The 57,266-nt window shown below is 43.8% G+C and carries 60 protein-coding genes (1 of these 60 running past the window's edge); 31 read left to right on the forward strand and 29 right to left on the reverse strand.

All coding sequences use genetic code 11. From position 1 onward, the window contains the following. Positions 1–168 precede the first annotated feature (168 nt). The 11 genes from trmH to KIV40_RS02015 form a co-directional block, all read right to left on the reverse strand. Complete coding sequence (gene trmH / locus KIV40_RS01965; protein WP_285347841.1) at positions 169–852, reverse strand: tRNA (guanosine(18)-2'-O)-methyltransferase TrmH; 684 nt, start codon at positions 850–852, stop codon at positions 169–171. A 53-nt stretch (positions 853–905) separates the two neighbouring features. Then, complete coding sequence (gene spoT, locus KIV40_RS01970; RefSeq protein WP_005434453.1) at positions 906–3,026, reverse strand: bifunctional GTP diphosphokinase/guanosine-3',5'-bis pyrophosphate 3'-pyrophosphohydrolase; 2,121 nt, start codon at positions 3,024–3,026, stop codon at positions 906–908. Between the two features lie 39 nt (positions 3,027–3,065). Further along, positions 3,066–3,338: a DNA-directed RNA polymerase subunit omega gene (gene rpoZ / locus KIV40_RS01975; protein WP_005379346.1), complete on the reverse strand. Its 273-nt coding sequence runs from the start codon at positions 3,336–3,338 to the stop codon at positions 3,066–3,068. Positions 3,339–3,501: 163 nt separating this feature from the next. Further along, on the reverse strand, positions 3,502–4,125 hold the full coding sequence (gmk, locus tag KIV40_RS01980; RefSeq protein ID WP_005430186.1) for a guanylate kinase: 624 nt from the start codon (positions 4,123–4,125) through the stop codon (positions 3,502–3,504). Between the two features lie 364 nt (positions 4,126–4,489). After that, a complete protein-coding gene (locus KIV40_RS01985; RefSeq protein ID WP_103413690.1) occupies positions 4,490–5,704 on the reverse strand; it encodes a lipopolysaccharide assembly protein LapB in 1,215 nt (404 codons plus the stop codon). Between the two features lie 11 nt (positions 5,705–5,715). Further along, a complete protein-coding gene (locus tag KIV40_RS01990; RefSeq protein ID WP_005529132.1) occupies positions 5,716–6,348 on the reverse strand; it encodes an energy transducer TonB in 633 nt (210 codons plus the stop codon). Positions 6,349–6,352: 4 nt separating this feature from the next. Beyond that, positions 6,353–6,760 (reverse strand): biopolymer transporter ExbD, encoded by a 408-nt coding sequence (locus tag KIV40_RS01995; protein WP_005430119.1) that lies wholly within the window; start codon positions 6,758–6,760, stop codon positions 6,353–6,355. A 25-nt stretch (positions 6,761–6,785) separates the two neighbouring features. Then, the gene (locus tag KIV40_RS02000) at positions 6,786–7,313 is read right to left on the reverse strand and encodes a MotA/TolQ/ExbB proton channel family protein (RefSeq protein ID WP_005430146.1); all 528 of its coding nucleotides are present in this window, start codon (positions 7,311–7,313) and stop codon (positions 6,786–6,788) included. Positions 7,314–7,322: 9 nt separating this feature from the next. After that, on the reverse strand, positions 7,323–8,684 hold the full coding sequence (locus KIV40_RS02005) for a MotA/TolQ/ExbB proton channel family protein (protein ID WP_285347842.1): 1,362 nt from the start codon (positions 8,682–8,684) through the stop codon (positions 7,323–7,325). 3 nt (positions 8,685–8,687) lie between these two features. Continuing rightward, a complete protein-coding gene (locus KIV40_RS02010) occupies positions 8,688–9,452 on the reverse strand; it encodes a DUF3450 domain-containing protein (protein WP_045368222.1) in 765 nt (254 codons plus the stop codon). Between the two features lie 73 nt (positions 9,453–9,525). After that, positions 9,526–12,126 carry a TonB-dependent receptor gene (locus tag KIV40_RS02015; protein WP_285347843.1) on the reverse strand — a complete coding sequence of 867 codons (2,601 nt, stop codon included), beginning with the start codon at positions 12,124–12,126 and terminating at the stop codon, positions 9,526–9,528. A gap of 821 nt (positions 12,127–12,947) precedes the next feature. Here KIV40_RS02015 and KIV40_RS02020 point away from each other — a divergent pair. The 8 genes from KIV40_RS02020 to KIV40_RS02055 all read left to right on the forward strand — a co-directional run bounded on the left by KIV40_RS02020 (position 12,948) and on the right by KIV40_RS02055 (position 20,909). Continuing rightward, positions 12,948–13,973: an ABC transporter permease subunit gene (locus KIV40_RS02020; protein ID WP_005430070.1), complete on the forward strand. Its 1,026-nt coding sequence runs from the start codon at positions 12,948–12,950 to the stop codon at positions 13,971–13,973. A 1-nt stretch (position 13,974) separates the two neighbouring features. Further along, positions 13,975–15,018, forward strand: a complete 1,044-nt coding sequence (locus tag KIV40_RS02025) for an ABC transporter permease (RefSeq protein ID WP_005430115.1) — start codon at positions 13,975–13,977, stop codon at positions 15,016–15,018. 38 nt (positions 15,019–15,056) lie between these two features. Beyond that, a complete protein-coding gene (locus tag KIV40_RS02030; protein ID WP_285347844.1) occupies positions 15,057–16,886 on the forward strand; it encodes an extracellular solute-binding protein in 1,830 nt (609 codons plus the stop codon). A 9-nt stretch (positions 16,887–16,895) separates the two neighbouring features. Beyond that, a complete protein-coding gene (locus KIV40_RS02035) occupies positions 16,896–17,753 on the forward strand; it encodes an ABC transporter ATP-binding protein (protein WP_005430191.1) in 858 nt (285 codons plus the stop codon). Between the two features lie 36 nt (positions 17,754–17,789). Further along, positions 17,790–18,629: an ABC transporter ATP-binding protein gene (locus KIV40_RS02040; protein WP_005529144.1), complete on the forward strand. Its 840-nt coding sequence runs from the start codon at positions 17,790–17,792 to the stop codon at positions 18,627–18,629. Between the two features lie 163 nt (positions 18,630–18,792). Next, a complete protein-coding gene (locus KIV40_RS02045; protein ID WP_012126806.1) occupies positions 18,793–19,218 on the forward strand; it encodes a phosphate-starvation-inducible protein PsiE in 426 nt (141 codons plus the stop codon). Between the two features lie 167 nt (positions 19,219–19,385). Further along, positions 19,386–19,757: a hypothetical protein gene (locus KIV40_RS02050; protein WP_285347845.1), complete on the forward strand. Its 372-nt coding sequence runs from the start codon at positions 19,386–19,388 to the stop codon at positions 19,755–19,757. A gap of 198 nt (positions 19,758–19,955) precedes the next feature. Then, a complete protein-coding gene (locus KIV40_RS02055; protein WP_012126808.1) occupies positions 19,956–20,909 on the forward strand; it encodes a DMT family transporter in 954 nt (317 codons plus the stop codon). Positions 20,910–20,975: 66 nt separating this feature from the next. Here KIV40_RS02055 and KIV40_RS02060 read toward each other — a convergent pair whose 3' ends face one another. Next, positions 20,976–21,842 (reverse strand): YicC/YloC family endoribonuclease, encoded by an 867-nt coding sequence (locus KIV40_RS02060; RefSeq protein ID WP_005535311.1) that lies wholly within the window; start codon positions 21,840–21,842, stop codon positions 20,976–20,978. A 174-nt stretch (positions 21,843–22,016) separates the two neighbouring features. On the opposite strand from KIV40_RS02060, the gene rph reads away from it, so the two are divergent. Together rph and pyrE are read left to right on the forward strand one after the other, a co-directional pair. Further along, positions 22,017–22,733, forward strand: coding sequence for a ribonuclease PH (gene rph / locus KIV40_RS02065; RefSeq protein ID WP_005430192.1), 717 nt, complete (start codon positions 22,017–22,019; stop codon positions 22,731–22,733). 224 nt (positions 22,734–22,957) lie between these two features. Next, complete coding sequence (pyrE, locus tag KIV40_RS02070) at positions 22,958–23,599, forward strand: orotate phosphoribosyltransferase (RefSeq protein WP_041853424.1); 642 nt, start codon at positions 22,958–22,960, stop codon at positions 23,597–23,599. Positions 23,600–23,669: 70 nt separating this feature from the next. Here pyrE and KIV40_RS02075 read toward each other — a convergent pair whose 3' ends face one another. From KIV40_RS02075 to coaBC, 3 genes are all read right to left on the reverse strand, one after another. After that, entirely contained in the window at positions 23,670–24,620 is a 951-nt protein-coding gene (locus KIV40_RS02075; protein WP_010650196.1) for a Kdo(2)-lipid IV(A) acyltransferase, read from the reverse strand. Between the two features lie 5 nt (positions 24,621–24,625). Further along, entirely contained in the window at positions 24,626–25,216 is a 591-nt protein-coding gene (gene slmA / locus KIV40_RS02080) for a nucleoid occlusion factor SlmA (RefSeq protein ID WP_012126810.1), read from the reverse strand. Between the two features lie 160 nt (positions 25,217–25,376). Beyond that, positions 25,377–26,576 (reverse strand): bifunctional phosphopantothenoylcysteine decarboxylase/phosphopantothenate--cysteine ligase CoaBC, encoded by a 1,200-nt coding sequence (gene coaBC, locus KIV40_RS02085; RefSeq protein WP_285347848.1) that lies wholly within the window; start codon positions 26,574–26,576, stop codon positions 25,377–25,379. A 338-nt stretch (positions 26,577–26,914) separates the two neighbouring features. Between coaBC and radC the strand changes: the two genes are divergently transcribed. From radC to mutM, 5 genes are all read left to right on the forward strand, one after another. Next, entirely contained in the window at positions 26,915–27,589 is a 675-nt protein-coding gene (radC, locus tag KIV40_RS02090) for a DNA repair protein RadC (protein WP_285347850.1), read from the forward strand. 303 nt (positions 27,590–27,892) lie between these two features. After that, positions 27,893–28,129, forward strand: a complete 237-nt coding sequence (gene rpmB / locus KIV40_RS02095) for a 50S ribosomal protein L28 (protein WP_005384783.1) — start codon at positions 27,893–27,895, stop codon at positions 28,127–28,129. Positions 28,130–28,142: 13 nt separating this feature from the next. Next, a complete protein-coding gene (gene rpmG, locus KIV40_RS02100; RefSeq protein WP_004410866.1) occupies positions 28,143–28,313 on the forward strand; it encodes a 50S ribosomal protein L33 in 171 nt (56 codons plus the stop codon). A 177-nt stretch (positions 28,314–28,490) separates the two neighbouring features. After that, positions 28,491–28,967, forward strand: a complete 477-nt coding sequence (locus tag KIV40_RS02105; protein WP_285347851.1) for a hypothetical protein — start codon at positions 28,491–28,493, stop codon at positions 28,965–28,967. A gap of 103 nt (positions 28,968–29,070) precedes the next feature. Then, entirely contained in the window at positions 29,071–29,880 is an 810-nt protein-coding gene (mutM, locus tag KIV40_RS02110; protein WP_285347852.1) for a bifunctional DNA-formamidopyrimidine glycosylase/DNA-(apurinic or apyrimidinic site) lyase, read from the forward strand. A gap of 21 nt (positions 29,881–29,901) precedes the next feature. Here the strand turns inward: mutM and KIV40_RS02115 are convergent, their stop codons facing one another. The 5 genes from KIV40_RS02115 to KIV40_RS02135 are packed head-to-tail and all read right to left on the reverse strand — an operon-like array spanning position 29,902 to position 34,210. Then, on the reverse strand, positions 29,902–30,828 hold the full coding sequence (locus KIV40_RS02115; RefSeq protein WP_285347853.1) for a glycosyl transferase family 90: 927 nt from the start codon (positions 30,826–30,828) through the stop codon (positions 29,902–29,904). Then, positions 30,825–31,304, reverse strand: coding sequence for a pantetheine-phosphate adenylyltransferase (gene coaD, locus KIV40_RS02120; RefSeq protein WP_012126816.1), 480 nt, complete (start codon positions 31,302–31,304; stop codon positions 30,825–30,827). The genes KIV40_RS02115 and coaD overlap by 4 nt, the downstream gene beginning before the upstream one ends. Beyond that, positions 31,301–32,332 carry a glycosyltransferase family 4 protein gene (locus tag KIV40_RS02125; RefSeq protein WP_285347855.1) on the reverse strand — a complete coding sequence of 344 codons (1,032 nt, stop codon included), beginning with the start codon at positions 32,330–32,332 and terminating at the stop codon, positions 31,301–31,303. Before KIV40_RS02125 ends, coaD begins: the two co-directional genes overlap by 4 nt. Position 32,333: 1 nt before the next feature. Continuing rightward, positions 32,334–33,116 carry a glycosyltransferase family 2 protein gene (locus tag KIV40_RS02130; RefSeq protein ID WP_285347856.1) on the reverse strand — a complete coding sequence of 261 codons (783 nt, stop codon included), beginning with the start codon at positions 33,114–33,116 and terminating at the stop codon, positions 32,334–32,336. A 38-nt stretch (positions 33,117–33,154) separates the two neighbouring features. Further along, positions 33,155–34,210 (reverse strand): glycosyltransferase family 9 protein, encoded by a 1,056-nt coding sequence (locus KIV40_RS02135; RefSeq protein ID WP_285347857.1) that lies wholly within the window; start codon positions 34,208–34,210, stop codon positions 33,155–33,157. A 103-nt stretch (positions 34,211–34,313) separates the two neighbouring features. On the opposite strand from KIV40_RS02135, the gene KIV40_RS02140 reads away from it, so the two are divergent. The 15 genes from KIV40_RS02140 to KIV40_RS02210 all read left to right on the forward strand — a co-directional run bounded on the left by KIV40_RS02140 (position 34,314) and on the right by KIV40_RS02210 (position 46,732). Next, positions 34,314–34,718 carry a diacylglycerol kinase gene (locus tag KIV40_RS02140; RefSeq protein WP_012126820.1) on the forward strand — a complete coding sequence of 135 codons (405 nt, stop codon included), beginning with the start codon at positions 34,314–34,316 and terminating at the stop codon, positions 34,716–34,718. 27 nt (positions 34,719–34,745) lie between these two features. After that, positions 34,746–35,462 carry a 3-deoxy-D-manno-octulosonic acid kinase gene (locus KIV40_RS02145; RefSeq protein ID WP_012126821.1) on the forward strand — a complete coding sequence of 239 codons (717 nt, stop codon included), beginning with the start codon at positions 34,746–34,748 and terminating at the stop codon, positions 35,460–35,462. 3 nt (positions 35,463–35,465) lie between these two features. Then, entirely contained in the window at positions 35,466–36,191 is a 726-nt protein-coding gene (locus tag KIV40_RS02150; RefSeq protein WP_012126822.1) for a glycosyltransferase family 25 protein, read from the forward strand. Position 36,192: 1 nt separating this feature from the next. Continuing rightward, positions 36,193–36,672, forward strand: coding sequence for a serine acetyltransferase (locus KIV40_RS02155; RefSeq protein ID WP_012126823.1), 480 nt, complete (start codon positions 36,193–36,195; stop codon positions 36,670–36,672). A gap of 2 nt (positions 36,673–36,674) precedes the next feature. Beyond that, positions 36,675–37,865: a UDP-N-acetylglucosamine 4,6-dehydratase gene (locus KIV40_RS02160; RefSeq protein ID WP_012126824.1), complete on the forward strand. Its 1,191-nt coding sequence runs from the start codon at positions 36,675–36,677 to the stop codon at positions 37,863–37,865. Between the two features lie 12 nt (positions 37,866–37,877). Continuing rightward, entirely contained in the window at positions 37,878–39,029 is a 1,152-nt protein-coding gene (locus tag KIV40_RS02165) for a LegC family aminotransferase (RefSeq protein ID WP_012126825.1), read from the forward strand. After that, positions 39,029–40,021: a GNAT family N-acetyltransferase gene (locus KIV40_RS02170; RefSeq protein ID WP_285347886.1), complete on the forward strand. Its 993-nt coding sequence runs from the start codon at positions 39,029–39,031 to the stop codon at positions 40,019–40,021. Before KIV40_RS02165 ends, KIV40_RS02170 begins: the two co-directional genes overlap by 1 nt. Before the next feature lie 8 nt (positions 40,022–40,029). Beyond that, complete coding sequence (neuB, locus tag KIV40_RS02175) at positions 40,030–41,031, forward strand: N-acetylneuraminate synthase (RefSeq protein ID WP_012126827.1); 1,002 nt, start codon at positions 40,030–40,032, stop codon at positions 41,029–41,031. Then, positions 41,031–42,194: a UDP-N-acetylglucosamine 2-epimerase gene (gene neuC / locus KIV40_RS02180; protein WP_012126828.1), complete on the forward strand. Its 1,164-nt coding sequence runs from the start codon at positions 41,031–41,033 to the stop codon at positions 42,192–42,194. The genes neuB and neuC overlap by 1 nt, the downstream gene beginning before the upstream one ends. Then, on the forward strand, positions 42,178–43,188 hold the full coding sequence (locus tag KIV40_RS02185; RefSeq protein ID WP_012126829.1) for a hypothetical protein: 1,011 nt from the start codon (positions 42,178–42,180) through the stop codon (positions 43,186–43,188). Before neuC ends, KIV40_RS02185 begins: the two co-directional genes overlap by 17 nt. After that, positions 43,185–43,688: a GNAT family N-acetyltransferase gene (locus KIV40_RS02190; protein ID WP_012126830.1), complete on the forward strand. Its 504-nt coding sequence runs from the start codon at positions 43,185–43,187 to the stop codon at positions 43,686–43,688. The genes KIV40_RS02185 and KIV40_RS02190 overlap by 4 nt, the downstream gene beginning before the upstream one ends. Continuing rightward, entirely contained in the window at positions 43,685–43,891 is a 207-nt protein-coding gene (locus tag KIV40_RS02195) for an acyl carrier protein (protein WP_012126831.1), read from the forward strand. Before KIV40_RS02190 ends, KIV40_RS02195 begins: the two co-directional genes overlap by 4 nt. Before the next feature lie 71 nt (positions 43,892–43,962). After that, positions 43,963–44,979: a 3-oxoacyl-ACP synthase III family protein gene (locus KIV40_RS02200; protein ID WP_012126832.1), complete on the forward strand. Its 1,017-nt coding sequence runs from the start codon at positions 43,963–43,965 to the stop codon at positions 44,977–44,979. 2 nt (positions 44,980–44,981) lie between these two features. Further along, the gene (locus tag KIV40_RS02205) at positions 44,982–46,040 is read left to right on the forward strand and encodes a nucleotidyltransferase family protein (RefSeq protein WP_012126833.1); all 1,059 of its coding nucleotides are present in this window, start codon (positions 44,982–44,984) and stop codon (positions 46,038–46,040) included. Continuing rightward, a complete protein-coding gene (locus KIV40_RS02210) occupies positions 46,040–46,732 on the forward strand; it encodes a cytidylyltransferase domain-containing protein (RefSeq protein WP_012126834.1) in 693 nt (230 codons plus the stop codon). The genes KIV40_RS02205 and KIV40_RS02210 overlap by 1 nt, the downstream gene beginning before the upstream one ends. Here KIV40_RS02210 and KIV40_RS02215 read toward each other — a convergent pair whose 3' ends face one another. From KIV40_RS02215 to KIV40_RS02255, 9 genes are all read right to left on the reverse strand, one after another. Further along, the gene (locus KIV40_RS02215) at positions 46,733–47,728 is read right to left on the reverse strand and encodes a hypothetical protein (RefSeq protein ID WP_012126835.1); all 996 of its coding nucleotides are present in this window, start codon (positions 47,726–47,728) and stop codon (positions 46,733–46,735) included. A 3-nt stretch (positions 47,729–47,731) separates the two neighbouring features. After that, positions 47,732–48,997, reverse strand: coding sequence for a lipid IV(A) 3-deoxy-D-manno-octulosonic acid transferase (gene waaA, locus KIV40_RS02220; RefSeq protein WP_285347860.1), 1,266 nt, complete (start codon positions 48,995–48,997; stop codon positions 47,732–47,734). Further along, entirely contained in the window at positions 48,991–50,049 is a 1,059-nt protein-coding gene (waaF, locus tag KIV40_RS02225) for a lipopolysaccharide heptosyltransferase II (protein ID WP_012126837.1), read from the reverse strand. Before waaF ends, waaA begins: the two co-directional genes overlap by 7 nt. Beyond that, positions 50,046–51,035: a lauroyl-Kdo(2)-lipid IV(A) myristoyltransferase gene (gene lpxM / locus KIV40_RS02230; RefSeq protein ID WP_285347862.1), complete on the reverse strand. Its 990-nt coding sequence runs from the start codon at positions 51,033–51,035 to the stop codon at positions 50,046–50,048. The genes waaF and lpxM overlap by 4 nt, the downstream gene beginning before the upstream one ends. A gap of 118 nt (positions 51,036–51,153) precedes the next feature. Beyond that, positions 51,154–52,095: an ADP-glyceromanno-heptose 6-epimerase gene (rfaD, locus tag KIV40_RS02235; RefSeq protein WP_285347864.1), complete on the reverse strand. Its 942-nt coding sequence runs from the start codon at positions 52,093–52,095 to the stop codon at positions 51,154–51,156. 152 nt (positions 52,096–52,247) lie between these two features. Further along, on the reverse strand, positions 52,248–54,446 hold the full coding sequence (locus KIV40_RS02240; RefSeq protein WP_285347865.1) for a YjbH domain-containing protein: 2,199 nt from the start codon (positions 54,444–54,446) through the stop codon (positions 52,248–52,250). A gap of 2 nt (positions 54,447–54,448) precedes the next feature. Further along, positions 54,449–55,210 carry a capsule biosynthesis GfcC family protein gene (locus KIV40_RS02245; RefSeq protein ID WP_285347866.1) on the reverse strand — a complete coding sequence of 254 codons (762 nt, stop codon included), beginning with the start codon at positions 55,208–55,210 and terminating at the stop codon, positions 54,449–54,451. Beyond that, positions 55,207–55,881, reverse strand: coding sequence for a YjbF family lipoprotein (locus KIV40_RS02250; protein WP_012126842.1), 675 nt, complete (start codon positions 55,879–55,881; stop codon positions 55,207–55,209). Before KIV40_RS02250 ends, KIV40_RS02245 begins: the two co-directional genes overlap by 4 nt. A 69-nt stretch (positions 55,882–55,950) precedes the next feature. After that, entirely contained in the window at positions 55,951–56,178 is a 228-nt protein-coding gene (locus KIV40_RS02255; protein WP_285347867.1) for a hypothetical protein, read from the reverse strand. A gap of 676 nt (positions 56,179–56,854) precedes the next feature. On the opposite strand from KIV40_RS02255, the gene KIV40_RS02260 reads away from it, so the two are divergent. Then, positions 56,855–57,266, forward strand: partial view of a porin family protein gene (locus KIV40_RS02260; RefSeq protein ID WP_285347887.1) — the 5' portion only. The gene runs 104 nt beyond the window's last position; 412 of the gene's 516 nt are visible here — the first part of the coding sequence; it begins with the start codon at positions 56,855–56,857; its stop codon lies beyond the right edge, outside the window.

A 57,266-nucleotide genomic window follows, 5' to 3' on the forward strand; every position in this document is an offset into this window, starting at 1 on the left:
GACTGAAAGAAGCTTAAGTATAGAAATAGTTGACAGAACTTGTCCCCAGAAAGGCAAAATAGAGTCGAATCCCGAATCCCGAATCCCGAATCCCGAATCCCGAATCCCGAATCCCGAATCCCGAATCCCGAATCCCGAATCCCGAATCCCGAATCCCGAATCCCGAATTTATTTCTTCTGCATCTCTTTCCACCATGATTCGTCAGCCACAATTTGGCCTTCGTCATCAAGTTGTGGATATTCTAGCCCTTTGCGTTTCGCTACCTTTGCTAAGACCGGGTGTCCTCGTTCAAACAGAATGCGGTTGATGGTCTCTTTTGGCAGAGCACTTTCTTCACGTTCGTACATCCCAGCGGCTTCACGCTGACGCTGCGCTTCATAAAGAATCACAGCACTGGCGACTGAGACATTCAAAGACTGCACCATACCGATCATTGGGATAATGATGTCTTGGTCCGCGAGTTTCTTCGCTTGCTCTGAAGCACCAATTTTTTCGCTACCAAGAATGATCGCCGTTGGCTTGGTGTAGTCTATTTCTCGAAAGTCGACCGCGGTGTCCGAAAGGTTGGTGACCAGAACTTGCATGCCTTGCACTTTGAGCTCGGTAATCGCAGTTTCAATCGAATCGTGAGTATCCACTTCAACCCAGTTACGAGCACCTGCTGAGGTGTGAGTCAGTGTGCGCATTTTGTCGGGCCAAATCGCATGAACTTTGTGTAAGCCTGTTGCGTCTGCTGTGCGGATCACGGCAGAAACGTTGTTCGGCTTATGGACTTCTTCAAGACATAGAGTGAGGTCGGTTTGGCGTGCTTTTAGCACCTGATGAATGCGGTTGTAACGTTCTAAATTCATAATAAATAGGGATATAAAAAAATCGCCACCCAGAGTGTGGGTGGCGATAGAGTTTAGTTCTTTCTTCGTCTGACTCGAGTCGCCTGTGGCATGGTCTTAATCTTACGCATGATGCCAGCAAGGTGAACACGATCTTTGGTGGTTAGCAGAACGGTAACGGTGTACAAGCGACCGTCGCGTTCTTCAGTTGAAAGACCGTGAATGTTCGAACCGGTTTTCGAAATCACATTGGTCAATTCCGCTAACGCACCTTGGTTGTTGAGCATATCGACTTTCAGTTCAGCAATGAACTCTTTGTCGTACTCTTCAGACCAAGCGACTGCCATGTATTTGTCTGGTTCTTTCTGGTATCCGCGAACGTTTGGACACGTTTCACGGTGTACCACAAGACCACGACCTGGTGATACGTGAGCAATGATGTGGTCATCCGGTATAGGGTGACAACAATTAGCGAAAGTCAGTAGCAGACCTTCTGCACCACGGATTGGCAGCTTCTTGTTAGATTCGTTTGGAATCGAGCTTGTGGTGGTTAATTCATCAGTGTCACCCAATAAGCGACGTGCGATGACGATACTCATCAATTCACCCAATCCAATGGCTGCTAGCAGATCATCGACGCTTTCTAGGCGCAGATCTGTCAGCACTTCTTGGATGTTTTCTGGGTAGATTGAATCAATCGAATGACGACCTAAAGCGTGATTCAGTAGACGACGACCTAAGGTAATCGACTCTTCACGACGCATGGTCTTCAATACTTGACGAATCTTAGTACGAGCGCGAGAAGTCACGACATAGTTTAACCAAGCCGCGTTTGGACGCGCACCTGGTGCACTGATGATTTCTACTGTCTGACCGTTCTTCAGTGCCTTACTTAGTGGGTAGGGGTTACGGTCAACGCGAGCACCAACACAAGAGTTACCGACATCAGTATGTACGGCATAAGCAAAGTCGACAGCCGTTGCGCCTAATGGCAATTCAACGATACGACCTTTTGGTGTGAAGACGTAAATCTCATCTGGGAAAAGATCCGATTTTACGTTTTCAATGAATTCGAATGAGTTACCAGCGCTTTGTTGTAGCTCAAGCAGGCTTTGCATCCAACGCTGAGCTTTCACTTGCGCTGTTGTGCCAGACTTGTCGCCCTTGTCTTTGTATGACCAGTGTGCAGCGACACCTTTGTCCGCCATTTGATCCATATCTTCGGTACGGATCTGAACTTCAACTGGTACGCCATGAGGGCCAACCATAGAAGTATGCAGCGATTGGTAGCCGTTCGCTTTCGGTACCGCAATGTAATCTTTCATGCGACCAGGACGGGGCTTATACAAGCTGTGCACTTGGCCTAGAACGCGATAACAAGTATCGGCAGTATCAACAACCACTCGGAAAGCGTAGATATCCATGATGGTGTGGAAACGCTGTTCTTTGGTTTTCATCTTGTTGTAGATGGAGAACAGGTTTTTTTCACGACCTAACACGCGCGCATTCAAGCCAACATCTTCGAGTCGACCTTCAATTTCGCTGTGAATACGTTGGATCATCTCTTTACGATTACCACGCGCCGCTCTTACCACTTCTTTTAGAACGCGGTAGCGGTTCGGGTAAAGCGCTTCGAAGCCAAGCTCCTCAAGCTCCGTTTTGATATTGTGAATACCAAGACGGTGAGCCAGTGGCGCATAGATTTCCAGGGTTTCGCGAGCAATACGGCGTTTTTTGTCGGGGCGCAGGGCACCTAACGTGCGCATGTTGTGCGTACGGTCAGCCAGTTTGATCAGGATAACGCGGATGTCTTGCACCATCGCCAGAACCATCTTACGGAAGTTCTCGGCTTGAGCCTCTTTCCTATCGCGGAATTTGAGTTTGTCCAGTTTAGATACACCATCAACCAGCTCAGCGACGGTATTGCCGAATTTCTCTTCGAGATCTTCTTTTGTAACGTCACAGTCTTCGATGACGTCATGCAGCAAAGCAGCTTGGAGGGTTTCGATATCGAGGCGCATTTCGGCCAAGATTCGAGCCACAGCGACTGGGTGGATGATGTATGGTTCACCGCTTGAGCGGGTTTGCCCTTCATGGGCATCTCTTGCTACCACATAAGATTGACGCAGAGCCTCAATTTGAGGCTCTGTTAGGTATTCTTGGGCAACGTCTTTGAGGCTATCGAATAGATACAAATTATAGGCCCGGGAGGTTGTTGAATTCTAAAGTCAGAATTAACGGTTGTGAGCGATGCTGCTTACTGCCGCTAGCTCTGCCGCTTCTTGCTCTTGCTGTTCTTGACGTTCACGAGCGTCTAGAACTTCTTTAGTAATTAAACCTTCTTCGATTTCGCGTAGAGCGATAACCGTTGGCTTATCGTTCTCTTCTGGCACTAGTGCATCTTTACCGCCAGTTTGCATTTGACGAGCGCGGCGAGCCGCAATCAGTACTAGGTCGAAACGGTTGCCAACTTTTTCAACAGCGTCTTGAACAGTTACGCGTGCCATGAGGACTCCAAATAGTTAACTAAATTTTGAATGACGAGAAAGTATACAGTCTCAGCGTAATATTTACTAGCGATAAGACGTGCAACAACAATGACTTTCTATATAAGCAATATAAGCTTCCTTACCGTAATAAAGAAGCGAAAATTTGTGTTTCAGTGCAGAATTACTCTGCTAGAAGCGCGTCAAGCATACCTTTATATTTAGCAGCTTGCTTTTCTTCCTTCAATCTTTCCGCACGTAGGATGGCTTTAAAGTCCATTAATGCAGTATCGAAATCGTCGTTTACTATCACATAATCGTACTCGTTGTAGTGTGAGATTTCAGATTTTGCTTCTGCCATGCGTTTTGCGATCACTTCTTCGCTGTCTTGACCACGAGTGTTTAGACGGCGTTCTAACTCACCATTTGATGGCGGCAAGATAAAGATGCTTTTCGCTTCTGACATTTGCTCACGGATTTGACGTGCGCCTTGCCAGTCGATATCTAGGAAAACGTCGATGCCTTTGTTTAGCGTTTCTTCAATCCATACGCGTGATGTACCGTAGTAGTTACCAAACACTTCTGCGTATTCTAGAAAGTCGCCTTGTGCAATCAGAGCTTCAAACTCTTCTTTTGCAACGAAATGGTAGTGGATACCGTTTTCTTCGCCAGGGCGCATGCCACGAGTAGTATGAGACACAGACACTTTCATTGCATATGTTGGGTTACGCTCCAACATTGCTGAGATCAAGCTAGATTTACCTGCGCCGCTAGGTGCAGATACGATATAGAGAGTACCTTTGCCCATTGTACTGTTCCACTTTTGGTTGGATTGAGTGAATGCCGAAAGAAGTCTCGACCTTGTTGTCATGCCAATGACGTTTATTCACGAGATTGGTATAACGATAGCACTGGCGTTGATGATTTCCTCATCAAACTGCTTGAGATTGGTGATAAACCCGCCAGAAAAATGGAGGCGAAGAGTATCATGATCTCCCTGAGGTTGCTAGCCGATCTTTTGGATCTTTGAGGTGTGGTATGAATTCGCCTTCTTTATACAGACATGAAAAAAGGGGAAGCTTTCACTTCCCCAGGCGTGCGACTGACTCACACTTAATTTTCGGAGCAACCACAACCACTTTGGTTACTACTTTGCAGATGTTGGTTTCCTGTTAGCCTTGGGACTCTAGGAAGTTGATCCAAGGGCTCGCGACAGGCTTCATGTCAGGCGATTGCGCTGCACTCTTCATTGCTTTTAGTGCATTACTTGGCTGATTTAATTCGAAGTACGCCATACCTCGAATGTAGTTCAGTTCACCTTTATCATCACGCTTGGCGTCTGGCGCAGCATTCTTGGCAAACTTGGTTGCTGCAGAGTACTGCTTATCTAAGATCATCAAACGAGCAATCTTGATCTGCGTTTTTGCTTTTGGCGCTAACTTATAAGCCGCAACATAGGTTTCAATCGACTTATCGAGCTCCTGTGCTTGCTGCCAGAAAGAAGCCAGCTTCTCCAAGTTTTTAGCATTACGCGTGATCTTACCTTCATCCATCGACACTTGCATTGTCTTGGCTGCACGGAAAGGTACACCTTGATAAGCTTGGAAGTTCACTAAACGTAAGTACTCTTTTTCTTCCTCTAGAAGGCCTAATTTATGAGCCATCTCCAAAGTAGAAAGTGCATTTCGTTCTTGATTTAACTCCATATAAATACCAGACAATTGAGTCCAGTAGCGCTTATTTTTTGGATACTTGGTGGTTAAAATTTTCAGTACGCCAGCAACACTTTTGAATTGCTTAAGTTCATAGTGCGCGGACATCAGCAATTGATACCAAGACTCACTTGGGTTCTTACTCATTGCGATTGCTTTTTTGGTCGGCGGAATCGCATTTTTGTAATCAGATAACTGAACATAAGCACTCGCTAATGTTATGTATGCGTGTGCTTGTGGCTTTTCTTCCGTCGTTTCAGCAATCTTGAACCATTCCTTCATCGTAACAACAGACTTTTTAAACTGGCCTTCTGCTAGATAAAGCTGAGCTAAGCTATAACGTACTTGTTGTGCTACTGGTACCGGTAGAGCGTCTAAACTCAAAGCTTGAGCAAAGTACTTCGCGGCCTTGGGGTAGTCGTCCTTTAATGAATATAGGAACCCCATTTGTTGTAGCAAAACGGCTTTGTCATATTGCTTCTTGCCAGAGCTTTCCAGCGCTGAGTTAATCTTTGAAATCGCTTTAGAGTAATTTTCTTCGGCGATAAGTTCTTGAACTTTATTTACCGTTCGAAACGTTCTGTCAGACAACTCTGGTGTTTTTGCTAGGGCAGGTGCGCTGTACGCACCTGCAATAACCAATAGAGAAGCTAACAATTTTGTATATGTTTTCATGTTGCAACTCCTTAGTTTGTAGAGAACTCAATTTCTTGCGATAAGCGTGAAGTAACCGGCTTTCCATCAACCATTTTTGGTTTAAAGGTCCACTTTGATACGGTTTTTCTTGCTGCTTTACCCAAGCCTAACTTACGTGGAGTTTCTTTTAAGACTTTGACATCTTGAACACTGCCACGCTCGTTAACAGTAAACTCTACTAAAACGATACCTTTCTCAATCCCTGCTCGTGCCGCTTTACGTGGCATTTGAGGCTGGAATGTTGCAAGAGGAACAGGGCCTCCGCTTCCAGCCAGTTGAGCACCACCACCTTGCGAGTAGTGACCGAGTACGGAACCACCTGTAACATTGACTGGTAAGTCAAGTTTTGGCATGTCCATCGGGATTTGATCCATCACCGGCTTGACCGTCGCTGTCACCTTCATTTCAGGTGGTGGCGGTGGGCGTTTCGGTGGTGGTGGTTTCGGGAGTTCGCGCTTTTTCTCCTGTATTTTTTCGTCCGGTTTAATGCGAATGAATTCAACCATACGGAGATCATCATTCGACACTAGCTCGTGGCGCTCTTTGTTTACTAGCTTGTCCATCCCCCAGAACAATCCGAGGGAGACAATGAGCGCCAGTGCAATTGAGGCCAGATACCGCATAGGCTTAATCCTTATTGGTTGCGGCAATGGAGATGCTTTCTACACCTGCCATCTTAATCTGGTCCATAACCTTCACGACTACACCAGCGTTAGCTTCAGTATCCGCTTGGATAACAACCGCACCGTCTGGGCTTTCTGCACGTAGACGTTCGATGTTGGCACGTACGGCATCTACTTCAATGCGACGTTTATCAACCCAAACATCACCCGCAGCGCCGATGGCAACCATGATGTTACCTTTCTTCACGGTTTGCGCTGAGCTTGCCGTAGGGCGATTTACTTCTAGACCGGCTTCTTTAACGAACGATGTTGTTACGATAAAGAAGATCAACATGATGAAGACGATGTCGAGCATCGGTGTCATATCGATAGCAGCTTCATCACTGCTGTCATTGCTATAGCGTCTCTTCATGACCTATACCTCTAATTCCGTTTACTCAGGCAATATGCTTTAGCTTGTCTTCAAGCTTCTGCGTGGTGACTTTGGCTAAATGATCAAGACGAGTACTAAAGAACAGTCCTGATAGAGATGCCACCATTCCCGCTAATGTTGGGATTGTTGCCTTTGAGATCCCCGAGGCCATTGCTCGAGGGCTTCCTGTACCTGTAACCGCTAAGATATCGAATACTTGAATCATGCCGACAACGGTGCCGAGCAAGCCAAGTAGGGGACAAAGTGCAATCAATACTTTAACGATTGGTAGTCCCTTTTTATTCTCAATATCCTGACGAGAAACGATTTCTTGTCGGATCATCTTAGCGTTCCAGCTTTTATGTTCTGAGCGCTCTTCCCAAAAGCTAACGGCTTTTTTCATTGCTTTTGGAGCGACGGCAGCGAAGTAAAACCAACGTTCTAGCAATACTGCCCACAACATGAAGCTGAGGATAAAGATGACGACAAGCACGTCGCCACCCATTCCCAAGAAGCGCCTAATTGATTCAAGTTCTCCAACTAACCACCACATAACGCCTCCTTAGCTTTCGGCTTTATGCAGTTTTTCCTGATAGCGAGCGATGAAGCCTGCACTCTGTTCTTCAAGAGTTTGAACCAAACGACGACCTTTACTGTGTACTATTGTGTACAGGAACAGTAGAGGAATTGCGACAACCAGACCAAGCATCGTAGTAACAAGTGCTTCTGAGATACCGCCAGCCATTAGCTTCGGATCACCTGTACCAAATAGTGTGATGGCTTGGAACGTACCGATCATACCCATAACTGTACCTAGTAGACCTAGAAGTGGTGCTACAGAAGCGAACAGTTTGATTGAGCTGATAAAGCGTTCAATGCTCGGTGCGTTACGTAGGATGATTTCGTCCAGTTTCGCTTCAAGATCTTCAAGGTTGTCACCTTTGTGTTCTTGGTAAGCTTGGATAACTTCACCTAGAGGGTTGCCAGGGATAACAGTGTCGGATTTCGCTTGTTTGCGCATTTTGCCACCGATAACCAATAGGCGTAGGTAACAAACGAGAGCGATAAGTGCACCGATAGCACCCATGCCTAGGATTACGTAGCCAACAATACCACCTTGGTCAATACGTTCCTGAACAGTAGGGCTTTGCACAAGTAGAGACAGAATCACACCACGAGATGGGTCGATAAACAGTGGTTCGTATGTGCCGTCTGCTGCTTCAAAACCACCAACTAGGCCAGTAATGTTTTTGCTTGGTTGACGTGATAGCTCTTCGAACTTACCAGTTTGAGGTACGTAAGTTACGTATTTGCCATCTGCGATTGCGTTAAACTCACCCACTAGGGTTACGTCACGTACCGCTTCTTTACCTTCACCGTATACAACGGTTGCTTCAGCTGTTGTGGTATCACCTGATGCAACTACCTGTTGTAGGATGGTGTGCCAAAACGCCTCAAGTTCTTGCGTTGATGGCAGTTCTTTACTTTCTGCTAGTTTAGACAGCAGAGCGTCACGCTCAGGGAAAAGAACGGCATTTTGCGAAGCGGCAAATAGACCTTTAAACTCACCAGCATACTGGCGAACCACACCAAACATCTCACCTAAAGTACCTGAACGAACGCGCAGTGTTTCAGTCAGTTCAGTTAGCTGCTTGTCGTTTTCATCAAACGTGGCTTTTAGCTCATCACCAAGTGCTTGTTGCGCTGCAAGTTCTGCACGAGCTTTTTCAAGAAGTGCTGCTTGTTGGTCACGGTTGCTTTTGAACTCAGCTTCACGAGCTTTGTTCTCTTTTGATTCAACGATACTTTCTGATTTTACGTTTTTCAGTAGCTCAGATAGGTTCTGTGGCGCTTCAGCTTGAGCACCAGAAATCATGAATAAGCTCGCTAGCAAACCAGCGGCTAGAGTTTTGAATCCTTTCATTTCTTATTCCTCCCCAGCAAATACAGGCAGTTTGATCAGCGCTGGTGGCGCTTGTTTCTTAGCGATACGAAGGCCTTGCTGTACAGCGATACGGTAGTTTTCAGGTAGTGACTCCCATTGACGGGTTTGTTGATTCCACATACCTGTTTCACCGCCATCCGGAGATTGGAATAGAAGCGCAGTACGACCAATACGTAGGAAGTCGTAAGTCACGGTCTCGCCGTTGCGCTCTAGGCTAGCTTTGTAAGATTCAATTGAGCGAGAGAAGCCTTCTTCGATTTGATACGCTTCCATCACTTTACGGAATTTTTCTGAAGTCGTTACGTCTGCACGGTCCATTAGGTCACGCAGTTCATTGACACGCTTGGTACGCTCTTCTTTTTGGAAAGGAAGGTCGAGTACGACGAATTCATCAAGTGCATCAATCATTTTCAGCGTCAAAGGTACAACCTCAGTCGCCGTTTGGTCGATTTGAGCAATCTGACTGTTCAATGAATCCAGCTCTCCCTGCTGAGATTGAACCATGCGATTGATTTGTTCGTTGTAGACTTTCATGCTGTCGATTTGGCGAAGCAAGCCTTTGTATTCAGCTAGCATGCTTTCCGCACTTTCAGCATATCCGTCGATTTTTTGTTGTGAAGCCTGAGAAGACTTCGTTGTCTTTGCTTGGTTAGCGACAACAGTACCGGAGTCTGCAGCAATAGCTGCTCCACTTACCGATAAAATTGCGGCAGTAACTGCACTTACGCCAAATTCCTTTAACGTCATAGTAGCATCCTTGTCAGTGTATAAAAGTCAGTCGAATGGGGCGCAGGAAAAGCTCCTGCGCCAAAGTTTTTAATTAAAAGTTTTGAGAGTAGTTTAAGAAGAAAACTCGGCCTTGAATACTGTATAGGTCAGAGTTGTATGTCACACCATCAGACTCAAATGCTGGATCTTCATCTGTAAGGTTACGTACACCTGCGGTCAGTTTCGCATCCCATGGTGCCATGTAGTTGTATGCTACGTTGAAAGTAGTGTAGCTAGGGATCTTGCCTGTTTTGTTGTAGTTCTTATCTACATCCTGTGCTTGAGAAGCAATGTAATCTGCAGATAGGTAAACGTCGTGATCACTTAAGACATTGAAGCCAACACCCGTTTGGAAACGGTACTCAGGAAGACCGTTACGGCCGACTTTGTTGTTTGTTGGGCCATCAACATACTCAGGGCTGCTGTAATCTAGTACGTAAGTACCAGCAAAGTCATAACGTACAGTTGCAACATCAAAGTCGTATAGGTAGTTTACTTTCAAGTCGATACCCGATGTTTCAAGGTCACCGATGTTTGATAGTGGAACTACAGCGTGCGTAATACTGCCCGCAGAGTCACGCGTAATATTCGAGTTCGGCTGACCACTGCTACGCTCTTGGTCGATCATGCTCTGTAGCGTGTTCATCACGATAGTGTCTTCAATACGGATATTGTAGTAATCCGCTGTTAACGCTAGATCTTCGATTGGCGAGTAGCTTACACCGAAGTTAAATGATGTTGATGTTTCAGCATCTAGATCTTCATTTGATGTACGCGTTGTTGTGTACTGCTTCTCAGGACAATCTGCATCAGAGATACCTTGGTCTTCACAGTAAACGTAGTCTTTTGCGTAGTCATTTGATTCGCTATCCGCACCGTAAAGGTTGCTTAGAGAAGGAGCGCGGAAGCCCATACCTGCGCCAGCTCGGAACATTAAGTTGTCGAGAGGTTGGTAACGGAATGATGCTTTTGGTGAAACAGCACTACCAAAGTCGCTGTAGTGGTCGTAGCGTAGTGCTACGTTCATTTCTAGCTCATCTGTGAATGCGATCAGAGATTCTGCAAAGAGTGCGTATGTTTGGCGGTCACCAGCAGCTGAGTTACCAGCACTACCAATGATGTTACCCGCTTCACTTTGTGAATCGTATTGGTCAAAGTAGTCATACGTTGTTGCTTCAGCACCAACGTATAGTGGAATGGTTACATCACCGATATCTGCTAGGTCGAACTGTAAACCACCATTGATCTGGTGCATTTCCATTTGTGATTCACGAGCAGTAGTCGCGGCCAGATCTTTAGTCGCGTCAGCACTAAACTCGCCATTTACGAATTGACCAGAGTTAGCCAATGCTTCTGCTGGTGAGCGTAGAACATAACCAGTACCGCGTTCATTACTGTTTGAGTAGTTAAGGTGGTAGCCTGTTTCCCAGATTACCTCACCAAATCCGTCAGTATAGAAGGAGCCGTCTAGACCCGCTTTCATATCCGCTTGGAAATCCGTAACGTTTGTGTCACGCGTACCTACGTTCGTGAAACGGTAGTAAACACTTGCAGGGCCCTTAGATGGGTCCAAGCCGTTCTCTGTAAAGAAATCAGCGCCGCCTGATGTTGTAGGATCAACTTCAAAGTAACCCGCAGCTGGGGCAAAACGACCGAAGCTTTCGTTACGGCTTAAAAGCATTTGTGCGTTAAAGGTTGTTGTATCTGATAGGAAAATATTACCATTTACAAAAACTGTATTTCGTTCAAGAGAAGCGGTTTGAGCTGCTTCTGAGGTGTAATCATAACCACACATAGGGCCAAGACCAGGGTATTCAGTAATACCCACGAAGCCTTTGGAAGAGTCACACTTCGCATCAGTTTCATAACCGTTCAGAGGCTTTAGTTTGCCATCATGATATACGTTACGGCCGTAAATACTTACGCCAGACATGTCAAAGTAGTTATCTGAGCTAGTGTTCTTTGAGCTCAAGTAGTCACGGTTTCTTTGGTAGATCTCGCCTTTGGAATCGTGTTCAAACGAGAAGTAAATATTACCTTTTTCGCCAGAAGTACCCGTTACGATAGAGAAGTTTTGTTCGTCACCGCCTTCTTGCGAAGGGATGCCGCCACCAACAGTTATGTTAATGCCGTCAAACTCGTCTTTTAGAATTACGTTCACAACACCTGCAACAGCGTCTGAACCGTATACTGCAGAACCACCATCGGCCATTACCTCTACGCGCTCAACGATAGCTGCTGGAATGACGTTCAGGTTTGCTGCGCCGCCGCCCATTGTTGCAGAACCTGGTAGACGCTTACCGTTGATTAGAACAAGTGTTCGTGAAGCACCTAGACCACGTAGTGACATGGTTGCTTGGCTCTGCCAAGAGCTACCTGAACTTTCGCTGTATGAACCGAAAGAGTTGAATGAAGATTTACGTAGTACATCAGCGATAGAGATATCACCGGCGCGCTCAATTTCTGCTCGGCCGATAACCGCTACTGGTGTGCTTCCTTCCATAGACGCTCGCGTTAGGCGCGAACCAGTAACTTTCATTTTTTGAAGTTTTTCAACTTGCTGCTCTTCTGCCTGTGCTGCTAGAGGTGCCACTGCTGCGGTTCCCAGTGCAAGGCTGATCGCAACAGATAAAGCGGTTGTGTTTTTATACATCCTTGTTGCTCCGATTATTATTATTTCCTATGTGCGGTCATATAAAGACCAATTGTGGCGTTAATATTTCGTTAGCGCTCTGGACATGTATAACCGAGATGAAAAAAGGAAGTCAAACCAGTAGCAAACAGAGATAAAGAAATGTAAAAAAGATGTAAAAAGCCAAAAGTGAAGTGAATTACAGCATATTTTACTGTGTGGTGCTTATAAACTGAGATTAAATTTTAATAAAACACCGTATTTTGTGTTTCTTGTAAAGATTAATGACTTATCTTGCCTATAGTTTTTAAGTGGGCGATTGGTACTGAAAGTTGGTGTGTATGTAGAGAATTATTCTGTTATGAGGTTTTTATGGAATGCTCTGTATGTTAACTCGATCGCATGGGGTGGTATCAGAATATGATACCCACCGTAATAAAAGGGCTCACTCGTATTTTAGGGTCAAATGGAAGTTAAGTTGTTTTGTCTATTTATTCTTCATATTTGCATGTTTATATAGGGTTTTGGCTCTAGAGTGCCTAGATTGATATTCTGTGTGAATTGGTTTTGTGGTTTTTTATAATTATTTACAAAAATATTTCTATTTTTCGACATCGGAAGAAATTTGTCATGTTTTGGATTCAAACACTTGAAGCTTACTCAGATTCAAGATAAATATGACGCTGAAATTATTGCAGTAGTGGAAAAAACTGGCTTTTGAAATTCAGGGAGTGTGTTTCAACAGCTTTAGTTACTACAGGATAGAAATGCACCATTTTGGGCCGGATTTTTCCTATCCAACCCCGCCTAATAATGGACAGTAGACAAGGAGCAAGTTGTATATGCTGTCGTACTTTTTACGCCGTTTAGCGCTGGTGATCCCAACGTTTCTCGGAATTACCATTCTTATCTTCGCGATCACTCGATTTGTTCCCGGTGGGCCAGTAGAGCGCATGCTGTCACAAATGCAAGCGCAAGGTGATGGCGCCGCTTCAATGACCTCCGCTGGTGGTAACACCGCACTTTCTGATGAGCAAATCGCAGAACTTAATGCGTTTTACGGTTTAGATAAACCAGTCATGGAAGCGTATGTTGAGTGGTTAAGTCGCTTGGTTACGCTTGATTTGGGTGAATCTACCCGATACTACGAACCGGTATCTGACATGATTGCCGAGCGTTTACCTGTATCTCTGTTTTATGGCGGAATGACCTTTTTTATCAGTTACTTTATCTCAATTCCGCTCGGCTATTATAAAGCGCTTAAACACGGCTCCGTATTTGATTCCGCTTCTTCCATTCTCATCTTTGTCGGCTACGCCTTACCGGGTTATGTGGTTGGTGTTTTGCTGATTACGCTATTTAGTTATCACCTAGAATGGTTCCCAATGGGGGGCTTTGTTGGCGATGATTTTGATGATTACGAAACCTTCTTTGAGCGCGCAAAAGACATTATGTGGCATGCGGTATTGCCTCTGATCTGTTACTTGATTGGTGACTTTGCAACGCTGACGATGACGATGAAAAACAACCTGATGGAAAACTTATCGTCAGATTACATTCGTACTGCGATTGCTAAGGGCTTACCGTTTAAGAAAGCGGTACGTAAGCACGCTTTGCGCAATAGCTTGATCCCTATCGCTTCTCACTTTGGTAACTCACTGCTGTTCTTCATGACAGGTGCATTCCTTATCGAAGTAATCTTTAACATTGATGGTATCGGTCTGCTTGGTTATGAATCCATCATGGAGCGTGACTACCCTGTAGTAATGGGCATCGTAGCTATCAACGCGGTATTACTGCTGATTGGTAATATCATTTCAGATATCTGTGTTGCTTTAGTCGACCCACGTGTGAAGTTTGGAGCGTAATATGATTAAAGTTAGCCCATTAACTCAAAAGAAAATCCGTCACTTTAAAGAAATCAAACGTGGCTACTGGTCGTTTTTGATCTTATCCACCATGTTGATCCTTTCTCTGTTTGCGGAGCTGTTGATCAACAGTAAAGCTTTAATGGTAAAGTACGATGGTAGTTACTATTTCCCAGTCGTCAGTGATGTACGTTTAGGTAGCGAGTTTGGCCAAGCTTCTTCGAGTGAAGCCGATTATCGAGAGCTGCAGAAAGTATTTGAAGCTGAAGGCGGCGATAACTTCGTGATTCTACCGATTGTTCCTTGGAACCCATACGAGCAAGACTTCAGTGGTGATTTCCCTCCAACGGCACCCGATGCTGAAAATAAACACTACCTAGGTACGGATGTAATCGGTCGTGATATTTTGGCTCGATTGGTTTACGGCTTCCGTACTGCGATGGGATTTGCGCTACTAACAATGGCAATCTCTTATGCGATTGGTACTGCCGTTGGCTGTGCTATGGGCTTCTGGGGCGGTAAGTTCGACCTGTTTGTTCAACGCTTGATCGAAGTGTGGTCTATGGTGCCGTTCTTGTACGTCATCATGATCTTGGTATCCATTGTGCAACCCACCTTTACCTTGTTCGTCGCCATTAACGTACTGTTTGGTTGGATGGGGATGACTTGGTACATGCGTACCATGACCTATAAAGAATCGGCTCGCGAATATGTGATGGCAGCGCGTGCGCTAGGAGCATCAACAGGTCGTATTTTGTTTAATCATATCCTACCAAATACCATGGTGATGATCGTGACGCTTGCGCCATTTACTATCGCGGCCAACATCACGGCACTGACCGCGCTAGATTACCTAGGCCTTGGTCTGATGCCACCAACACCAAGTTGGGGTGAACTGCTGCAGCAAGGTAAGTCAAACCTAGACTCGCCATGGATTGTGTCTTCAGTAGTGACTTCAATTGTACTGGTATTGGTGATGGTGACCTTTATCGGTGAAGCAATTCGAGCAGCTTTCGACCCGAAAAAATTCACACGCTATGTTTAAGCAAGCATTGTGAGCAAAGCATAAAAAAGGGAAGTTTTATGAAAAAATTATTTTTAGCGTCCACGCTGAGCGCCCTAAGTTTTGGTGCGATGTCAGCAACGCTTCCGGCTGACTTAAACTGGCAAACAAACTGGGATGAGCCACAATATGGCTCTCCTGAAGCAAAACGCGGTGGTACTTTCCGAGCGTATATGTCGAGCTTTCCGCAGACTTTACGCAGCGTTGGCCCTGATGCGAACTCAGGTTTGCGTTCTTATATCTTGGATGAAACACCGGGCTTGGTGGTACGTCACCCAGATACTCTAGAATTCATCCCAGAGTTAGCCAATGAGTGGGCACTAGCTGGTGATAATAAGACGGTTTACTTCAAACTAAACCCAGAAGCGAAATGGTCCGATGGCAAACCAGTCACGGCAGACGATTTTGTTTTCATGCTTAAGTTCTATCGTTCGAAAGACATTCTCGAGCCTTGGTACAACGATTACTACAACAAAACTGTCGCTGATGTGATTAAGTTTGATGATCATACGTTCGCCGTGAAGGCAGCGAAAGAACTTAATCCCGAAGAGTTGTTGTTAAGAATGGGGGCGCTGCGTCCTCGTCCTGCTCACTTCTATGCGAATCCAAAGAAAGATGAGAACGGTGATGGTATTCACGACAACTTTGTCCGCTATTACAACTTTAAGAGCGAGCCTACGACCAGTGCTTACTACCTAGACGATATCAAAAAAGGTAAAAGCGTAACCTTTAAGCACGTCGGTGAGGACTGGTGGGGTTATACCAATAAGTACTACGAGAACCGCTATAACGTAGACAAGATTCGCATCACGGTTATTCGTGATAACGATATCGCCAAGAAGCACTTCGAGAAAGGCAGTTTAGATGCGTTTGGCCTTGTGCTACCGAGTTTATGGCATGATAAGTCCAATACCGCACCTTATCAAAAAGGCTACATCCAGAAGTTTTGGGGTTACAACCAATACCCTGTTGGCGCTGGCGGCGTTTGGATGAACACTGCAATGCCACTATTGGATGATTTAAACATCCGTAAGGGTATTACATACGCGATCGATTTTGATGGCATGATCGAAAACATCATGCGTGGTGATTACAGCCGTAAACCTAACCCAACAGGCTACGGGTATGGTAAGTACACCCTGCCAGACGCGAAAGCACCAAAGTTTGATCCAGAAAAAGCGGTGGAGGCGTTTGCTGCAGCTGGTTTCGATAAGATTGGCTCCGATGGTATCCGTGTCAATGACAAAGGGCAACGCTTGAGCTTCGAGTTGACCTATGCATCGCCAGTGCAAACACCTCGTATCGCATTTGTGCGTGAGCAAGCGAAGTTGGCTGGTTTGGATATTGAACTTAAATTGATCGATGGCTCATCGATGTTCAAATACGTACGCGAGAAAAAGCACGATTTAGCGTTTTTCGATATGGGTACGTCGTCTGAGATCCCAACATACTGGGAGTACTTTCACTCAGTGAATGCCAACAAGCCACAAACTAACTCGTTCACAAACTACAGCACACCAGAGCTTGATGAGAAAATCATCGAGTACCGTTTCAATATGGACATGGATAAGAAGATCCAATTGGGTCATGAAATCCAGCGCGACATCATTGACGCGCACGTGATTGTTCCGGGTTATATGGTGCCATACGTTCGTTACGGCCATTGGAGCTGGTTGAAACTGCCTGAGAAGCCAATGAACCGAATGACAGAAGCGTTGTTCAGTGGTCGCATTATTGGCGATGGTACTTACTGGATTGATAAGGACGCTAAGAAACAAACCCAAAAGGCGATGAAGTCGGGTAAAACCTTTGAACCGGTTGTTGTCGTTGATGACACGTATAAGCTGTAAGGATGTGTTATGGAAAACGATGTAATCCTGAGTGTTAAAGACCTAGAAGTGGAATTCACTACTGATGACGGCCCAGTGAAAGTACTGCATGGCGTGAACTTTGATGTTCGCGCTGGGCGTACCCTTGGCCTAGTAGGCGAATCGGGCAGTGGTAAGAGTGTGACCTCCATGTCCATCATGGGTTTGCTGCCGAAACCTTACGGTAATATCGTCAATGGTGAGGTTGATTACCGCGGTACAAACTTGGTGACACTGCCGGCAGAAGAAATGTATGCCATGCGCGGTGATCGCATTTCAATCATCTTCCAGGATCCAATGACGGCGCTTAACCCAGTGCACTCTATTGGTCGTCAGCTTTGTGAGGTGCTAGAGCTACACCGTCCTGAGTTGGATAAGAAAGAACGTGAAGCTTACGCCATTGAAATGTTGGCGAAAGTGAAAATCCCAATGCCAGAAAAGCGCTTGAATGAGTATCCACACAATCTGTCTGGCGGCATGCGTCAGCGTGTGATGATCGCCATGGCGTTGGCGTGTAAGCCCGATATTCTGATTTGTGATGAGCCAACCACTGCACTGGATGTAACGGTACAGGCGTCTATTCTTGAACTAATGAACGAGCTGCAAGAAGAAACGGGCATGGCGATGATCTTCATTACCCACGATCTTGGTGTAGTTGCTGAAGTGTGTGATGACGTGGCGGTGATGTATGGTGGTCGTATTGTTGAAAAGGCAGAGATTTTCGAGCTATTCGATAACCCGCAACACCCATACACTGAACGTTTGATGGGCTTGATGCCAAGCTTAGATAACGAGCCTAAGCAAATGATCGACATTAAACCGATCGATGCCAGCATGTTTGCTAGCTAACTGGTGCAAAGTGAACAAGTCATAAAAGAGGATGTTATGGCCAAAGAAGTATTAAGAATTGAAAATCTTAAGCAGCACTTTGTATCTGGTAAAGGACTGTTTAAGAAAGGCTACACCATCAAAGCGGTAGATGGTGTGTCGCTATCAGTAGGTGAGGGGGAAACCCTTGGCCTAGTAGGTGAGTCTGGTTGTGGTAAGAGTACCCTTGGCCGCACGATTCTCAAGTTGTACGAGCCAACGGAAGGTAAGATTTTCTTTGAAGGTAAAGACATCACCAAGTTTTCTGTCAAAGAAATGCGTTCGTTGCGTAAAGACATGCAGATTGTCTTTCAAGACCCAATGGAATCACTCAACCAACGTCATACCATTGGCATGATTCTCGAAGAGCCGTATGTGATTCACAATATCGGTACTTCTGCAGAGCGTAAGCAATGGGTGAAAGAGCTACTGGTTAAAGTTGGCTTGCCAGAAACCGCAGTGAACCGCTATCCGCATGAGTTTTCAGGTGGTCAGCGTCAGCGTATTGGTATTGCACGTGCGATTGCACTTAAGCCTAAGTTGCTGATTTGTGATGAATCGGTGTCGGCATTGGACGTATCGGTTCAGGCGCAAATCCTAAACTTACTGCTTCAACTGCAACAAGAGATGAATTTAGCGATTATCTTTATCTCGCATGATTTGTCTGTTGTGAAGCATGTCTCTGACAAAGTGGCGGTGATGTATTTTGGCAAGGTAGTCGAAGCGGGTAACGCGAAAGAAATCTACGCGAACCCTCAAAATGACTACACCAAGAAGCTCCTCTCTGCGATCCCAATTACTCATCCGAAGTATCGCAAGAAAAAGCGCTTAGCAGAAAAAAAGCAGCAAGTGGCGTAATGCCATCCGCCGAGTAAAATCATCATCGAAATCGCTCCACTTAGTTGGAGCGTTTTTATTATGAGCGTATTTTTATAACTGGAGGGAGGATGCGTCTTCAGCTTCTTGAAAAGAGCATGCTATACTGCAAGCTTATTCCTTTGATTTGTTTGGATAGTTGACTATGCCGTCGCATTTACCTAAATCATTCAGTCGTCCATTTCTGAAGCTGTTTCACCTGCTTGAAGCCGTACTTTTGGTTGCCATCACGATGGCGACGGTGTGGGCGATGGTTGAAGAGTTTGTCCATATATATGTGCAAAAGCGCGTGTCACTCGATGACATCCTATTAATGTTCATCTATCTGGAAGTGCTGGCCATGGTCGGGCAGTTCGTGATGAACGGTAAGATACCGGTTCGATACCCGATCTACATTGCTATGATGGCGATTGCTCGTTATATCACTTTAGGTATGAAAGAGCTCGATTCAGTGATGATCGTGTGGTTATCTTTAGCGGCATTTATTCTGGCGGCTGCAACCTTGGTTATTCGAGTTGGTCACCATTATTGGCCGTATATCAATAATCAAACCGCCGAAAAAGACGAATGATGTTAAGCCTCGCTCAGTGCGAGGCTTAATTTTTTGTGTGAAGGGGAATCACATCCAAATGGCATTGGGGTAAAAAAGTGTAAAGTCATCTCAAGCCATCTTGTTTCTTGTCTAATTGATGAGTATCTTCACAATAACCTTTTTACCTGTTCTGATGAGATATTGTGATGTTGGCGAAAAGCATATCGACAATTTATTTTCTGTTGAGTTTCTTGATTGCATTTGCGCTTTCAAGCGGTATCGCTCGTGCAGAAATACCATCAACAGTGAGCCACATCACGACGGCTGAGTCTCTGCATATTAGCTACTGTGATTTAACCTTTGGCTCAGCTAAACAGGACGAACCGGGTTGTTGTGAACCTGGCGGAACATGCTTTGAAAAGCAGTGTTGCTCCCATGGCCACGCATCGGGTACGGCTGTTGTTGAAACTCAGCCAAGATCTTATGAGGCTCCATTCCGAGATGAAATAGCGGTAAGTGAAGCCGCCCTCTACACCAGTGCAGACATGCACTCTCACTATCGTCCTCCGATAGCTTAATTCCTATCTCGCAGCGTATCGCTGCCAACAATGTTACTGCACGAATTGCCGTGTGAATTTGTTATGCGTGTGAATAGCTCTCTATTTGCACCATCCTGTGATGGGAATGAAAAATGAAAACTAATCTAATTGCTCGTAACGAGCACCTTGCTGCGCACCTGCCAAACCTTGTTATCAACCGGAAAGCGGGAGGTCGCTATGACGCATAAGCATTTACCAATCATCTTGTTTGTGTCTGTTTGTTTAATTTGGGGTACCACGTGGTTTGCGATGGAAGTGGCGGTGCAAACTATTCCGCCCATTTTTGCTACCGGACTGCGCTTTTTGATCGCAGCGCCGCTATTAATCATGTTGGCAAAACACCTCAATCAGCCCTTGTTCTTTCCTAAGGGAAAAGTATTTTGGATGTTCGTGGTCGCGATTTTCTATTTCGCGATTCCATTTACCTTGATGATTTTTGGCGAACAGTACATTTCATCAGGTCTTGCTTCGATCATCTTCGCCAATATGCCGATAGCAGTGATGGTGACATCGAGCTTGTTCCTTGGGCTTAGGTTACGGAAATCGCAAGTTGCTGGTCTTTTGGTGGCGGTTCTGAGCTTAATTCTGATTCTGGCTAAAGAGATGAGTTTAGGTGGCGACGATTATCTACTGGGCTTTCTCGCTTTAGGTGGGGCGGTCGCGATTCATTCGGTGATGTATGTGTTTGTCGAAAAGTTCTGTAAGGGCATTCCAGTACTGACTTACAACGCCTTTCCTAGCTTTGTCGCTTCCGTATTGTTGTTTATCACCTCACTGCTTGTTGAACGGCCAGACATTTCTCAGTTCTCAATAGATTCGATTACCGCGGTGATTTACCTTGGTATGTTTGCCAGCGTAGGTGGCATTGTGGCGTACTTTAAACTTGGACAGGTGTCGACGCCATTTACTGCCTCGATCTGTTTTCTGTTTTTCCCGTTGATTGCGCTTAGCCTTTCAACATGGATTGCGGGTAACAGTTTGTCGTTGGTTTCTGTTGCCCTGCTGCTGCCATTACTCGGGGGTATTTTTGTAACGAAAGCCGAGCCTGCTTTCTGGCAGCGCTTTCGCCTTAAATCTGCAGAGCCAAAGCCGGTGCTATGTGAGCATTGTATGAAGAATCTCAATGCCTAACACAGACTAAAGGTCATTAAAAAAGCCCTGCAATGCAGGGCTTTAGAAGATAAATCGAAAGGTCTGTTATTCGATGTTCTGGATCTGTTCACGCATTTGCTCAATCAGAACTTTCAGTTCAACACCTGATGCGGTGATGTCTGTGCTGATAGATTTTGACGCTAGCGTGTTCGACTCACGGTTGAACTCTTGCATCATGAAATCTAGACGACGGCCAACTGCGCCACCTTTCTTCAGGATGTTTGTGGTTTCTTTCACGTGAGAATCAAGACGATCTAGCTCTTCTGCTACGTCTGATTTCTGTGCCAGAAGGATAAGTTCTTGCTCAACGCGAGATGGGTCTAGCTCTACTTTCGCATCTTCAAACTTCGAGAACAGGCGCTCACGTTGCCACTCTAGGATTTCTGGCATGCGTGCGCGTACTTTCACAACTTCTGATGTGATCGCTTCTAGGCGTTGCTCGATAAGCGCTTTCATGTTGTCGCCTTCACGGCCACGCGCGTCGATGAACTCGCTGATTGCTTCGTCAAAAGCAGCAAGCAGTTCTTTGTTTACCTCATCCATGTTCTGCTCTGGCGTTTCCATCACACCTGGCCATTGCATTACTTGGAATGGGTTGATGCGGCTTAGCTCACCAGTCATGTGCATCACTTGCTCAGCGGCTTTGATCACTTGGTTCGCAAGTGCTTCATTGATGCTTAGCTCCGCTTTTGCTGCTGGGTTCGCTTCAAAACGCAGGCTACATTCTACTTTGCCGCGTGCTAGGCGCTTACGAAAACGCTCACGCAGTACTGGCTCAAGAGCACGGAACTGCTCTGGCATACGGAAGTAAGTTTCTAGGTAGCGTTGGTTTACACTGCGGATTTCCCACACTGCGCTGCCCCAATCGCCTTTCACTTCTTTACGCGCGTACGCTGTCATACTGTAAATCATTGAATTTTCCTGTCTTCTAATTTGCTGAAAATTACCCCGCAATAGTAGCACAGCCAAATGGCAGTGGCTTTGCTATTCTGAGTCGAGATTGTCCAGATAGCTTTATTTAATCGATTCCGTTATAATCTGCGCCCAACCAAATCGTCTTCTCCTCATTACTTAAGGTAGATGCCCATGCGTCCAAACGATCGCAAGGCGGACCAAGTTCGCCCAATCAAAATTACTCGTAACTACACAGCTTACGCTGAAGGCTCAGTGTTAGTTGAATTTGGTAACACCAAAGTGTTGTGTAATGCGACCGTTGAAGAATCTGTGCCTCGTTGGCTAAAAGGTCAAGGTAAAGGCTGGGTAACGGCTGAATACGGTATGCTACCTCGTGCAACTCACTCGCGTACGCGTCGTGAAGCTGCGAACGGTAAGCAAGGCGGTCGTACTATGGAAATCCAACGCTTGATCGCACGTAGCCTACGCGCTGTGGTTGATCTACAAGCGATGGGTGAGTTCATGATCACAGTTGACTGTGATGTTATCCAAGCAGACGGCGGCACTCGCACTGCATCTATCAGCGGCGCAAGCGTTGCAATGGCAGATGCGTTCCAACACCTAGTGGATAGCGGCAAGCTAAAAGCAAACCCAATGAAAGGCCACGTAGCGGCAGTTTCAGTTGGTTTGCTAGGTGATGATGTTCTGTGTGACCTTGAGTACGTTGAAGATTCAGCGGCAGACACAGACATGAACGTTGTAATGACAGAAGAAGGCAAGATGATTGAAATTCAGGGCACCGCAGAGGGTGAACCGTTCAGTCACGAGCAGCTGATGGCACTGTTAGAGTCGGCGAAAGTCGGCATTACAGAAATTGTCGCAGCGCAGAAGGCGGCGTTAGCCAATTGATTTTGATAGCTCCCATTATGGGGGCTATTTTTTTATCTCCGTCGTATATGAATCTACAGCGTTGTTCGCTTCATTTTTCTACCCTAATCACATAGAAAACTATGCTCATAGGGATAGAAAAACTTGCTGCCTAGCTGTAAATCCATCTACTTAGGAGATAACGCATTAGTGTTTATTAACTGCTTGGGAATATGGATACCAAGCCTGCATTTAGAGAGAAAATAATGAAAGCATACCAGCGTGAATTTATTGAGTTTGCACTTGAGAAAGAAGTTCTTAAGTTTGGTGAGTTTACTTTGAAATCTGGCCGTAAAAGCCCGTACTTCTTTAACGCTGGTCTTTTCAATACTGGTCGTGACCTAGCGCGTCTTGGTCGTTTTTACGCAGCAGCGCTTGCGGATTCAGGCATTGAGTTTGATGTACTGTTTGGCCCTGCGTACAAAGGTATCCCAATCGCGACGACAACAGCAGTAGCGCTAGCGGATCACCACGACATCGACACGCCTTACTGCTTCAACCGTAAAGAAGCAAAAGGCCACGGCGAAGGCGGTAACCTTGTAGGCTCGGCGCTTGAAGGTCGTATCATGCTAGTAGATGACGTAATCACAGCAGGTACCGCGATTCGCGAATCAATGGAAATCATCCAAGCAAACGGTGCGGACCTAGCAGGTGTGTTAGTTGCGATTGACCGCCAAGAAAAAGGCAAAGGTGAGCTATCTGCGATTCAAGAAGTGGAGCGTGATTTCGGTTGTGCAATCATCTCAATCGTTAGCCTGACAGACCTTGTGACTTTCCTTGAAGAGAAAGGTACAGACAAAGAGCACCTAGAAGCAGTAAAAGCGTACCGCGCGGAATACGGCATTTAATTGTTCTTTCATCATTAAAGAAAAAGGGGCTGGTGGATATCCATCAGCCCCTTTCTTTTATCTTTATCACTTACTTGTAGCGAATGCCTTTTGGCGCAGTTTCATCAGCCATGGTCTTGTAGCGTTTGTGCAGCCACATCCACTGCTCTGGTGCGCGCAGAATCACTTCTTCCACAAAGGTGTTCATGTAAGCCGCTGCTGCAACTTCGTCTTTTTTCGGATAGTCAGCTTCAATACACTTATCAGCGATGATTTCATACTTGCCATCTTCATTACGGAAGCCAGAGCCCGGAATAATCGAGCACTTAGACGTGTAAGCCAGAATGCTGGTGCCTGTCGTGGTACAAGCGTCTTCAACTGCGAAGAAAGGCACGAATACTGACTTGTTACGACCGTAATCGTGGTCCGGTAAGTAGAACAAACGCTCACCGCTACGTAAAACGCGAATCATATGTTTAACGTCTTTACGATCAATCAGCTTGTTGCCGTTGTGTGTGCGACCCCAGTACTGAATGAAGTTGTACGCAGGGTTGTTGTGCGGACGAAATGCGCCGTAACCCGCCACGCCAAGCACTGCAAAGGCACGCGCCGTGATTTCAAGATTGAGTGCGTGCACGCAGCACAACAGTACGCCTTTGCCTTCTGCATTTTTCTCACGCAGAGCGCCTAGGTTTTTTTCGACAATCAGAGTTTTGAAACGCCATGTTGGCCAGAACCAAGTGATGCCGGTTTCGATCAGCGCCATACCGGTGTTTTTGAAGTTCTCTTCAACGATATGTTGGATCTCTTCAGGCGTTTTATCTGGGAAAGCCAACTCAAGGTTACGTGTCGCAACATGGACACGACCTTTGCCGTAACGCATACCAAGGTGACCAAGTGTGCGACCTAACGATAGGAGCATGCGGTATGGAAGGATATTGACCACGATAGCCAAAAAGCCAAAGCCGAGCCAAACGCCCCAGTTACGGGGGTGGAGAAGGGAAAGAGAAAACTCCGGCTTAGTGAATTTGTCTTTACTCATAATCTCTACTTAATTTGTGCGCTAAGAAGTGCCCAATACTCGTCAAAGTTCGCCGTTGGTTGGTATTTGAAATCACTACGAACAAAGCGGTTCAAGCTGCCTTCAACTTGTCCTAGGATTTGAGCCGCCAAAATGCGCTCTTCCACTGGGAACGATTTGCCTTCACGGATCTTACGTTCACGAAGGATCTGACGAAGTTGCGTTTCGATACGTTCAAACAGTTGGTTGATGCGATCGCGTAGGCGCTCATTTTCAAACATTAGAGCATGGCCAGAAAGAATGCGTGTCAAACCCGGGTTACGTTCTGAGAATGCCAGAATAAGGTGCATTACCATACGAATGCGCTCCAGCGTGTCTTTCTCATCATCCAAAATACGGTTGATGCGTGTCATGAGTGCTTCTTCGATGAACTCAATCAAGCCTTCAAACATGCGAGCTTTACTTGGGAAGTGGCGGTAAAGTGCCGCTTCTGAAACACCGACCTGTTTCGCCAATTTTGCCGTAGTAATGCGTGAAGCACCTTCTGTAGATTCAAGCATCTGCGCGAGAGCTTGCAAGATTTCTTCACGACGATTGGTTTTTTTACTGCCGGCCATTTAGTTACTTCCTTTCAAAATACAAAGTTGAGCGGAGGGGATTATAAGACGCTCTTTGGCATCAAACTAGACCAGTGAGGAGGTAATGGGAGCTTTAACACCCTCACTTGTCATGTTTGTACCAAATTTGTGCCAGTTTTCTATGAAAAGCGAATGGCAATTACATCAATTCGTGCATTTTTTCCAAAATTCTGAAACTTAACGCTTCTTTGGATTCTAATGCCAACGCCTGCTCGCCTTCTGGCCAGAATAAAGTGATGGCGTTGTCGTTACTGTTAAAACCTTGGCCTTCAACAGAAACATCGTTCGCACAAATCATATCGAGGTTTTTCTTTACCAGCTTACCGCGAGCATAGGTTTCTACGTCATTGGTCTCTGCTGCGAACCCAACTGTGAATGGACGTTGCTCTACCATATTGGCGACGGTCGCTACGATATCAGGATTCTTGACCATGTTGATGGTCATCTGATCGTTGTTTTCCGTCTTTTTCAACTTTTGAGACGCTACATTTTCTGGGCGGTAATCGGCTACGGCGGCGCAGCTAATGAAAGCATCGTGGTTAGGCGCGTGAGCCATTACTGCATCATGCATCTCTTGTGCACTTGCAACATTGATACGCTCAACACCCGCTGGCGTATTCAAGCTGACAGGCCCACTGACTAGCGTGACCTTCGCACCTAGTTGTGCTGCTGCATTTGCTAGTGCAAAGCCCATTTTTCCTGAACTGTGGTTAGAAATGTAACGTACTGGATCAATTGCTTCACGAGTTGGACCTGCGGTGATCAGTACCGATTTTCCTACCAGCAGCTTCGGTTGGAAGAACTGCTCACACATATGCACTAACTGCATTGGCTCTAGCATTCGACCAGGACCAACATCACCACACGCTTGCTCACCGGCCGCAGGGCCCCAAATGTGCATACCACGGCGTGCCAGTGTCGCGATGTTTTCTTGAGTTGCGACATTGCGGTACATCTGTTGATTCATTGCCGGAGATACCGCTACTGGTGAATCAGTCGCAAGCACTAACGTGGTGAGTAAATCATTACCCATGCCTGCCGACATACGTGCAATCAAATCTGCAGTTGCAGGAGCAAGAAGAACCAAATCTGCCCATTTTGCCAGTTCAATGTGACCCATCGACGCTTCTGCTGCTGGGTCTAACAAGCTGTCCGACACCGGACGCCCAGAGACTGCCTGCATGGTTAAGGGAGTAATGAACTCCTTCGCCGCTTTGGTCATCACTACTTGAACTTGCGCGCCTCTTTCTATTAGGCGACGGGTTAGTTCCGCACATTTATACGCGGCAATACCGCCACTGATGCCGAGTAGAATTTTCTTTCCTGCTAGTGTTTGCATGTGAGATCTCCAATTTTTCTGGCGACGAGTTTAGCACAACTGAATCTCTCATCGCCTAAGCAAATCTGATGAGAAGCTAATCCATATCAAACTACAGAATATTAATCTTTTCAGACAAAACTGGAGCGGGCAGTATTGCGTGCAATACAGCCAGTCTGTATAGAGAGTTGGTGGTTCAGTGTCGAGTAAGAAAGGTAGGAAGGCGTTGTAGCAGGTGGTTGTTGATAAATTGCATTATTACAGCAAATACAAAGATGGAACGAAAAAAGCGAAAGTCAGGTTCGACTTTCGCTTTTTATTTTGTGCAATAGGCGCTCACTTAAAGAGAGAACCGCCTAATGACACTGAAAACCTTGCCTAACGAGTCCATGCCAAGAGAGAAATTGCTGCAACGCGGTCCGCAAGCGCTATCGGATGCGGAGTTACTTGCAATTTTCCTACGTACAGGCACGCAAGGCATGAACGTAATAGAGCTTTCTGACTTTCTTATTCAAGACTTTGGATCACTGCGCCAGCTGTTCTCTGCCTCAGAGAAAGATTTTTGCCAGCATAAAGGGTTAGGGCAAGCGAAATACGTGCAGTTACAAGCTGTTTTGGAAATGACGCAACGCTATTTAGCTGAGACATTAAAACGTGGTGACGCGTTAACCAGCCCTGAACAAACCAAACTTTATCTTTCCTCTATATTAAGAGACCGTCAAAGAGAGGCTTTTTACATTCTTTTCTTAGATAACCAACATCGGGTGATAAAAGATGAGATTTTATTCGAAGGTACACTCGATGCTGCATCGGTTTATCCGAGAGAAGTCGTCAAACGCGCCTTGCACCACAACGCCGCTGCATTGATTTTGGCTCACAACCACCCGTCAGGTGTGGCGGAACCTAGCCAAGCAGATAGAAGGATTACCAGGCGTTTAATCGACGCTTTAGCGCTGGTGGATATTCGAATTTTGGACCATTTCGTTATCGGAGATGGGGAAAGCGTCTCTTTTGCCGAAAGAGGTTGGATATAACTGTGCGTTTTTTAGGTTGTTAGTTGCTAAAAATCTGCTATCATCCTCGCCACTAAATTTTTAACTGAATTCAGCTTGGACTGCTAGAAAAAACCTGCTGTCTAAAAAAAGATCACGAAAACCTGTAAAAAGGATCTGTTCGGGTCTTGAGCAATGCATATCAAGTTAGTATAATGCGCGACCTTTGATAGCCTTGTATGGATTTTCCATAGCGGTTCTTAACCTCTAACTTCTTTCCAAGAAATAGAGAGGTTCGGCCACCAAGGTTGATATCGAGCTGAAACGATTTTGGAGAAGACATTCATGTCACGAGTATGCCAAGTAACTGGTAAGCGTCCAGTAACGGGTAACAACCGTTCACACGCACGAAATGCTACTAAGCGTCGTTTTCTGCCGAACCTACAAACTCATCGTTTCTGGGTAGAGAGCGAAAAACGTTTTGTTAAACTACGCCTATCTGCAAAAGGTATGCGTATCATCGACAAGAAGGGTATTGATACTGTTCTTGCTGATATGCGTGCACGTGGCGAAAACGTTTAAGAGGAAATAGGCAATGGCAAAGAAAGGCGTTCGTGAGAAAATCCGTCTAGTATCTTCAGCAGGTACAGGCCACTTCTACACAACTGATAAGAACAAGCGTAACATGCCAGGCAAATTTGAGATCAAGAAGTTTGATCCAGTTGTACGCCAGCACGTTATGTACAAAGAAGCTAAAATCAAATAATTGGTTTTATCTCTTTGATGATTTGAAAAACCCAGCTTTCGAGTTGGGTTTTTTATTACCTAAAATTCCTCCATCTCTCCTTCATTTCCATCCTCACCACGTTTGCATACAGATGTTCTAGTCAAGATTGATGAGCTTTGATAGTTTGTCTCTAACTACTTGAGATTAGGAACCACTATGCGTGTAAGTCCGGCTCGTCGCCGTCGTTGGAATAACATTCTTATCCTAGGCATCATCGTATTTATGCTGATCCTCAATGCACCAACATGGATCAAATCTTACCTTATTGAAGAAGCAGCGGATCCTTATCCAAACTTGCTGCGCTCTGATCATGACGTCAGTGCTATCTACTATGCCGGTTGGGAATTAGATAAGCAGAATGGCCAATGGCAATCGAACATTAAAGCGAATATTCCCGTACAAGAGCTTGTGACTCGTTGGCAGTCATTGGAAGGTACTGAGCTGACACTAGAGCAATACGAGCAGTTGAAGCCGAGCTTATCATCACCGGAAAGCATCGAAATTTGGTATCAAGGGCTCGAGGAGCCACAGCGAGTGACGTTCTATCGTCTTGACGATTTCTGGTTGTTTAAAAACTGGCAAGGAAAATGGATTGCGATTTCTGTTGATGGCAATTACATCATGCCCAAGTAACGTTATTGGCAATAACCCTTTGCATCACCAGTATTTGTCTTAACTTTTTTCGATTATGCTAGCCATCCAGTATCAAAGTTCTTAGCGCTGTAAGGAGAATCAAATGCCTGAATTACCTGAAGTTGAAGTAAGCCGAATGGGCATCAGCCCACATATGATTGGCCAAACGATCAAGGCATTTGTATTTAGAACCCCGAAACTGCGTTGGGATATCCCGCAAGAGCTTAAAAAGCTGGAAGGGCAGGTGATTCGGAATATCAGTCGCCGCGCTAAGTATCTGTTGATAGAAACGGACGAAGGAACTGCGATTGTTCACTTAGGTATGTCGGGTTCACTGCGTGTGTTAGATGCTGATTTTCCTCCAGCAAAGCACGATCATGTGGATCTCAAACTAACTAATGGAAAGATACTGCGTTACAACGATCCACGTCGTTTTGGCGCATGGCTGTGGAGTGCGCCCAATGAGCCACATGCAGTTTTAGGTCATATGGGACCAGAGCCATTAACTGAAGAGTTCAACGCGGACTACGTAGCAGAGAAAGCCAAAGGTAAGCGCGTTGCGATTAAGCAGTTCATCATGGACAACAAAATCGTTGTTGGAGTCGGAAATATCTACGCCAACGAATCATTGTTTAAATCACGTATTCATCCCACTCGCCCTGCAGGTAAGCTAACCAAGAAAGAGTGGCAATTGCTGGTGGAGAACATTAAAGCCACGCTAGAGATCGCTATACAGCAAGGCGGAACCACACTGAAAGATTTCGCCCAAGCTGATGGCAAGCCAGGTTACTTCGCACAAGAGCTGTTAGTTTACGGAAAAGCCGGAGAGCCATGCCCAGAATGCGGCGAAGCTCTCCAAGAGCAAAAGATAGGCCAACGTAATACCTTCTTTTGCGGAGTATGTCAGAAGTAGGGCTTAAGAAGAGAGCCAAGGTTACATTTGTCCTGATTTCTCGAAGTATTTTTTCGCGACCAATAATGAAATTAAACGCTCGCGTTTTTGATCGCGGAACTGATCGACCCATGCGTGAGCATTTTTGATGATGCTTTCCGCTTCTTCTGGATGCGCGATGTAGTATTCCATTTTCTCAATTAAATCAGAGTAGTCATCCGCAACTTCAACATAGTGAATGCCCGCTTTGAGGCGACCCTCCATAAACCAAGTTTCGCAAGTTGGCTTCGACATGAGCACTAGTGAATTTGAGGACATTGCCCATTTAAGGTTGGTGGCAACGTCATTTCCTTCAATGGCCAAAAGGAACTTGTAAGTAAGTTGCTCTTCTATTGACATAAACTCTTTCTCCCATGGATTTCCATCTAAAGGTCGAGTCTGGCCAATATTGCACATTGGATGATCATGAAATTTCTGTAACACAACCTGTCTATGTGGTTGGAATCCTACACCACGCCAAGCCACCATATTTTTCTTTGCTTCAAATGACAATTTATCGCGAACAAAGTAAAAGTGTCGAATTGCATTTAATTTTAATATTACTGAGTTGCCATTATCGTCGCTAATGGGGCGACTTTTCACAAATGTCGGCTCATCTGGGACGTGTCGAACATCACCGTTGAGGTAATGAAAAGCGAAGTTTGACGGAAAGCCTTTAATGACTTTGAGTAAATCGAAGTAATATGTTGTCCCACTAGTTTTCTTAAAACTACCGACTTTAGTTCCTTTATTGCCTACTTCAAATTGCTCTATGATCTTGTTGTAATATTTGACTCTAGCTTGAATGTCACTTTGCTCATTCTCGTCGTATGCCTTTAGCTTTCTTTTGGCATACAGTCGAAAAAGCGAGGCGGGAATGAGCGATATTAATGAGTTGCTGGAATAGTATTTGAGTTTAGTGAAGCTCATTTGGCTACCTTTGTTTTGATAGCTGTATAAACACATTTTGGCACAAACTGCTCGACATCACCGCCATGGATTGCTACTTCACGGACGATGGTAGAAGAGAGAAAAGCATACTCTTCTGCTGGCGTCAGGAACACGCTCTCAACACCTGGTAACAGTTTGCGATACATGCTCGTTAGGCCAAATTCGTATTCAAAGTCGACAGTTGTTCTAAGGCCGCGCACCAGTACATTTGCTTCTTGCTCACGAGCAAAATCAACCAGTAAGCCACTAAAACCAGCGGTTGATACATTGCTTAAGTGCGCTGTTGATTCTTCAACAAGTTTTACTCGTTCTTCTAGGCTAAACAGTGTTTTTTTCGAAGGACTTGCTGCGACACCGATAATAATTTGATCAAACATGTTTGCGGCACGCGTAATGATATCTAGGTGACCGTTAGTGATTGGGTCAAACGTTCCTGGGTAAATGACTTTTTTCATCGTAAAACTTTCTCGTAAACATCTACGTATTGGTTAGCAGTGTAGTTGATATCAAATAACTTCAGTTTCTCTTGCCCATTGGCGATGAATTCTTGTTGAAGCTTTTCATCTTGAGCGATCTTCATTATTGCATTCGCCAACTCTTGTGCATTACCTGGTTCAACAAGTAAGCCGTTCGAATTGTGGTCGATAATGTCAGGGATACCACCTGCATTAGTACCTATAACAGGTAAACCAGAGCCCATACCTTCCAAAATGACAGAGCCCAGCCCCTCTGTGTAAGAAGGATGAACTTGCAAATTTGCCGCGGCAAACCAATCGCCCATATTGCTTTGTTTTCCCTCGAAACTGATGTTAGTTAGGCCTTTTGCTTGTGACTCAAGTGTCTGTCTCTCTGAACCATCACCTAGTAAACAAAAATGCACAAAGGGTGCGGACTTTTCTAATAGCCTTGCCGCATCGACAGTGATATTGAAGCCTTTATGTTTCAGCATGTTTGCTCCATGTATCACTATAAATTTACCTGAGAAGCGGTCTTTAATCGCTTGTACAGTCTCAGCGTTAGCAGGGTATCTCACCGGTGAACTTGGGATCTTGTAGGTTACTGAAGTTGGGTAAGCGTCTTTCACTCTCTGAACTATTTCAGTACTTAAACCAACCACAGCGGAGGCTTTCGAATAGGCTAAGTTTGCCAACCATTTCTTTTTCAATGCGTTGTCGATTCGGCGAGTGACAATATATGGTTTGCCGTAGAGCATATGTTGGATCAGAGCCCAATAAATAGCACGTCCTTCATGCACATGGATCAGAGCACAATCCTTAGTGATAGATTTTGAGTGTGCTTTGGTAAAGTGGTTCGCTAATACCGCTTTAACGCCTAACGCTTTTACCGCATCGGCGAAAGGGCTTTTAGGGTTTGCAACAACTGTCAGTTGATAGCCGAGCTTCACTTGCTGCTTAATGAGTTGCAGCGTCTGATTCTCGCCACCATGGTATCCAGAAGCTAAGTTAACGTGGCAAATGTTCATGTTATTGCTCTTTATTATGTTTTTTGACGTAATCACGCAGCCACAGGTCTGCATAGCGAGTAAAGGTTGTATTTGCACTTAGTATGGCGAGTAAAAAACCATGTCGACCATCTAAGAAGCCACGTTTAATAATATACATTTTGAAGAAACGGAAGAAACCATGGGTAAATGCACTAAAAAGTGAGGCTGACTTTTTACCTTCACGCTGGTCTGCCCAAGATTGAATGTACAGTTGGGTTTTTCGCGTGTACTCACCAAGCTTTTCATAAGTAAAATGCTTCAAACGACCATTTAATGAAACAACTTTAAAGCCATCGGGAATAACAACGCTTTCATGAACGAGCGCGTCGTTATATTTCGTTTCTGATGTCTTGTATAAACGTACCACCCAATCAGGTGACCAGCCTGAGTAACGAATCTCTTTTGCAAAGGCTGTCGTCAGTCGGTTCACACGATAAATGTTTTTATCGCAGTGTTGGCTGATTGCGTTGAGTATGTCTTCGCGTAATTCACCGGTAACACGCTCATCGGCATCCAACCAAAGCACAAAATCCGATTCCACATAGTCTTGGGCAAGCTGGCGTTGCTTGCCAAACCCAGGCCATTCTAAATTGGTATAAAACTTATCAGTATACTGCCTAGCGATCTCTTCAGTGGTGTCAGTACTACCTGAATCTAGAAGAACAATCTCATCGACCCAATCTTTTACTGTGTCTAGACAAGCTTTTAGATGCTTCTCTTCATTTTTAACGATCAACGCGACGGCTAAGGTAGGTTTAGACAAGGTAGTTTCCTTCTTAAACAATCTTCTACAGGTATAATTTACTGATATTGTGGATACAAATCTTCTACGACTTGGTCCAACATAGCGACGACACGATCGCTTGTAATGCGGTTCATTGCGGCTTCATCCTTTGCTCGGGTTCGCCAACTTAATTCTTGGCTAGACTTTCCTGTTTCTGCAAGAATCACTTCTTCATATACAGATACGGCATACTTTAAATAGCGATAAGGGCCCACTCGAATAGGATTGTGATGGGCATATAAACCAATAATCGGTGTGTTCATTGCACTAGCCATGTGAGCTGGGCCAGTATCTGGTGCTATCACCATCTCCACCTTATCGATTAAAGCTAGCATTTGTAGGATGGAGCTTTCTCCTACTAAGTTTAAACAAGGTTCACGTAACAAAGCTTGAATCTCATTTGCTAGGTCAACTTCGACCTTTGCAGGACTGCCCGCTAGTATGACATTCCAGCCTTTCTCTCGCGCATGATTAATGACATCCACATAACCCTTCGCGTTCCAGTTCTTGTAGGCTTTACTTGCTCCGGGAACCAATAACAAGTTTGGTTGCACCGTACCTAGTTTTGCCTTAGCCCAAGTACTATCCTCTTCTGAGTAAGATAAAGACCAAGATAGTTCCGATTGAGGTACTCCAATCTGATTGGCAAACGCCATTAAACCATCCGCAACATGCAAAGAGCTTGGTGAAGGAACTTTGACATTGGTGAACAAAGTTTGAAAATCTTGGCTGCGGTCAGAAGAGAACCCAAGTTTGTATTTCGCTTTGATACCCAACGTCGCCACGCTCGCTCGAATGGCATATTGCATATGAAGCAAAGCATCAAACTCGCGTCCTTTGAGTTGCTTCCACAGTGATTTGTAGCCATCAAGTCCTGCTTTTTTATCAAAAGCAATCACCTCAACGTCATCTATCGCTTGCAGCAATTGAGCTTCAAGTTTGCCAGTAATCCAAGTGATATGGGTCTCAGGCCATTGTTTTTGAATCGCTTGAACCGTCGCGATAGTATTGCAAACGTCACCAATTGCAGATAAACGCAATATACAGAGTGAAGAAGGGGCAGAAGTGAACATAGTTATTGTCTGATCAGATAAATAGATGCAGGTAAATTATGCAGACATCCCCAATAAATGTAAAATACACCGCTTCTATACTGAGCACTGACGAGTCTTCGCAATGTCAAATTGCCAACAACATCAATCTCCAAATTCGGGTAAACCTGGAAACACTGGTTTAAAGCGCATCATCAAAGCGACGGGATACTCTGCGAAAGGCTTAAGGGCGGCGTTTAAACATGAAGCGGCGATTAGACAAGAGCTTGTGATGCTAGCCATTGCCATCGTTTTGGTCTGTGTTTTTGACTTGAGTGTCATAGAACGCATTTTGATGCTTGGTGTCGTCGTTCTTGTTCTGATTGCTGAGTTGATCAATTCCGCGATAGAGGCGGTAGTGGATCGCGTGGGTGTCGAGCATCATGAATTGAGTGGGCGAGCAAAAGATATCGGCTCAGCGGCGGTTATGGTGGCATTAGCGTTCGCTGGATTCACATGGCTGTATATCTTGCTTAGTCTGTATCTCTAAATCACTTTATCTGTGAGTATCAAAGATATGATTCAAACTTCACAACAAGGTAATTGCACGATTTGGTTTGATGATGAAATCATTTCAGACCCAACATTGCCATTGTTTGATGCCGGCTATTGGCAAGAACAAGGTAAAATCTTGGGCAGCGCTTCTGGTCGGGGAACAACCTGGTTTGTTCAACTCGACTCTATGCAAGCAGCCCTTCGACATTATCGCCGAGGTGGTCTATTCGGCAAACTTGTGAAAGACCAATACTGGTTTTCTGGTTGGGAACAAACTCGTAGTGCTCAGGAGTTAAATCTTTTGCAGATTTTGATAGATGCCGGCGTTAATGTTCCTCGCCCGATTGCCGCGCGAGCAGTTAAAACAGGTTTGACTTACCAAGCGGATCTTCTCAGCGAAAGAATTCCAAATGCCAGAGACTTGGTCAGTATTTTGCAAGAAAAACCATTATCGGAAGTGATGTACCAGAAGATTGGGCAAGAAATTGCCAAGATGCATAAAGTTAATGTGAACCACACCGACTTGAACATTCATAACATCTTAATTGATGACCAAGACAAGGTCTGGATTATCGACTTTGATAAGTGCTTTTCATCTACAGATACTAAGGTTTCTAAAGAGAACTTAGAGCGACTATTGCGCTCATTTAATAAAGAAAAAGGTAAATGCGCGATTGCGTGGAGCCTCCAAGATTTTGACTGTTTGCTAAGCGGTTACCACCAAAGTAATAAAGGATAGAGAATGCGTACGTTTGTGATTAGTTTGGAAAGCGCAGTTGAGCGCCGCGCGCATATCGAAGCTCAATTTGCTGGTGTAGAGCAAGACTTTGAGTTTTTTGATGCAATAGATGGACGTAAAGGCGAGCATCCTCTGTTTAGCAAGTACAACGTTGAGAAAAGACTTAGAGTGAAAGGCTATGGAATGACACCAGGTGAATTGGGGTGCTTCGCCAGTCACTATTTGCTTTGGGAAAAGTGCCTAGAGTTAAATGAGCCGATTGTTGTCATTGAGGATGATGCTCAACTAGAAGAATGTTTTGATGATTCGATGAAAAACATCAACGAGCTCCAACCATATGGTTATGTTCGTTTATTTGTTAATGGACGCAAACGGCCATTCGTCAAAATTGGTTCATATAAATCTCATGATGTCGTCGAGTATTTACGAGGCCCAGGCGCAACTCGATCTTACTTCGTCACTCCAATGGCTGCAAAAAAGTTCATTGAATCTGCTCAAGAATGGCTACTGCCTGTTGATGATTACATGGACCAGTTTTGGTCAAATGAAGTTGCATGCCGAGGCATAATGCCAGGTATCGTTAAGAATGAAACAGATTTTGATTCTAGTGTCGGTAAGCTCGAGAAGAGTAATAAAATGAATCGACTTACGCGGGAGTTGTATTCTATTCAGTGTGCTCTTTGGCGTAAGTGGCATTTATTTCGCAACCCACCGAAGAAGGTCAAATAGGATGCTTAAACTATTGATAAAATGGCTTTCTACGTCTGAACCCTCAAAAAAGTTTCGTGCCGAATTAGATCTAATGTTTTGGGGGACGCAACACTCTCGTTTTATACGCAAGCGTTTTCAAAGACGTATTTTTTATGTTTACAACTGTGATGTTAGCCATTTAGCCGACATTCATCCAACAGTATTGTTTCCTCACCCTTGTGGAATTGTGATCGGTTCGCAAGCAAAAGTGGAAAAAGGATGTCGAATTTATCAACAAGTCACGATTGGCAGCAACTTTGACTCCGATAACTCGATGGCTCACGTATCAGAAAACACTTACATTGGCAGTGGGGCAAAGATCATTGGCGGGATTTCAATTGGTAAGAATTGTTACGTTGGAGCAAATGCGGTCATCACAAAAAACGTGGCTGATAACAGCTCGATAGTGGGCAATAATAAAAGTATTACGGCTAGAAAGCCTCAAATAGAGAAAGAATAGCAATGATTTCAATATTAAACCTGATTGGCCGCACAGAGGCTTTGTTTGATCAAGACATTCAGCATCATGAATCTGAACTGTCACGTATTGTTTCTGCGTCAAGTTTCCTTGTTCTGGGCGGCGCTGGCTCAATCGGACAAGCCGTAACTAAAGAGATTTTTAAACGTAACCCTAAGAAGCTACACGTTGTCGATATTAGTGAAAACAATATGGTAGAGCTTGTCCGAGATATCCGTAGCTCATTTGGTTATATTGATGGTGACTTCCAAACATTTGCTTTGGACATTGGTTCTCTAGAGTACGACGCATTCATTAAAGCCGATGGTAAGTTCGATTATGTATTGAACCTATCTGCGCTTAAGCATGTTAGAAGTGAAAAAGATCCTTATACACTGATGCGCATGATCGACGTGAATGTTTTTAATACCGACAAAACGATCCAGCAGTCTATTGATGCTGGCGCGAAAAAGTATTTCTGTGTTTCAACAGATAAAGCTGCAAATCCAGTCAATATGATGGGAGCATCCAAACGTATTATGGAAATGTTCCTGATGCGTAAAAGCGAGCAAATGGCAATCTCAACTGCTCGATTTGCAAATGTGGCATTCTCTGATGGCTCGCTACTTCACGGATTTAACCAACGTATCCAAAAGCGCCAACCTATCGTGGCCCCAAACGACATCAAGCGTTACTTTGTTACCCCTCAAGAGTCGGGAGAACTATGTTTAATGTCTTGTATCTTTGGCGAAAACCGTGACATTTTCTTCCCGAAACTGAGTGAAGCTCTACATCTTATTTCGTTTGCAGATATCGCGGTGAAATACCTAGAGCAACTTGGTTTTGAACCTCACCTATGTGAAACAGAAGAAGAAGCTCGTCAACTTGCACATACACTTCCAGAGCAGGGCAAGTGGCCATGTTTGTTTACTGCAAGTGATACAACGGGTGAAAAAGACTTCGAAGAGTTTTTTACAGATAAAGAAGAGCTGGATATGTCTCGATTCGAAAATCTGGGCATTATCAAAAATGAACCTCTTTATGAGCAAGAGCTTCTTACTTTGTTTGAAAACAGCATCTCTGAGATGAAAGATGAGCGAGCTTGGACCAAAGAGCAGATTGTGAAACTGTTCTTTACCATGATTCCTGATTTTGGGCACAAAGAAACAGGTAAATACCTCGATAGCAAGATGTAAGTGGAGCATTCAATGAAAGCGACATCTATTGTTGAATTTGTGAGAGATACTTACAAAACAGACGAATTTATTCCCTTACATGCACCGACTTTCGATGGCAACGAAAAAGCGTACGTAATGGAAACGATTGAAAGTACATTTGTTTCTAGCGTCGGTAAGTTTGTTGATGATTTTGAGAGAAAAATTGAAACTTACACTGGTGCGGCTAAAGCTGTAGCGACAGTGAATGGTACAGCAGCATTGCATGCTGCATTGTACATGGCTGATGTTCAAAGAGGCGACTTGGTCGTCACGCAAGCTTTGACTTTTGTTGCAACCTGCAATGCTCTTTATCATATGGGGGCTGAGCCTATTTTTCTGGATGTATCTCCAGTGAGTTTAGGGTTGTGCCCTAAGGCTGTGGATGCATTTTTAGAAGAGAATGCTGAAGTCACAGACGCGGGGTGTATCCATAAAAAAACAGGTAGAAGAATCAAAGCCGTTGTACCAATGCACACGTTTGGTCACCCTGTAGAGCTTGATGAATTGGTTGCCGTTTGCTTGAAATGGAACATCACGTTGGTTGAAGATGCCGCAGAAAGCCTAGGCTCGTTCTATAAGGGCAAACACACCGGTACTATTGGTGATTTTGGTGCTGTCAGCTTCAATGGCAACAAGATCATCACCACAGGCGGTGGTGGCATGGTGTTATGTAAGACTCAAGAATTAGGTGCGCGTACTAAGCATGTCACGACGACAGCAAAAGTTCCTCATCCGTATGAGTTCTTCCATGATGAACCTGGCTTTAACTACCGCATGCCTAACCTGAATGCTGCTCTGGGATGTGCACAGATGGAAGTTATCGAGCAGTATTTGAAGCAAAAAAGATTGCTTGCAGAACACTATAAAAACTTCTTCAAAGGTACAGATTTTAACTTTGTCATTGAGCCAGAGTATGCGAAGTCAAACTATTGGTTAAATGCAATCATTTGTCCGGATAAAGAAAGTCGCGAAGAGGTACTTAAAGGCACAAATGGTTCAGGTGTGATGACTCGACCGATTTGGCAGCTCATGCACAGATTACCTATGTTTGAGAATGCAATACGTGGTGACCTAACTTACTCAGAGTTTATTGAGGCGCACCTAATTAATTTGCCTAGTACTCCAATACTTCGAGCTAGATGATGACTGATATTACAATTAGAAATTTACCCTCAGATATCTATTACCAACGAGAATATTCCGCGTTGTATGAAGGTGAGTGTGAACACTTTGAATTCAAGTATGAAGAAGGTGATTCCAATGTGCAGTTTAGTGCTCTAAAACGCCGTATCAAAAATGTTTCAGGCAAAGAAATTGACGAAGAACTATATGATTTAGAGACTCCATATGGTTACGGTGGTCCAGTTTCGAACTCATTAGATGAGCAGTTTTTATGTCGTGCTTTTGGTGCCTACAGAGATTTCTGTAAAGAGCAAAACATAGTATGTGAATTTATCCGTTTTCATCCATTTAATTCTTTAGGGAATATGGCCTCGCTTTTCGAAATGAACTTACCAGAAAGGCAAGTGGTCATTGTTGATTTGGAAAAAAGCGCAGAGGAACGACGCAAGTTATATTCAAAAACGACAAGAAACATAATAAAAAAGGCTGAAAAAAAACTCACAATAGAGACGAGCTCAGTCGAGCTTTCCAGCTTTATGGAAATGTATTACGAAACGATGCAGAAAAACTCTGCAAGTGACTTTTTTTATTTCCAAGAAGATTATTTTAATGCTCTGAGCGCTCTGGAAGGAGTCGACTTACTCGCAACGAAGAAAGAGAGTACTTTCGCCTCTATCGGTTTTTTTATGTGCGGGAAAGAATTAGCTCACTATCATTTGTCGGCGAACAACCAAGCGTTAGCCAAAGAAAATGGTAACTACCTGCTACTTGATGCCGCCTTTGAACATGCCAAAAGTAAGGGTTGCCGTTATATGATGCTGGGTGGTGGTAGAACGTCTTCTCCTGATGACAGCCTGTTTAAGTTTAAGTCGAAGTTCTCACCACTTACGATGCCATTCTACATTGCGGGCTTAGACTTTCTTCCTGAAAAACGTCAAATGCTGAATCAAATGTGGGCTGAACAACATAAAGATGTAAGCCCTCCAAAACTATTTCAATTATACCGAGCTTAGAGGTAACCATGACAAACAAGACTTTTATCATCGCAGAAGCGGGTGTAAACCATAATGGTGACTTTGAGCTAGCAAAGAAATTGATTGATGCAGCCGTAGAAGCTGGCGTTGACGCTGTAAAATTCCAAACATGGAAAACAGAGCTGCTGGTTACGGAAGATGCGCAGATGGCCGAGTATCAAGTAGAGAATACTCAGCGAGAAGAGACGCAGTTTGAGATGCTGAAGCGTTTAGAGCTTAGCTACAATGATTTTTCAGATTTGAAGGCTTACTGTGACTCAAAAGCGATTACTTTTATGTCTACGCCAGATGAAGAGCAAAGTGCAACATTTCTTGATCAGCTGCAAAATGTCTTCAAAATTGGCTCTGGTGAATTGACCAATACACCATTCTTACGTCATATCGCTAGCTTTAAAAAGCCAGTTATTCTATCTACTGGAATGGGCTACTTACATGAAGTTGAACATGCAATCATGACCCTAGTTGATGCAGGATTAACTCTAAGTGACATTACGGTTTTGCATGCGACGACAGATTACCCTACTGCACCTGAAGACGTTAATTTGGCGGCGATGTTAACGATAGAAAAGGCCTTTCCAGGTATTACAGTCGGATACTCTGATCATACTTTAGGCATCGAAATTCCCGTTGCAGCCGTGGCAATGGGAGCAAAAGTTATTGAGAAGCACTTTACACTAGACAACACTATGGAAGGACCAGACCATAAAGCGAGCCTTGAGCCACAAGAGTTGTCAGATATGGTCACATCAATTCGTAATATTGAAAAAGCGCTTGGTTCAGGTTGGAAAGTACCGACAAAAACAGAGCAGGCTAATCGAAATGTTGTTAGAAAAAGCATTGTTGCAGGACAAGAGATATCAGCAGGGCAGTTGATATCTCCTGATATGCTAGAAATTAAACGCCCTGGTAATGGCATCTCTCCAACAAGATGGGATGAAGTCGTTGGCTCTGTAGCCAAAAAAGACTACCAAATTGGAGAGCTAATCTGATGAGAAAAATCTGTGTCGTGACGGCTACGAGAGCTGAGTATGGTTTATTAAAATGTCTATTGGAAGACATTGAAAATGATCCAGAGTTAGAGTTGCAGATCATTTCAACAGGCAGCCACCTGTCCCCTGAATTTGGCCTGACGAATCAGCAAATTCTTGATGATGGATTTTGTGTAAACAAGAAAATAGAAATATTGTTGTCATCAGATACTCCAATCGGAGTAAGCAAAAGCATGGGGCTTGCGCAGATCAGCTTTGCTGAAGCATTTGATGAACTGCAGTCAGACATCGTGGTTGTATTAGGTGATCGTTACGAGTTAATCCCAATTGTTTCTGCCGCAAATATTGCGCGTATTCCAGTGGCTCACTTAAGTGGCGGAGAGCTAACAGAAGGCGCGATTGACGAACTGATTCGTCACGCAGTGACCAAATTGTCTCATTTACACTTTACCGCAATGGATGAATATTCAACGCGTGTGATTCAAATGGGAGAGTTGCCAGAAAGAGTGTTTACGGTTGGGGAAGTCGGCTTAGATAACTTGCTGCGCATGCAGTTGATGTCCAAAGAAGAATTTGAAAACTCGATAGATTGTAAGCTGAAAGCAAAAAACTTGCTATTTACCTATCATCCAGAGACCACTCAGGATGTTGAAGAGGTTGAACGTGACTTCTCTGAGATTCTGTCAGGTTTTGACAATCTCAATGATACGTTAATCATATTTACTAAGGCAAATGCTGATGTTGGTGGTCGTTTGATTAATAAAATGATCGATGCCTATGTTGCAGAGAATAGTGACAAAGCGATTGCATTTACTTCGTTGGGGCAGCTCAGGTATTTATCAGCATTGCAATACGTTGATGCCGTGGTCGGGAACTCATCTAGCGGTATCGTAGAGGCACCATCGTTTAAACTTGCCACTATTAATATCGGCGATCGCCAGAAAGGAAGAGTGAGAGCGAACAGTACTCTTGATGTAGCCGTAAGCGCCACCGAAATCTCGTCTGCTTTAGACCAAGTGTATAGCGGTGCATTTAAAGAGTCTCTATTGCAAACAGTGAACCCTTACGGACAGGGAAATAGTTCTAAAAAAGTGGTAGATGTTCTGAAGGCTGTTGATTTTAGTAGTTTAAAAACTAAGCCATTTTATGATGTTAAATACTGAAAAAAAAATGATTGGTGGTGAGCAGGAGCTCGAAGATGAAGGTCTCTATTGCGGCGTAACAAATAGTGGACGCTCTTCGTTACGGTGGATTATTCGTTCGATGTCCCTTCAAGGAAAGAGAGTTCTTGTTCCTGATTATTTATGCCAGATAGTTATTGATGTATTGCATGAGTTTGACATCGATATTCATTTTTATCGGGTCGAGGACAACTTTGAATTTAGTCTCCCTAGTGACTTAAGTAAATTTGATGTTATTTATTTAGTGAAATACTTTGGGCACCAAAGTGATTCCTTAAAGAGGCTCTTTAAAACATCACATACTCCAATAATCATTGATGACGTTTTTGGAGTGTCTCCCCCTGTTGTCGATATAAGTGCTCATTGGTGTTACTTCAACAGTTTGAGAAAAGTATCAGAGGTTACGGACTATAGTCAGATTCACTCAAACGTTCCTCTCTTAACAGTAGCTAAAGAAGATAATGAGGTTTTCTCTAGTGGAAAATTGCTCGCAAAGTACAAAAAATTTGATTTCATAAACAATGCGGTAGGCTCGGAGTCTTCATATCTAAGTGCTTTTAATATAGCTGAAGAGGCTTTAGATCTAAATAAAGGTATTTGTCGACCTAGCGATAATGGGATTACATTATCTGGAAAGTTCTTCTCTAGACTAGAAAGTGAGAAAAAGCACAGAGTTAAGAACCAAAAAGTAGTATTGGAAACACTTTCTAAATGTAAGGGTATAAATGTCATCGACATTGATGCAGCTCTCTACAGTTTCCAACCTATAATTATTGAAAGCTGTAGAGACGAAATTCGGAAAGAATTATTTAACCATAATGTCTTTTTAGCTGTTCATTGGCCTAAAGTATCCGGTTCCATGAGCAGCCTGCCAGAGAGGGTGCTCTCAATACCTTTAGACTCTAGATATTCAGAAAGTGATATGAAAGAGTTATGTTATTTAATTATATCCTTGATAAAGAAGGTAGGACCATGAATGACTTGATGATGCGTGAAGCGACATTAAAAGACTATGATGCATATTATAAAATAAAATGTGATCCAAAAAATGTAGAGTGGTCAGGTTTTTCAACTCCTCCTGATTATGAAAGATTGAAAGGGAGATTTGAGACTTTTTTTCAAGATGATAAGCAAGGACTTCTATTGTTTGAATTTGATGAAGAGGTTATTGGCTATGTTAACTTTTTCTCTACTCTTGATGGAAACAGTGTTGAAACAAGCCATGGTGCATTAACTGGAAATAAAGTGAGTGGCCTTGGTTACAAAATGTTAAAAATGGCTGTTGAATTCATTGATAATAGTGAAAATTGTAGAGATGCGAAAAGTATTATTGGGTGGGTAGCAGAAAATAATTTTGCGTCTTTACAGAATATATTAAAAAACGGTTATCAACCAACAGGTGAATCTGAAGTTCGAATGTTGAATGGTAATAATGTAACATTTGTTCAGTATGAAAAAGCGAGAGGCAAGAAATGAACGAAGGGCAAGTAATCGAATTAGTAAAAGAAGTACTGGTTTCAGATTTAGACGAAATTACTCTAGAAACTGAGTTAAATGAAGATAACTGGGATTCATTAGCAGTTGTTACCTTTATTGCTTTGGTAAATGAAAAGTATGATGTGGTTTTTCCAGCGGATAAAGCAATTATGGCAGAAACAGTTAAAGATTTATTGATCTAGATTTTTCAGGTAAAGTCGCGTGGATTCATCTAGGCGACTTTACTTTTTTATCAACCAAAGGAATTATAAACATGGCTTATATTCAAGCAATTGAGGTTTATACCCCTGATTACTGTTTAGATAATTATAAATTAGCTTCAGATTTCCCTGAGTGGGGAGTGGAAAAGATCTTTACAAAGACTGGCATTGAATCTAGGTATATTGCTAGATCTGATGAAACTTGCTTGGATATGGCTGAATCAGCATGTGAAAGACTTTTTAGTAATTGTAATGTTGACAAACATAGTATCGACTTTATTTTACTTTGCACGCAAAGTCCTGATTATTTTTTACCTACTACTGCATGCCTCCTTCAAGATCGATTAAGTCTGAAGAAAAGTATCGGTGCTTTAGATTATAACTTAGGTTGTTCAGGGTATGTTTATGGGCTAAGTCTAGCGCAGGGTTTAATTGCTTCAAAGCAAGTTAAGAACGTATTGCTTGTAACAACAGAACAGTACTCTAAATATATTAATGAGAATGATAAAAGTGTTAGAACACTTTTTGGTGATGCTGCTACAGCGACACTAATATCAAATGATGACTGCGAAAATATTGGACCATTTGTATTTGGTACTGACGGTAGTGGTGGGGATAGCTTAATCGTCCCTCACGGTGCGAATAAACATCCAATATCTAACGAATCTTACCTTGAGGTAGAAGATAGTAGTAAGAATGTTAGATCACCAAAAGATTTATATATGAATGGTAGTGAGGTATTCACATTTACCTTGAAAACGGTTCCTAAAACCGTAAGAGAAATTTTAGATAAGTCAGGTTTAACTAAGTCTGATATTGCTCATGTGGTATTCCACCAAGCTAACAAGTTTATGCTAGATATTCTGCAAAAGAATTGTGGCTTTAATGACGAGCAATTTCTTCGTTCGTATCAGAAGTATGGAAATACCGTCTCTAACACCCTGCCTATCGGGTTATACGAAGCGGCATTAAGCGGAAAGCTTAATGCAGGTGATAAGGTGTTACTTGTTGGTTTTGGTGTTGGCTTATCTTGGGGTGCGACGATACTGACATGGAAGGGTGGTAAGTAATCATGAGTCACGAGTGGAAAAATGTTCTGTTAACTCCAACAGCAACAATCCTTGAAGCGCTCGAGATCATTAACCGTGAGGCACTCCGTGTTGCTTTGGTTGTTGATGAACATCAGCACTTGCTAGGCGTGGTAACGGATGGTGATATCCGACGAGGATTGCTAAGTAATCTACCATTGACTGACCCTATAGCAATGGTGATGAACACTAATCCAACAACAGCAAGCGTCGGTACTGAAAGAGAAGAGCTTATTGATTTAATGGAATCAAAAGGCATTCTTTCCGTTCCACTCTTAAAGAACGCTCAGGTCGTTGGTTTAGAAACCTTACAAGGTGCGCTTTGTAGGCCTAAATATGAGAACCCAGTGTTTATTATGGCTGGTGGTTTTGGTACCCGTCTTAAACCCTTAACCGATACTTGTCCGAAACCTATGCTAAAGGTTGGTGGTAAACCGATCCTTGAAACGTTGATACGTAACTTTATAAAAGCGGGTTTCCAAAACTTTTATATTTCGACTCACTACATGCCAGAGCAAATTGAGAACTACTTTGGAGATGGTACCGACCTAGGCGTGAATATCACTTACGTTCATGAAGATGAGCCACTTGGTACCGGAGGGGCTCTGGGGCTTCTACCCGATGATCTACCGAAAGGCTTACCGCTCATAATGATGAATGGTGATGTACTTACGAAGGTGGATTTTCAGCGCCTACTTGATTTCCATAACGAAAATCAAGCTGATGCGACAATGTGTGTGAGAGAATACGATTATCAGATTCCTTATGGTGTGATCAATGGAGAAGGAAACAAAATAACGAGTATGGTCGAAAAACCAATTCAACGTTTTTTTGTCAATGCTGGTATTTATGTGGTTTCTCCACAAGTGATTAACTCGGTTCCCCAAAATCACAAAATTGATATGCCAACTTTGCTAGAGCAGCACATGGAGCAAAGAAACAATATCCTAATGTTTCCTATTCATGAGTATTGGCTTGATATCGGTCGTATGGATGATTTTAATCGCGCACAAGCGGATATCCACAGTTTGGGGATGTTCTAATGATTGATGGAAAAAAGGTATTAGCGTTTATCCCTGCTCGAGGAGGGAGTAAACGGTTACCAAGAAAGAATATCTTGCCAATTGCAGGGAAGCCACTAATTGGTTGGTCTATTGATGCAGCTAAAGGTAGTGAGTATATTGATGATATCTTTATAAGCACAGATGATCAGGAGATCGCTGATGTAGCTGCAGGTTTAGGGATTCCTGCGCCTGAACTTCGTCCAGAGCACTTGGCTTCTGATACTGCATCGACAGCGAATGTCCTGACGTACACTTTGGAAAAATTTGGTACTGATTTTGATATAGTCATTTTACTCCAACCCACGTCGCCGTTGCGTACTTCACAGCATATCGATCAGGCTCTAGAGCTATTTATTGAGAAACAAGCTTTTTCTGTTGTATCTGTGACACCGTGCGAGCATCCTCCACTTTGGTCAAATATATTGCCAGACAATGGTTCAATGGAAAACTTTATTCGACCAGAAGCTCTAAAGCGTTCTCAAGATTTAGGTAGCTTTTATCGCTTCAATGGTGCGATTTATATATTTGATGTTGAAAAATTACTCGAATACCAAGAGATCTGCTATACAAGTGAGTCCTTTGCTTTTGTTATGGAAAACAAGGACTCATTCGATATTGATCAACAGTTGGATTTTGAATTAGCAGAGTATTTTCTGAATAAAAGGTCTTAATTATAGGTCTTCAAAGCTATTAATTTTCTTTACATTAATAGCTTTGAATTGTCTTCTTAGTTCTGCTCGAAACACTTTATCAGGGTAGTCGTCGGATATCGTATAAATGGGCATATCTGGATAGAGTAGTCTGCAAGTAAACATTACTGTGGAGTAAGTCCCTACGAATCCAGAGAGCTCAATACCTTTATCGATTAACTCTATTTCTAGAGGATATTCACTACGGTGGTATATAATGTAGCTTTTTCCCTGTAGTGCCTCTTTTACTTCATCCCGCTCTGTTCGGTGAGGGAAATATATAATTTTTCGATTGCTAGACTTAGCGAGAGTATCAATCTCTTCAATGTATTGTGATACCGATTTTTGATACTTGTCACCAATAGCCCCTTGTCCTATATAGCCAATTGGAGCATCTCTATTATATAGAGATGGGTTACCATACTCCCCCTTTAATCTGCTCAAGGAGTTCTTATGTACTTTATGTGCTATTGGGTTTAAGTTGAACATCGTAAAAACTTCTAGATTATCAGAAGGTTTTAAATGACCAATTGGTTTACATCCATTAAGACGCACTACTAAATCTTGAAGGAACCTTGGGCGGTAAAAGTCTTGTTTAGGCAGTATATACTTCGGATACTCTGACAGTGTAAGCGTACCATCATCAAAATAGATTTGTTTCTCTATATTGAGGTTTTTTAGTATTAGTTTTGTTCGCCAGGCATTAAATTCAGCATAGAAAAAACGTTGTATCGAACGCCCATTTAGGGCCTTCTTGATCTCTTTGATTGCTTTAGGGACAGCAATACTACGGTTTCCCCTATCAATTGTGATGATATTTTGCCACTCTTTAGTATTAAAAAGTCGGTTTTGTTGCTCTAAACCAAGCGTACTTTTTTGGTTTACCAACAGTAAGATCGCCTCTTGGCTGTTAAAGAATGTTTTAGCCTCTAATGCACAAACATACTGCATGGGTGATGTAACAACAAAAAGATCCATAGTTTATAAAGTTACCTTATCCAGAGTTTTTTGTAATGAGCCTTGGTTTGAGTTTACGACAGAAAGTAGGCTTACCTTTACTTGATGGTAAGCACTTTCATTTTGAATTAGATCCTTTATTTCAATTGCAAGGGTGTTTGCGTTTGAAGTAATAGCTATCGCAGAAAAAGATACCATCTTGTCGACAATTTCTTGGAAATTAAAATAGCTCGGCCCAGTGATGACTGGTATACCTAAAGCCGCAGGTTCCAAAACATTGTGCCCACCAACTTTATCACTAACTAAGCTGCCGCCCATAAAGCAGATATTCGCAGCACCCATCAAGATCAACATTTCTCCCATGGTGTCTCCAAGATAAACTTGGGTCGATTCCGTGACTTCTGTTCGGCTTGTGCGTCGAGCGGCTTCAAAACCTAGCTTTTGGCACTGTTCAAATACATCATCGAATCGCTCCGGGTGGCGTGGAACAAGGATTAGAAGTGCAGTAGGGTGAGATTCTAATATTTTCTTGTGAGCTTCTAGCACTTGCTCATCTTCACCTTTGTGAGTACTGGCCGCTATCCAAATTGGTCGCTTTATCCCAAGCTCAGTCCGTAGCGCTTTTCCTTTCTGTTTGACTTCCTCGGATATCTGAATATCAAACTTTATCGAGCCAGTAACAAAAAGTTTGTTTTTTTCTACACCTAAACGTTTGAAACGTTCTGCATCAGACTCGGTCTGACACAGTACTTTATCCAAGCAAGGAACTAATAGGTTAAAAAGAGGCTGTACTTTTGCGTAGTTCTTACATGACTTTTCAGAAAGGCGAGCGTTAACAACCGTAATCGGTATTTCTGAGTCATGGACAGTACGAAGAGTGTTTGGCCAAAGCTCAGTTTCGATTATCAACATTTGTTTTGGTCGTATTGCTTTAAGAAAGCCTTTCACCGCAAAGCTAAAGTCGATAGGCATATAGCGGTGTTCAACTAACTCGCCTAATTTAGCAATTTGCTCCGCGCCAGTGCTGGTTGTGGTGGTGACCAAAATAGGTTGGGTTGGGTTTTGCTTTTTCAACTCTTTAATTAGGGGGATAGCGGCGATGCTTTCGCCAACTGAAACCGCATGAATCCAAATCGGGCGCTCAGTTGCCTCTAGCTTTGGTGTAATACCAAAATGCTCTCTCCATCGTTGACCAAACTTGGGCTTGTTTGGTTTGCTTTTATACAAACCAAACAATAGGAAAGGGGATGAAAGAGTGAGTAATAAAGTATAAAGAATACGAATTAGCATGAGCTTACAGTGATTGCTTCGAGTTTTTGAATGCTGTCTAGTACTTGCTTTGGGGATAGTTCAGTTAAACACTTGAGGTGCTTAAATTGACATTCACGTTTAAAGCATGGGCGGCAGTCAATGTCGGTATGAACAATCTCTACCTTTTCCGCAAGCGGTGGAGTGTACTTTGGAGATGTTGAACCATAGACCGCAATGACGTTACAACCAACGGCAGCTGCCACGTGCATAAGACCCGAGTCATTTGCTACAACAGTCTGACATGCCGCCAGCAGATCAACTGCCTCAATCAGGCTAGTTTGCCCTGCCAAAACATGAATCTGGTGCTGATGTTCTTGAGGTACTAATTGTTTGATGTTGTTACAGGTCTCAAGGTCTTTTTGAGAACCAAATAGCCAGATTTGCTTTCCTGCATTTGCCATTGCTGATGCAACTTCTGCGTAATGTGTTTCAGGCCATTTTTTCGCAGGACCAAACTCTGCACCAGGGCACAGGCCAACAACAGGCGCTTCTTGATTGAGATTAAACTTAGCAATAGCTTCAGCTTGTTCTTTTTTATCAATAAACAGGCTAGGGCGAGGTAATGTTTCTAGACCACCTAGAGAAGAAGAGTCGATCATCTCCTCTTGTGGATAAGCTAATGCCACATAGCGCTCAACCATGAATTGGAAAGACTTCATATTTGGTCGCAAATCATTAAGTAAACCGTATCGCATTTCGCCTTTCCAACCTGTGCGAAGCGGGATGTTTGCGAACCAAGGAATAAGAGCTGATTTTGCAGACTTCGGCAGGATGTAGGCGTGGTCGTACTGTTTTTCGCGTAATGATTTACCGATTTCGCGACGACCAAGTAAGTTGAATTCACCATGACCAATAGGCATTTCAATGGCTTGATGGATCTCTGGCATGCGCTCAAGAATTGGTTTACACCAACCTGGTGCAATTACATCAATTTGGCTTTCTGGATGGAGTTGCTTTAAGACAATATAAAGAGACTGCGACATCACCATATCGCCAACCCAAGAAGGGCCAATAATTAAGATTTTTTTCATTTGCTTATTTGCCAGTCTGTGTTGTATCTCGGTTTAAATAGGTTGTAATAGTTATTGCCGTCTTCTTGAGAGTGCAGAAGTTGGAGTACCCACATGTATTGTTCTGGTTTATTTGCAACAAAGTACTCGATCGCTTGATTACAGGTGCGAGCGTCTTGTTCTTCGCCTTTATCTAGCTCAAACGCCGGTAAAATTTCGATATCAAACGTACCATCTTCTGTATTCATAGAAGCAAACATAGGTAACACTTTAGCGCGTGATAATTTGGCAATTTTACCCAAGCCTGGAAGCGTTGCTTTTCTGGTCGCAAAGAAATCGACAAAAACGCTGTGTTCAGGACCATGATCCTGATCGGGTAAGTAATAGCCAATGTAACCGTCGCGAACTGATTTCAAAAACGGCTTAACACCACCAGAGCGTTCATACACGCGACCGCCATATTGCACACGTTGTTCGTGCATTAGCCAATCTGCCACTTCATTTTTCTGCTTTTTTGCCATTGCAGAGACGGGCATTCCCATCGAAGCGAGCAACACCGCAGGAATATCAATCGCCCATGAGTGTGGAACCATCAAAATGATTTTCTCATCACTGTCGATGTGTTTTTGAAGGATGTCTAAACCTCGGATTTGGCAGCGTTGCTGTAACCATTTAGATGAACGTAAGCTGAGTAAGCTGAAACGGAAAAAGAACAATGCTGCGGTATAAAGCGTTTTTTCAATCAGTGCTTCGCGCTCTTCAAATGATTTCTCTGGGAAGCACAGCTCAAAGTTGACTCGAGCTCGGTGAGCCGGACCTTTGTGCGATTTAGCCAGTTTCTTCGCGATAGTTTTTGCTAGCCATTTCTGAACCCCTAAAGGTAGTAAAGCAAGCGGCAAAGAAAGGGCAACGCTTATCCACGTACCCCAATACTTCGGCGCTAAAAAGTGGCGCTCAAATTCAGGGTTATAAGCTTTAGGATCGAAATCATCACGTTGATTAGTCATGAAGTGTTAAGTACCTATATTTTTTTGGAGAGAGGCGAGTGGAGGTATATAGAAATGATACTAGTAATAATATCAGAGTAAAGGTGGTAGAGAGTTAACTACCACCTTTGGAAGGGAATTAACGGTTTTGAATCGCTAGGTATTCAGCAACACCCTCAGCTACCGTTTTGAACTCTACATCACAACCAGCTGCACGAAGCTTGGTTAGGTCCGCTTGAGTGAATTCTTGGTAAGCGCCTTTTAGGTGCTCTGGGAATGGGATGTTCTCAATTTCACCTTTACCGTGGTGTTTAATAGCCGCGTGTGCTACTTCGTTAAAAGATTCTGCACGACCAGTACCACAATTGAAAATGCCAGACACGCCATTTTCTAAGAACCAAAGGTTCACTTTGCATACATCGCCAACGTAAACGAAATCACGTTTAAAGTGACCACTACCTTCAAATAACTTAGGGTTTTCACCGGCGTTGATTTGGTTGTTTAGGTGGAAGGCTACCGATGCCATGCTGCCTTTGTGATCTTCACGTGGGCCATACACATTGAAGTAACGGAAACCAGTGATTTGAGAAAGCTGCTCGCCATGATCCTCTGCGTCTTTCCACAGGCGACGAACATAGTTGTCAAATTGCTGTTTCGAGTAGCCGTATACATTGAGCGCGCCTTCGTATTCACGCTCTTCAACAAACGTTTCTGTCTCGCCGTATGTTGCAGCTGATGATGCGTATAGGAATGGAATCTCACGATCTAGGCAGTAATGCAGCAACTCTTTTGAGTACTCATAGTTGTTAAGCATTATGTACTTGCCGTCCCACTCAGTTGTTGCAGAACAAGCGCCCTCATGGAAGATTGCTTCGATAGGGCCGAAGTCGTCACCTGCCATGATTTGGGTAAGGAAGTCATCACGATCCATGTAATCAGTGATATCAAGATCAACTAAATTCTTAAACTTCTTGCCATTTTTAAGGTTGTCGACAACCAGAATATCGTTAATACCTGCTTCGTTCAGAGCTTTAACAATGTTGCTGCCGATCATGCCAGCACCACCAGTTACGATGATCATAAGACTTCCACCATAGATTAAAATTTTCTCAGGAAGTTTAGCAGAGTTAAGCCTCTAGGTGCTAGTACTAGGGGAAAGCGTTGTCATTAGACAAACAAAAAGGAAGCCGAAGCTTCCTTTGTATAAGTTAGGTAATCTAATGAGTGATTAGATTACTTTTCATCTGATGTATTTGGACGTTGGTACCAAGGGTTACGCTCATCTGTTAGCTCAATTAGGCTGTATTTACGACCTAGCTTCTGGCCGCCATCTCGAGTTAATGGCTGCCAGCTAAAGTTTGCACGGTTGTTGCTTGGTTTCACTGTCATGATGTCGAATGGAATCGAAATGTAGAAACCTTTGGTAAAGCTACCTTCGCCGAACTCATCTGCAGACAAGTCACTAATCGATGCAAACGCACCAGCGATCACGCCACTCTTGAATTGCTTAGACACGTTCACTTGCGTACCGACATCACCCGCTAGGAACTGACCTACATCAACTTGAATCATCAAGTCTTGTAGGAAATCCCATTGAGGGTAGTAGTAACCAGACACAAAACCAGTAAAGCCTTTATCTACCACTTGGAATGGGCGGCCGTATTCAGGGATATGCTGCCACTTCTCATCGTAAACACCAAAGTAGCTTTCAGGATCACGCTGAGAAATTAAGTTAACATCAGCACCAAGCGCCCAGTTTGTGCCTTTTGGACGGTACAAGAACTCCGTACCTACACCCGCAAACATGCTTTCTAGGTAACCAGCGTAGAATTGCTGGTCCATGGTATCGGAGTACTCTTGGAACCAAGTCAATTGAAGGTTCGACATGGTTACCGCGTGTTCATTCTGATAAGCACGGAACATAGTACGTACACGAGGAACGCTTGTGCCATCCGGTGGTGTTACGTAGTTAAACTTGTCGTAGTTGTTGTACCAATCCCAGTACAGTGAACCGCCGATTTCTAGGTTGTCGGTTAGCCAGTAAGAAGCGTTGCCGCTCAAACCAACACTAAACAAGTAGAAGTCTTCTGGGTTACCCAAGGTTTGAGCCAGTTTTGGTGCAAAGCCCCAATCAAAACGCTCAAACCCATCGTAAGCAGGTTTGCCCTGAGGCATATTACTTGATGTAGACGTCGCATCTTCAATATTCGGGTCGATGTAGTTCACTTCAGCAAAGTCACGGTACTTATCTTTTGAGATAACCGTTTGATCGCCGAGTAAACCACGGCTGCGTTCATTGATAGTAAAGGTATCAATGTTGTCTGGCATCTCGTTGTAAAGAACTGCCGCTGCTTTTTCATGCGCTTCGTTGCGGTCGCGATACTTCTTCTGTTCACCAACAACGGAGACAGTATTGTCTTCAACATAGAGTTGGGTATTTTGGTAGCCAGCAATTTTATCCAGCTCCTCAGTAACACGTTCCCAATCTACATCAGACAGTTGCTCTGGTTGCTTGTCTTCAACTTCTGGTGTTGGTGTATCACGCCAGAAAGACGGCATTTCATTGAAGTTTGTGTAAAGGCTTACGCCTGCAACTAACGTATCGCCGCGCTCGTAGCTCAAGCGCAAATCTGCCATGTGTCCTAAACGATACAGAACACCAAAGTTCCAAGGCGTATGAGGTGTCATGTCTACACCACCACGTACCACAGGAAAATCTTCGCTGTAATCATTACTGTCGTATTCAAGCTTGAAGCGCAGTGGGGCATGTAGTGTTTGATATTCCACACCACCAAATAGAGCTGCCGGTCCTTTGAACCAGCGTTCAAAGTCTACGCTACCGCCATTGCCTTTAAAGTCGGAAGGTCGTTCACAGAAACTGTCTGACAATTTACAAGCAGGGTTACTGATGTTGTCGCGCGTGCCTAAGTAGCCCCAGCCCATACCTAACGTAAAATCAAAGGTACCGAGGTTTGGGTTGGAGTAACGTTTTGTTGCGGCAACAAACTCACCATCAAACAGGCCAGTACCCGCAAAGTCACGAATACCAACAGAAAGCTCTGGTAAGTACTCAGACTCTTCTAGTAAGCGAACTTTAAAATCGATGCCTTTGTCGGTGTATTTGGTATCACCAGAGAAGCTTGGGTCGTCACTATAGAAAAGATCGTTCACCATGGTGTAACGAATCGTCGTTTCTAGCCAAGGCATCACTTGCAGAGTCACATTGTAAAATAGGTACTCGTCGCTGCCAGTAACAGCAAAGTTAAACTCACCTTCAGGCGCCATACGGCCAGTTGGCATCTGCATTAAGCCGACACCACCAAAGTCCATTTGTGATGGTTGCAATGGTGGTGCTTCAAAAGGCATATCTTGAGCACACACCAACGCTGGACCCATTAAAGAAAGGGATAAACTGGTTCTGATCAGGTTCATGTTTAGTTCTTCGATGAGGTTGGCTCACGTTGTGCAAGCAGAGCGACAATGTCTTTATCCATTTGTGATGTTTCGAATTCATCAAATGGGATGTATACCATGGTAAGTGGTGGCAAGTAATATTGAGTGGTTAACCAACTGCCATGGTGAGGATGAATAACCTTGCCATCCGGGTAAATTAGGATTGGCGGATAGGCGAGCTCACCAATATCACTTGAACGTAGATGATTGATCTGTTCATGCAGAGCGATACCTGCTTGGTTTTCTACTGCGTAGACTTTTTCCAAGTTACCCACATACAACACTTTCTCTTCACGTTTTGGCGCACTTAATGCAAGTTGACCTTTTAAAAGAGGGTTATCAAATTTATCTAAGCGGATGCGATCAACATCAATGGCCGACAGCACGCGAGGTGCAAATTGGCTTTGTTGGATAAACTTGTAAAACGGGTGTGCCACTAAATTATGTTGAATCATTTGGTTCAACACCGAATTCTTTAAGGCAGTACTCTCTTGCACTGCTGTTTCGGAATTATCAAATAGAGTCACAGCTAAAGGGTATTGCAGGGCGACTTGTTGTTCTTGTGCATGTTTAAGCACGCTCTCTAAGCGTGCCGCTTGTGGGAACTGCAATGCTTTGCCTGTTCCAATAAGTTCTATATTGAGCGGTGATGGGGTTTGATTTTGAGCTTTAACGGTAGTAGGTGTCGCCAGAATCGTTGCCGTTAAACTTAGGCTTAATAAAGATAGCAGTCGCTTGTTCATGATTTGCTGTACCCTTTCAAAATCGTCAATTCAACTGGCACCATGTTTGGTCCCAAGTGCTGACGTGTTTTCACCACTTGTCCATTACTGTCTACCCAATAGGTGTTCTCTACGCTTTCTTCTAAGCTTGGAAAAGTGACGAGCTCAGTATAAACGTCGGTTGCTGTCGATGAAATAGGAGTGGTTATCGTCTCTTTGCCTTGACGTGATCGCTCTACCTGAGCTTGAAAGCCGTAACGGTATCGCTCAGACCAATCGTAAGACAGCGCATATTGAACAGATGATTTTGAGTAAGCAGGCACGTCACCGTAGACACCGGCTAGGTTAGTGGTTTGCAATCCAATGGTTTTAACAATATGGCCATTCTCTGTTACCACCATCGCTTTATCGGCACTGACCCATTTGAGTTGGGTTTGTCCCGTTAGTGGGTTTGGCTCTGCAAAGGCGAGAACAACAAAGACTTGCTTTTGGCTGCCGATTTTTAGATAAGCGCTGGCATAAGGAACGGCTTCAATTTCTTCTGGTGTAAGTTCAACATCGATGTAGTTGCCATAAGCTTCTTGAACGGTCGCCGAGACATCATTGAATTTCTGAGTACACCCAAAAGTGAGGCTTAATACAGGTAAAACAACAAGTAAGCGCATCCATTTTTGCGATAGAAAGGTATTCATTATTCCCTCGTACAAATAAAATCGCCCTGAAACAGTTCAGGGCGATTTATCTAGTTCAGCTTAAACGAATTAGTTCGTAGAAGTAGAAGTAGAAGTAGAAGTAGAAGTAGACGTTGAAGTTGAATCGCTGTCTGACGCTGCAACTGCTACTACAGTTACTGCTGCTGCTGCACCTACTGCTACTGCAGTTGTGCCAGTTGCAGATGCTGCTGCCGTACCAGTAGTACCAGCTTCAGTCGCTGCAAATGCAGTTGATGCGCTTAGAGCCATAAGAATAGCTAGAGCTGTGTTCTTCATTATTAATCCTTGTATTTCAGATTTTAAAACATCGATGTTTGGTCTGTTTAGAACATACCATCTGTCATTTTAGTTAAAAAACAATCAGCATGTAAATAGTTTCCTATGGAATTTTACCAAGTTCTAAAGAATGCGTCTCATTGAAAAGACAATTTATTTGCAGGCGGTTTTAGTGATTTTAACTAGGGCTTACTGGTGTAATGAAGGATAACTCGGCCATAACTAACACTAACCGATCAATATCGAAGTAAGTAGCGAATTGACGTTCGGGATAAGTGCAACGTCATGCTTTGTTACACTTAGGCAAATGATGCTTAGAGTGCTATTGCTCTCAAAAACAAGAATGCCCCTTCTCAAAAACAAGAATGCCCCTTCTCAAACCTTAGAGTGAGCCCCCTTGCCGTTTTGCGCTAATCCATGCATAATTTGCCAGCTTTTATGCTGCGCTTATCAAGTATGATTTTTTGATTTTCTTGTCACAAAAGCGACGCTTGAAAAAAAGCACTTATATCAATAAGCCGAGCAACTCGGTAATCAGCGAACAGTGGCTAACGCGTAATGCCGCAGGGCGGTAGCGTGAAAACGCACAAGCAAACAGACTAAAGAGTTAACAGACATTCACTGCGTGCGTCATTCATGTGCAGCGGTCAGTCAATACCCAAGGAACACTTACGTGATGAACAAACGACCATGGCTAGGGGCGTTGAGTGCAATCAGCTTAGGCTTGTGCTCATTTACGGCCTCAGCAGATTTTTATGCAGGTGCGTTGGTGAGCTACTCTAATGCCGAATACCACCACTCTTCTACTTCTTCCGTAACCGAAGGCAATCCATTCCTTCTTCAAGCGCAAGCAGGTTATTTCTTTAACGATTATGTCGCGTTAGAAGCGCGTTACGGCACCTCAGTACAGCGTGAAAGCGGACTTGCAGTAGACAGCTTAGCAAGTGGTTTTGTTAAGTTGAACATGCCGGTTTCTGAACGTTTCGCACTTTACGGGCTGGCGGGTTACTCTAGTGTCCAAATTGATCAACAGAACGTTGGTTCTAACAAAGATCAAGGTTTTAGCTTTGGTTTAGGGATGCATTACG

The organism is Vibrio sp. D173a (genome assembly GCF_030248475.1).

Coding starts and splice junctions, on each gene's coding strand:
- trmH (WP_285347841.1), bottom strand. CDS start 852: ATGAATTTAGAACGTTACAACCGCATTCATCAGGTGCTAAAAGCACGC.
- rpoZ (WP_005379346.1), bottom strand. CDS start 3,338: ATGGCACGCGTAACTGTTCAAGACGCTGTTGAAAAAGTTGGCAACCGT.
- gmk (WP_005430186.1), bottom strand. CDS start 4,125: ATGGGCAAAGGTACTCTCTATATCGTATCTGCACCTAGCGGCGCAGGT.
- KIV40_RS01985 (WP_103413690.1), bottom strand. CDS start 5,704: ATGAAAACATATACAAAATTGTTAGCTTCTCTATTGGTTATTGCAGGT.
- KIV40_RS01990 (WP_005529132.1), bottom strand. CDS start 6,348: ATGCGGTATCTGGCCTCAATTGCACTGGCGCTCATTGTCTCCCTCGGA.
- KIV40_RS01995 (WP_005430119.1), bottom strand. CDS start 6,760: ATGAAGAGACGCTATAGCAATGACAGCAGTGATGAAGCTGCTATCGAT.
- KIV40_RS02000 (WP_005430146.1), bottom strand. CDS start 7,313: ATGTGGTGGTTAGTTGGAGAACTTGAATCAATTAGGCGCTTCTTGGGA.
- KIV40_RS02005 (WP_285347842.1), bottom strand. CDS start 8,684: ATGAAAGGATTCAAAACTCTAGCCGCTGGTTTGCTAGCGAGCTTATTC.
- KIV40_RS02010 (WP_045368222.1), bottom strand. CDS start 9,452: ATGACGTTAAAGGAATTTGGCGTAAGTGCAGTTACTGCCGCAATTTTA.
- KIV40_RS02015 (WP_285347843.1), bottom strand. CDS start 12,126: ATGTATAAAAACACAACCGCTTTATCTGTTGCGATCAGCCTTGCACTG.
- KIV40_RS02020 (WP_005430070.1), top strand. CDS start 12,948: ATGCTGTCGTACTTTTTACGCCGTTTAGCGCTGGTGATCCCAACGTTT.
- KIV40_RS02025 (WP_005430115.1), top strand. CDS start 13,975: ATGATTAAAGTTAGCCCATTAACTCAAAAGAAAATCCGTCACTTTAAA.
- KIV40_RS02030 (WP_285347844.1), top strand. CDS start 15,057: ATGAAAAAATTATTTTTAGCGTCCACGCTGAGCGCCCTAAGTTTTGGT.
- KIV40_RS02035 (WP_005430191.1), top strand. CDS start 16,896: ATGGAAAACGATGTAATCCTGAGTGTTAAAGACCTAGAAGTGGAATTC.
- KIV40_RS02040 (WP_005529144.1), top strand. CDS start 17,790: ATGGCCAAAGAAGTATTAAGAATTGAAAATCTTAAGCAGCACTTTGTA.
- KIV40_RS02045 (WP_012126806.1), top strand. CDS start 18,793: ATGCCGTCGCATTTACCTAAATCATTCAGTCGTCCATTTCTGAAGCTG.
- KIV40_RS02050 (WP_285347845.1), top strand. CDS start 19,386: ATGTTGGCGAAAAGCATATCGACAATTTATTTTCTGTTGAGTTTCTTG.
- KIV40_RS02055 (WP_012126808.1), top strand. CDS start 19,956: ATGACGCATAAGCATTTACCAATCATCTTGTTTGTGTCTGTTTGTTTA.
- KIV40_RS02060 (WP_005535311.1), bottom strand. CDS start 21,842: ATGATTTACAGTATGACAGCGTACGCGCGTAAAGAAGTGAAAGGCGAT.
- rph (WP_005430192.1), top strand. CDS start 22,017: ATGCGTCCAAACGATCGCAAGGCGGACCAAGTTCGCCCAATCAAAATT.
- pyrE (WP_041853424.1), top strand. CDS start 22,958: ATGAAAGCATACCAGCGTGAATTTATTGAGTTTGCACTTGAGAAAGAA.
- KIV40_RS02075 (WP_010650196.1), bottom strand. CDS start 24,620: ATGAGTAAAGACAAATTCACTAAGCCGGAGTTTTCTCTTTCCCTTCTC.
- slmA (WP_012126810.1), bottom strand. CDS start 25,216: ATGGCCGGCAGTAAAAAAACCAATCGTCGTGAAGAAATCTTGCAAGCT.
- coaBC (WP_285347848.1), bottom strand. CDS start 26,576: ATGCAAACACTAGCAGGAAAGAAAATTCTACTCGGCATCAGTGGCGGT.
- radC (WP_285347850.1), top strand. CDS start 26,915: ATGACACTGAAAACCTTGCCTAACGAGTCCATGCCAAGAGAGAAATTG.
- rpmB (WP_005384783.1), top strand. CDS start 27,893: ATGTCACGAGTATGCCAAGTAACTGGTAAGCGTCCAGTAACGGGTAAC.
- rpmG (WP_004410866.1), top strand. CDS start 28,143: ATGGCAAAGAAAGGCGTTCGTGAGAAAATCCGTCTAGTATCTTCAGCA.
- KIV40_RS02105 (WP_285347851.1), top strand. CDS start 28,491: ATGCGTGTAAGTCCGGCTCGTCGCCGTCGTTGGAATAACATTCTTATC.
- mutM (WP_285347852.1), top strand. CDS start 29,071: ATGCCTGAATTACCTGAAGTTGAAGTAAGCCGAATGGGCATCAGCCCA.
- KIV40_RS02115 (WP_285347853.1), bottom strand. CDS start 30,828: ATGAGCTTCACTAAACTCAAATACTATTCCAGCAACTCATTAATATCG.
- coaD (WP_012126816.1), bottom strand. CDS start 31,304: ATGAAAAAAGTCATTTACCCAGGAACGTTTGACCCAATCACTAACGGT.
- KIV40_RS02125 (WP_285347855.1), bottom strand. CDS start 32,332: ATGAACATTTGCCACGTTAACTTAGCTTCTGGATACCATGGTGGCGAG.
- KIV40_RS02135 (WP_285347857.1), bottom strand. CDS start 34,210: ATGTTCACTTCTGCCCCTTCTTCACTCTGTATATTGCGTTTATCTGCA.
- KIV40_RS02140 (WP_012126820.1), top strand. CDS start 34,314: ATGTCAAATTGCCAACAACATCAATCTCCAAATTCGGGTAAACCTGGA.
- KIV40_RS02145 (WP_012126821.1), top strand. CDS start 34,746: ATGATTCAAACTTCACAACAAGGTAATTGCACGATTTGGTTTGATGAT.
- KIV40_RS02150 (WP_012126822.1), top strand. CDS start 35,466: ATGCGTACGTTTGTGATTAGTTTGGAAAGCGCAGTTGAGCGCCGCGCG.
- KIV40_RS02155 (WP_012126823.1), top strand. CDS start 36,193: ATGCTTAAACTATTGATAAAATGGCTTTCTACGTCTGAACCCTCAAAA.
- KIV40_RS02160 (WP_012126824.1), top strand. CDS start 36,675: ATGATTTCAATATTAAACCTGATTGGCCGCACAGAGGCTTTGTTTGAT.
- KIV40_RS02165 (WP_012126825.1), top strand. CDS start 37,878: ATGAAAGCGACATCTATTGTTGAATTTGTGAGAGATACTTACAAAACA.
- KIV40_RS02170 (WP_285347886.1), top strand. CDS start 39,029: ATGACTGATATTACAATTAGAAATTTACCCTCAGATATCTATTACCAA.
- neuB (WP_012126827.1), top strand. CDS start 40,030: ATGACAAACAAGACTTTTATCATCGCAGAAGCGGGTGTAAACCATAAT.
- neuC (WP_012126828.1), top strand. CDS start 41,031: ATGAGAAAAATCTGTGTCGTGACGGCTACGAGAGCTGAGTATGGTTTA.
- KIV40_RS02185 (WP_012126829.1), top strand. CDS start 42,178: ATGATGTTAAATACTGAAAAAAAAATGATTGGTGGTGAGCAGGAGCTC.
- KIV40_RS02190 (WP_012126830.1), top strand. CDS start 43,185: ATGAATGACTTGATGATGCGTGAAGCGACATTAAAAGACTATGATGCA.
- KIV40_RS02195 (WP_012126831.1), top strand. CDS start 43,685: ATGAACGAAGGGCAAGTAATCGAATTAGTAAAAGAAGTACTGGTTTCA.
- KIV40_RS02200 (WP_012126832.1), top strand. CDS start 43,963: ATGGCTTATATTCAAGCAATTGAGGTTTATACCCCTGATTACTGTTTA.
- KIV40_RS02205 (WP_012126833.1), top strand. CDS start 44,982: ATGAGTCACGAGTGGAAAAATGTTCTGTTAACTCCAACAGCAACAATC.
- KIV40_RS02210 (WP_012126834.1), top strand. CDS start 46,040: ATGATTGATGGAAAAAAGGTATTAGCGTTTATCCCTGCTCGAGGAGGG.
- KIV40_RS02215 (WP_012126835.1), bottom strand. CDS start 47,728: ATGGATCTTTTTGTTGTTACATCACCCATGCAGTATGTTTGTGCATTA.
- waaA (WP_285347860.1), bottom strand. CDS start 48,997: ATGCTAATTCGTATTCTTTATACTTTATTACTCACTCTTTCATCCCCT.
- waaF (WP_012126837.1), bottom strand. CDS start 50,049: ATGAAAAAAATCTTAATTATTGGCCCTTCTTGGGTTGGCGATATGGTG.
- lpxM (WP_285347862.1), bottom strand. CDS start 51,035: ATGACTAATCAACGTGATGATTTCGATCCTAAAGCTTATAACCCTGAA.
- rfaD (WP_285347864.1), bottom strand. CDS start 52,095: ATGATCATCGTAACTGGTGGTGCTGGCATGATCGGCAGCAACATTGTT.
- KIV40_RS02240 (WP_285347865.1), bottom strand. CDS start 54,446: ATGAACCTGATCAGAACCAGTTTATCCCTTTCTTTAATGGGTCCAGCG.
- KIV40_RS02245 (WP_285347866.1), bottom strand. CDS start 55,210: ATGAACAAGCGACTGCTATCTTTATTAAGCCTAAGTTTAACGGCAACG.
- KIV40_RS02250 (WP_012126842.1), bottom strand. CDS start 55,881: ATGAATACCTTTCTATCGCAAAAATGGATGCGCTTACTTGTTGTTTTA.
- KIV40_RS02255 (WP_285347867.1), bottom strand. CDS start 56,178: ATGAAGAACACAGCTCTAGCTATTCTTATGGCTCTAAGCGCATCAACT.